Origin of the sequence: Aerococcus sp. HMSC062A02, assembly GCF_001809535.1 — a bacterium.
In the GTDB taxonomy this organism is placed as follows: Bacteria; Bacillota; Bacilli; order Lactobacillales; family Aerococcaceae; genus Aerococcus.
Genome location: NZ_KV797932.1, coordinates 1 through 43906 on the forward strand (window position 1 = coordinate 1; position 43906 = coordinate 43906).

The 43906-nt window shown below is 46.6% G+C and carries 42 protein-coding genes and 1 pseudogene; 13 read left to right on the top strand and 30 right to left on the bottom strand.

The features are described from left to right. Positions 1-29: 29 nt before the first annotated feature. The 17 genes from secA to tyrS all read right to left on the bottom strand — a co-directional run bounded on the left by secA (position 30) and on the right by tyrS (position 19474). Positions 30-2411 carry a preprotein translocase subunit SecA gene (gene secA, locus HMPREF2626_RS05725; RefSeq protein WP_070618605.1) on the bottom strand — a complete coding sequence of 794 codons (2382 nt, stop codon included), beginning with the start codon at positions 2409-2411 and terminating at the stop codon, positions 30-32. Positions 2412-2704: 293 nt separating this feature from the next. Next, positions 2705-2986, bottom strand: a complete 282-nt coding sequence (locus tag HMPREF2626_RS05730) for a type II toxin-antitoxin system HicB family antitoxin (RefSeq protein WP_070618607.1) — start codon at positions 2984-2986, stop codon at positions 2705-2707. Positions 2987-3554: 568 nt separating this feature from the next. Further along, positions 3555-4595: a YeiH family protein gene (locus tag HMPREF2626_RS05735; protein ID WP_070618610.1), complete on the bottom strand. Its 1041-nt coding sequence runs from the start codon at positions 4593-4595 to the stop codon at positions 3555-3557. Positions 4596-4955: 360 nt separating this feature from the next. Then, positions 4956-5753 carry a metal ABC transporter permease gene (locus HMPREF2626_RS05740; RefSeq protein ID WP_070618613.1) on the bottom strand — a complete coding sequence of 266 codons (798 nt, stop codon included), beginning with the start codon at positions 5751-5753 and terminating at the stop codon, positions 4956-4958. Beyond that, complete coding sequence (locus HMPREF2626_RS05745; protein ID WP_070618616.1) at positions 5711-6406, bottom strand: metal ABC transporter ATP-binding protein; 696 nt, start codon at positions 6404-6406, stop codon at positions 5711-5713. The genes HMPREF2626_RS05740 and HMPREF2626_RS05745 overlap by 43 nt, the downstream gene beginning before the upstream one ends. Before the next feature lie 11 nt (positions 6407-6417). Continuing rightward, positions 6418-7410 carry a metal ABC transporter solute-binding protein, Zn/Mn family gene (locus tag HMPREF2626_RS05750; RefSeq protein WP_070618619.1) on the bottom strand — a complete coding sequence of 331 codons (993 nt, stop codon included), beginning with the start codon at positions 7408-7410 and terminating at the stop codon, positions 6418-6420. Positions 7411-7533: 123 nt separating this feature from the next. Further along, positions 7534-8403 carry a 4-(cytidine 5'-diphospho)-2-C-methyl-D-erythritol kinase gene (ispE, locus tag HMPREF2626_RS05755; RefSeq protein WP_070618622.1) on the bottom strand — a complete coding sequence of 290 codons (870 nt, stop codon included), beginning with the start codon at positions 8401-8403 and terminating at the stop codon, positions 7534-7536. 144 nt (positions 8404-8547) lie between these two features. After that, positions 8548-8784, bottom strand: a complete 237-nt coding sequence (locus tag HMPREF2626_RS05760; RefSeq protein WP_067972785.1) for a Veg family protein — start codon at positions 8782-8784, stop codon at positions 8548-8550. A 110-nt stretch (positions 8785-8894) separates the two neighbouring features. Then, on the bottom strand, positions 8895-9608 hold the full coding sequence (locus HMPREF2626_RS05765) for an aspartate/glutamate racemase family protein (protein ID WP_070618625.1): 714 nt from the start codon (positions 9606-9608) through the stop codon (positions 8895-8897). 23 nt (positions 9609-9631) lie between these two features. Next, positions 9632-10849, bottom strand: a complete 1218-nt coding sequence (locus HMPREF2626_RS05770) for a carboxylate--amine ligase (protein WP_070618627.1) — start codon at positions 10847-10849, stop codon at positions 9632-9634. 13 nt (positions 10850-10862) lie between these two features. Then, positions 10863-12782: an asparagine synthase (glutamine-hydrolyzing) gene (asnB, locus tag HMPREF2626_RS05775; protein ID WP_070618630.1), complete on the bottom strand. Its 1920-nt coding sequence runs from the start codon at positions 12780-12782 to the stop codon at positions 10863-10865. 99 nt (positions 12783-12881) lie between these two features. Then, entirely contained in the window at positions 12882-13766 is an 885-nt protein-coding gene (gene rsmA, locus HMPREF2626_RS05780) for a 16S rRNA (adenine(1518)-N(6)/adenine(1519)-N(6))-dimethyltransferase RsmA (protein WP_070618633.1), read from the bottom strand. Further along, the gene (rnmV, locus tag HMPREF2626_RS05785) at positions 13763-14347 is read right to left on the bottom strand and encodes a ribonuclease M5 (protein WP_070618635.1); all 585 of its coding nucleotides are present in this window, start codon (positions 14345-14347) and stop codon (positions 13763-13765) included. Before rnmV ends, rsmA begins: the two co-directional genes overlap by 4 nt. Further along, complete coding sequence (locus HMPREF2626_RS05790; protein ID WP_070618638.1) at positions 14340-15149, bottom strand: TatD family hydrolase; 810 nt, start codon at positions 15147-15149, stop codon at positions 14340-14342. Before HMPREF2626_RS05790 ends, rnmV begins: the two co-directional genes overlap by 8 nt. A 119-nt stretch (positions 15150-15268) precedes the next feature. Beyond that, positions 15269-17272, bottom strand: coding sequence for a methionine--tRNA ligase (gene metG, locus HMPREF2626_RS05795; RefSeq protein ID WP_070618641.1), 2004 nt, complete (start codon positions 17270-17272; stop codon positions 15269-15271). 230 nt (positions 17273-17502) lie between these two features. Beyond that, the gene (locus tag HMPREF2626_RS05800) at positions 17503-18042 is read right to left on the bottom strand and encodes a C40 family peptidase (protein WP_070618644.1); all 540 of its coding nucleotides are present in this window, start codon (positions 18040-18042) and stop codon (positions 17503-17505) included. A 169-nt stretch (positions 18043-18211) separates the two neighbouring features. Next, positions 18212-19474, bottom strand: a complete 1263-nt coding sequence (gene tyrS / locus HMPREF2626_RS05805) for a tyrosine--tRNA ligase (RefSeq protein WP_070618647.1) — start codon at positions 19472-19474, stop codon at positions 18212-18214. Between the two features lie 423 nt (positions 19475-19897). On the opposite strand from tyrS, the gene HMPREF2626_RS05810 reads away from it, so the two are divergent. Further along, on the top strand, positions 19898-21064 hold the full coding sequence (locus tag HMPREF2626_RS05810) for a pyridoxal phosphate-dependent aminotransferase (RefSeq protein WP_070618650.1): 1167 nt from the start codon (positions 19898-19900) through the stop codon (positions 21062-21064). A gap of 228 nt (positions 21065-21292) precedes the next feature. Then, complete coding sequence (gene glnA, locus HMPREF2626_RS05815) at positions 21293-22633, top strand: type I glutamate--ammonia ligase (protein WP_070618652.1); 1341 nt, start codon at positions 21293-21295, stop codon at positions 22631-22633. A gap of 219 nt (positions 22634-22852) precedes the next feature. Here the strand turns inward: glnA (HMPREF2626_RS05815) and HMPREF2626_RS05820 are convergent, their stop codons facing one another. After that, positions 22853-23464 (bottom strand): cyclodeaminase/cyclohydrolase family protein, encoded by a 612-nt coding sequence (locus tag HMPREF2626_RS05820; RefSeq protein WP_070618655.1) that lies wholly within the window; start codon positions 23462-23464, stop codon positions 22853-22855. Between the two features lie 267 nt (positions 23465-23731). On the opposite strand from HMPREF2626_RS05820, the gene glnA (HMPREF2626_RS05825) reads away from it, so the two are divergent. After that, a complete protein-coding gene (glnA, locus tag HMPREF2626_RS05825) occupies positions 23732-25075 on the top strand; it encodes a type I glutamate--ammonia ligase (protein ID WP_210382799.1) in 1344 nt (447 codons plus the stop codon). 89 nt (positions 25076-25164) lie between these two features. Here the strand turns inward: glnA (HMPREF2626_RS05825) and HMPREF2626_RS05830 are convergent, their stop codons facing one another. From HMPREF2626_RS05830 to HMPREF2626_RS05840, 3 genes are all read right to left on the bottom strand, one after another. Further along, positions 25165-25881: a DUF975 family protein gene (locus tag HMPREF2626_RS05830; protein WP_070618662.1), complete on the bottom strand. Its 717-nt coding sequence runs from the start codon at positions 25879-25881 to the stop codon at positions 25165-25167. Positions 25882-25966: 85 nt separating this feature from the next. After that, complete coding sequence (locus HMPREF2626_RS05835; protein WP_070618665.1) at positions 25967-26662, bottom strand: zinc metallopeptidase; 696 nt, start codon at positions 26660-26662, stop codon at positions 25967-25969. A 63-nt stretch (positions 26663-26725) separates the two neighbouring features. After that, on the bottom strand, positions 26726-27655 hold the full coding sequence (locus HMPREF2626_RS05840; RefSeq protein ID WP_070618668.1) for an alpha/beta hydrolase family protein: 930 nt from the start codon (positions 27653-27655) through the stop codon (positions 26726-26728). A 195-nt stretch (positions 27656-27850) separates the two neighbouring features. On the opposite strand from HMPREF2626_RS05840, the gene HMPREF2626_RS05845 reads away from it, so the two are divergent. From HMPREF2626_RS05845 to gcvPB, 6 genes are all read left to right on the top strand, one after another. After that, the gene (locus HMPREF2626_RS05845; protein WP_070618671.1) at positions 27851-28468 is read left to right on the top strand and encodes a YkyA family protein; all 618 of its coding nucleotides are present in this window, start codon (positions 27851-27853) and stop codon (positions 28466-28468) included. Then, positions 28458-29750: a putative glycoside hydrolase gene (locus HMPREF2626_RS05850; protein ID WP_083294365.1), complete on the top strand. Its 1293-nt coding sequence runs from the start codon at positions 28458-28460 to the stop codon at positions 29748-29750. Before HMPREF2626_RS05845 ends, HMPREF2626_RS05850 begins: the two co-directional genes overlap by 11 nt. Positions 29751-29997: 247 nt before the next feature. Further along, entirely contained in the window at positions 29998-31110 is a 1113-nt protein-coding gene (gene gcvT, locus HMPREF2626_RS05855; protein WP_070618674.1) for a glycine cleavage system aminomethyltransferase GcvT, read from the top strand. Positions 31111-31203: 93 nt separating this feature from the next. Continuing rightward, entirely contained in the window at positions 31204-31569 is a 366-nt protein-coding gene (gene gcvH, locus HMPREF2626_RS05860) for a glycine cleavage system protein GcvH (protein ID WP_070618677.1), read from the top strand. A gap of 86 nt (positions 31570-31655) precedes the next feature. Then, positions 31656-33020, top strand: coding sequence for an aminomethyl-transferring glycine dehydrogenase subunit GcvPA (gcvPA, locus tag HMPREF2626_RS05865; RefSeq protein ID WP_083294366.1), 1365 nt, complete (start codon positions 31656-31658; stop codon positions 33018-33020). Beyond that, on the top strand, positions 33020-34510 hold the full coding sequence (gene gcvPB / locus HMPREF2626_RS05870) for an aminomethyl-transferring glycine dehydrogenase subunit GcvPB (protein WP_070618680.1): 1491 nt from the start codon (positions 33020-33022) through the stop codon (positions 34508-34510). Before gcvPA ends, gcvPB begins: the two co-directional genes overlap by 1 nt. Before the next feature lie 69 nt (positions 34511-34579). On the opposite strand, the gene HMPREF2626_RS05875 is transcribed toward gcvPB, so the two are convergent. The 7 genes from HMPREF2626_RS05875 to HMPREF2626_RS10140 form a co-directional block, all read right to left on the bottom strand. Next, on the bottom strand, positions 34580-35176 hold the full coding sequence (locus HMPREF2626_RS05875; RefSeq protein ID WP_070618683.1) for a DUF4230 domain-containing protein: 597 nt from the start codon (positions 35174-35176) through the stop codon (positions 34580-34582). Positions 35177-35278: 102 nt separating this feature from the next. Further along, positions 35279-36370 carry a metal ABC transporter permease gene (locus HMPREF2626_RS05880; protein ID WP_070618686.1) on the bottom strand — a complete coding sequence of 364 codons (1092 nt, stop codon included), beginning with the start codon at positions 36368-36370 and terminating at the stop codon, positions 35279-35281. Beyond that, positions 36370-37248 (bottom strand): metal ABC transporter permease, encoded by an 879-nt coding sequence (locus HMPREF2626_RS05885; RefSeq protein ID WP_070618689.1) that lies wholly within the window; start codon positions 37246-37248, stop codon positions 36370-36372. The genes HMPREF2626_RS05880 and HMPREF2626_RS05885 overlap by 1 nt, the downstream gene beginning before the upstream one ends. Then, positions 37241-37981 carry a metal ABC transporter ATP-binding protein gene (locus HMPREF2626_RS05890; protein WP_070618692.1) on the bottom strand — a complete coding sequence of 247 codons (741 nt, stop codon included), beginning with the start codon at positions 37979-37981 and terminating at the stop codon, positions 37241-37243. Before HMPREF2626_RS05890 ends, HMPREF2626_RS05885 begins: the two co-directional genes overlap by 8 nt. Positions 37982-38069: 88 nt before the next feature. Next, positions 38070-39008, bottom strand: a complete 939-nt coding sequence (locus tag HMPREF2626_RS05895; RefSeq protein ID WP_070618695.1) for a metal ABC transporter solute-binding protein, Zn/Mn family — start codon at positions 39006-39008, stop codon at positions 38070-38072. Between the two features lie 178 nt (positions 39009-39186). After that, on the bottom strand, positions 39187-39684 hold the full coding sequence (locus HMPREF2626_RS05900) for a GNAT family N-acetyltransferase (protein ID WP_083294367.1): 498 nt from the start codon (positions 39682-39684) through the stop codon (positions 39187-39189). A 3-nt stretch (positions 39685-39687) separates the two neighbouring features. Further along, positions 39688-39855 carry a hypothetical protein gene (locus tag HMPREF2626_RS10140; RefSeq protein ID WP_168162715.1) on the bottom strand — a complete coding sequence of 56 codons (168 nt, stop codon included), beginning with the start codon at positions 39853-39855 and terminating at the stop codon, positions 39688-39690. Between the two features lie 146 nt (positions 39856-40001). On the opposite strand from HMPREF2626_RS10140, the gene HMPREF2626_RS10285 reads away from it, so the two are divergent. From HMPREF2626_RS10285 to HMPREF2626_RS10355, 3 genes and pseudogenes are all read left to right on the top strand, one after another. Continuing rightward, the gene (locus HMPREF2626_RS10285) at positions 40002-40127 is read left to right on the top strand and encodes an FAD/NAD(P)-binding oxidoreductase (protein ID WP_070618698.1); all 126 of its coding nucleotides are present in this window, start codon (positions 40002-40004) and stop codon (positions 40125-40127) included. Positions 40128-40169: 42 nt separating this feature from the next. Beyond that, positions 40170-40898 (top strand): annotated as a pseudogene (locus HMPREF2626_RS10350) (FAD/NAD(P)-binding oxidoreductase); the annotation flags it as partial. Between the two features lie 51 nt (positions 40899-40949). Then, positions 40950-41360 (top strand): NAD(P)/FAD-dependent oxidoreductase, encoded by a 411-nt coding sequence (locus HMPREF2626_RS10355; RefSeq protein ID WP_256374738.1) that lies wholly within the window; start codon positions 40950-40952, stop codon positions 41358-41360. Between the two features lie 115 nt (positions 41361-41475). On the opposite strand, the gene HMPREF2626_RS05915 is transcribed toward HMPREF2626_RS10355, so the two are convergent. Then, positions 41476-41844, bottom strand: coding sequence for a hypothetical protein (locus tag HMPREF2626_RS05915; protein ID WP_070618701.1), 369 nt, complete (start codon positions 41842-41844; stop codon positions 41476-41478). Positions 41845-41877: 33 nt separating this feature from the next. Continuing rightward, positions 41878-42894 (bottom strand): UDP-glucose 4-epimerase GalE, encoded by a 1017-nt coding sequence (galE, locus tag HMPREF2626_RS05920; protein ID WP_070618703.1) that lies wholly within the window; start codon positions 42892-42894, stop codon positions 41878-41880. Between the two features lie 294 nt (positions 42895-43188). Between galE and HMPREF2626_RS05925 the strand changes: the two genes are divergently transcribed. Further along, positions 43189-43872 carry an RluA family pseudouridine synthase gene (locus tag HMPREF2626_RS05925; RefSeq protein WP_141744594.1) on the top strand — a complete coding sequence of 228 codons (684 nt, stop codon included), beginning with the start codon at positions 43189-43191 and terminating at the stop codon, positions 43870-43872. The last annotated feature ends 34 nt before the right edge of the window (positions 43873-43906 follow it).

Consider the following 43906-nt stretch of genomic DNA (forward strand, 5'->3'; position numbering starts at 1 on the left):
ATTCCTTTCTAAACGCCTTTGCTCACACCCTATACTTGTTGGCGTTGGAGATTTTGGCGGATTTGTGAGTTCATGAAGAGGAGGCTGGCATCGTATTCGATGCCTGCTACCATTTCATTGAAGCGTTCAAAGCCTTCTGTTTGGTACTCGACGAGTGGGTTGTTTTGAGCATATGCACGTAGACCTACTCCTTGGCGCAATTGGTCCATGGCATCGATATGATCGGTCCAGCGGCTGTCAACAGCGCGTAGAATAACCACTTTCTCAAATTCCAAGATCAAGTCTGGGTTCGAGATGTCGTTTAACTTACTTTGGAAGCGGTCCTGGGCCCGGTCTTTGAGTTCTTCTTTCATCTCATCAGGGTCCAAGTCTTCCAAGTCACCTTGGGACATGTCATTTTCTGTCAAGAGAACGGTTTGAACAAAGTCTGTTAAGGCCTCGTAATTCCAATCCGATTCATCGCCGGCTGTGTATTGATCAACGACACGGTCAATGGTTCGGTCAATCATTTGCCACATAATGTCATCGAGGGAATCTTCTTCCTCGATAATTTGTTGGCGCTGGTCATAGATAATCTCCCGTTGTTCACGCATCACTTCATCGTATTCCAGTACGTTCTTCCGGGTATCGTAGTTGTTCCCTTCCACACGTTTTTGGGCAGATTCCACTTGTTTGGAGATCATCCGGCTTTCAATGGCAACATCATCTTCGCCGTCGCCATCAATATTTAAACTTTCCCAAACCGCTTTAACCCGGTCTGAACCGAAGCGGCGCATGAGGTCATCCTCTAAGGAGAGGTAGAAACGTGAATAACCAGGGTCCCCTTGACGGCCTGACCGTCCACGCAACTGGTCATCGATCCGCCGCGATTCATGGCGTTCGGTTCCGATAACCGCTAAACCGCCAGCTTCCTTAACCCCAGGTCCTAACTTAATGTCAGTCCCCCGGCCGGCCATATTAGTTGCGATCGTTACGGCCCCTTTTTGGCCAGCTTGGGTGACGATTTCAGCTTCTTTAGCGTGGTTCTTCGCATTCAAGATATTATGTGGTACCCCACGTTTGCTGAGGAGATTGGAGAGTAATTCCGAGGTTTCAACCGCTACCGTCCCGACCAGGACAGGTTGACCATCTTGGTAGCGTTCCTGGATTTCATCGGCAACCGCCTCAAACTTGGATTCCAAATTAGGATAAATAATATCTGGAGCATCGATCCGTTGCACAGGGCGGTTGGTTGGAATCTGAATCACGTTCATATTGTAGATTTCACGGAATTCTTCTTCCTCCGTCTTAGCAGTACCGGTCATCCCCGCTAATTTATCGTACATCCGGAAATAGTTCTGGAAGGTGATCGTTGCCATGGTCTTCGATTCGTTTTGAATTTCGACATTTTCTTTGGCTTCAATGGCTTGGTGGAGGCCATCCGAATAACGACGGCCATCCATAATCCGACCGGTAAAGCCGTCAACGATCTTAACTTCACCTTCTTGGACCACATAGTCAATATCCAGGAGCATAATATAGTTAGCACGTAAGGCCGTATCGATATGGTGGATCAAACGTCCATTCTCCACATCATAGAGGTTATCCAAGTGGAAGACATCTTCTGCCTTCTCAATCCCCTCTTCAGTCAGGCTGATCGTCTTGGAACTGACATCGATCACATAGTCTTCTTCTTCTTGCAGGCTCTTCACAAAGTAGTCCGCCCGTTGGTAGAGCGCCGTAGATTGTTCAGCTTGGCCAGAAATAATCAAAGGTGTCCGCGCCTCATCGATCAAGATTGAGTCTACCTCATCGACAACCGCGTAGTGGAGCGGCCGTTGGACCATTTGACTCTTATAGACCACCATGTTATCGCGGAGGTAGTCAAAGCCCAATTCATTATTGGTCGAATAGGTAATGTCACAGTTATAGGCTTCACGCTTTTGGTCGGAAGACATATCATTGGTATTCAAACCAACTGTTAGCCCTAAGAATTCGTAGAGCTCGCCCATCTCAACCGAGTCCCGACGCGCCAAATAGTCATTGACTGTCACCACATGGACGCCCTTGCCTGATAAGGCATTCAGATAGACAGGCATGGTTTCCGTCAAGGTCTTGCCTTCCCCCGTCTTCATCTCGGCAATATTCCCATAGTGGAGGGCAAGTCCACCCATGATTTGAACATGGAAAGGATAGAGTCCAAGCACCCGACGCGCCCCTTCGCGGACAGTTGCGAAGGCTTCAACCAGCACATCTTCTTCAGTTTCTCCATTCTGCAAACGTTCTTTAAAGGATTCCGTCTTTGCCCGGAGCTGGTCATCTGAATACTCAGCGAACTTATCCCCTAAGGCCTCAACTTTCTTCGCTTGTTTGTTAAAGCGACGCAATTCTTTCCGGTCATTTTCAAATATTGATTTCAAAAAGCTAGCCATTCTATTCTCCTTATCTGGTCAATTGCGGCTATCGCTTGTTAACCCAATTGATTATCTTCATATATCTCATTATTTTATCATGCTTTATCCTAAAATTGAACCTTAGAGCCCGCTTATAAAAGGCAAAGGCACACTTATTTCTATTTTAACACAGTTAGCGCCTTAAATGGAAGATAGTGAAAAATGCCCTGTTAAAATAGGGAAAAATTAAAAAATGACTCTTGATTGAAAGAGTCAGTGTCGATTAAATCATAAGTAAGTATGTACTTATCCTATTCAAGAAAGACGTAAAGTCACTCGGCTGATGGAAAGTGCTTCTTTTTGGCCTGAGCGAGGTCAACTTCAATCGGAAGAACTAGGGCATCTTCAGGAACTAATAAATCATCAGGCAAGGAGGGGGTGGGGATAGGGTCTCCTTCTTCTTCAGCGATAATCAGCCAGCCTTCGAGAAGATCTTTAGCCATATATAAGGCCTCGTCCATATCTTCACCGCACGAAAAGGCACCCTCCAAGTCAGGAAATTCAATAGCAAACTGGCCAGCTGATGGAGTAAAAATAGCATAGTATAAATACATCCGTACACGTCCTTTCTCTCTAAATGTGGTAAACTAGCAAAAAACAGCTTTTCTATCGTGAGAAGATGCGAAAGTTTTATTTCTTCCCATATTTTTGTTCATCTTTTACCGTTGTGTAGATCGTCAAGCCTAAACCGACAATGATAGTTACAGTCAATAAGATTAATAAGACACATGTAGTTGCTGACATAGTGTAAACCCCCATATCTTTGAAACGGTACATTTTAGAATTAAGCTAGGCAGCTCGATAGGCAAAAATAACGCCATGTAAAGTTCATAATATCATTTACTTAGCCCAACTAATGAAAGCATGAATTCGTATCACGCAAGCTAATGATAACATAAGTGGAAATACAGGCCAATATTTAATAGTAGCTGTCTCCTTTTTAACAGCTGTAGTCGGCTAAGAACTCCTAATATAAAAAAAGCATCTTCCTAGTCCACAGAAAAAGGCAGATGCTTTTAAATTTTTGAAGAGTATTGGGACAGGCATGTAGATACCAGCCTCACTTACCACAAGCTAGTCGACAAGCAATCCCCTGCTCGATAGCAGCATTTCTCCACCATCCTACCAGAAACCTAGCACATATTGGAGGCCTAAGCTCACCAGAGTAATAGCAATCCAACAAACGGCCCCTAAACCCAGGGCACTAGCACCCGAGCGCAAGAGCTTGACCAAGTCAGTATTCAAACCAATGGCTGCCATAGCCCAAACGATCAGAAACTTGCTAGCCCATTTGAATGGAGCGAAAAGACTGTCTGGTAAGCCGATAGCCAGGCAGATGGTTGTGAGGAGAGAAGCCAGAACGAAGTAAATAATAAATTGCGGTAGGCTGGCTTTAATTTTTTGTCCCCAAGTCAAGTTAGTAGGCGTTTCTTCCCCGTGACGACTGCGCCAGAAGCTCAGGCCTAGCGTAATTGGAATAATAGCCAGGGTCCGGGTCAATTTCACGGTAATGGCCTTATCCAGGGTTTCGCTTCCTAAGTTAAAGAGGCTATCCCAGGTGGAAGCCGCCGCTGTCACAGATGAGGTATCATTGACCGCTGTCCCTGCAAAGATACCAAAGGCTTCCCCAGTTGTGGTATCGAAGCCCAACCACTGACCTAGGCTTGGGAAAATCAGGGCTGCTAGGACATTAAAGAAAAAAATCACAGAAATCGCCTGGGCGACTTCCTCTTCTTCGGCTTCGATGACAGGCGCGGTTGCAGCTATAGCTGACCCACCACAAATGGACGACCCCACCCCAACCAAAGTGGCCGTCTTCGCATCAATATTCAAATAACGGCTAAAAATAAAGGCCACCAAGAGGGCAACTGAAATGGTTGAGAGAATAATAGGTAAGGAGCTCAAGCCGGTTTCAATCACCACCGAAAGATTGAGGCCAAAGCCTAGTAAGACAACAGCGGCTTGTAATAAGACCTTACTCGAAAAACGAATTCCCGGTTGAAAAGCGGCCCCTGCTGTCCAAAATAGGGCTACAATCATTCCCATTAAAATAGCAAAAACAGGTCCCCCAATGATAGGAAAAGCCTGTCCCAAAAAATGCGCTGGAACTGCAATGGCTAAAGATAAAATCAGTCCTGGCAATAATTGACGATTAATTTGCATAAGATGCCTTCTTTCTAAATCATAAGATGGGCAAAAGTCTCGGCTTTTTCAAGAAAGATGCCAAAAGTTAGCCCTGGCATCCACTTGGCGAATTCGGCCGATCATCTCACAATGCTCGGCCTTCATTCGCCCTCGTGACCCAGGGCTGGTCGACTTTTGTCTTACTTTATTTTCATTAAATCACAATGCTTCATTAATTTCCAATCAATTTTATTTTCCAGATGATCACTTCCAGCTATCTTAAGCGACAAAAAGAAGGCTGAGACAAAGGTCCCAGCCTCCTTTTTAAATAGCGCACATTTTTCAAAAACCTGCTCCAAAAGTCAGGCCTGATCGACTTTTCACAGTCTCTTAGAGCGGTTATGATTTGATCTTGAGATAGAGGCTCTGAACCATAAAGATCAGGATAAACAAGGCCGCTATCGTAGCGCCAGGTGGGGTATCGAAGTAATAGGAGACCGTCAGCCCCCCTAGCATACCAACCAGGGCTAAGCAGATTGCTAGATAAATCACCTGGTTGAAGTGGCGGGCTATCCGCATAGCGATCGCTGCTGGCATGATAATAATCGCAGAAACCAAGAGGGAGCCCGCAATTGGCATCATAATAGAGATAGCAACCCCTGTCACAACAGAGAAAAGAACAGAAATTAAGCGGGTAGGCAGGCCTGCCGTATAGGCGGTATCCTCATCAAATGACAGGACATACAAGATCCGCTGGTTGACCAGGTAGGCCAGACCAACAAGGACAGCGAGGCCAATCAATAAGCCAATTTGCAAGGGTGAAATGGCGACAATCGAACCGAAGAGATAGGATTCGATACTGGCTGCCGAATCAACCCGAGAGAGGAGAAGAAGGGCTAGGGCCATACCACCTGACATCAGCATAGCGATCGAGATATCTGAATAATTACTGTAGACCCGTCTGAGGTATTCTAACAACATGGCAGCCAGGATAACCAAGGCAATCGTGGTCAGAGTCGGTTCCAAGCCAAGCAAATAACCCAAGGCCACGCCTGCTAGGGAAATATGGGCCAAGGTATCCGCCATTAAGGACTGCTTACGGAGGATTAAGAAGAGCCCTAAAATCGGCGTGAAGAGTGCCATAGCTAGACAGGCTATGACGGCTCTTTGCATGAAGTCATACTGAAGCATCTCCATGGGGTACCCTCCTCTCTGACTAAGTGAATCTGTTTGTCGAAGTAATCTTTTAGAGACAGGTCCTCATGGGTCACCATAAGGATTGCCTTAGCGTGGTTGCGGGTATTGTGGCGGAGCAAGTCATAGAAATTTTTGCGCGACTCAATATCCATCCCTGTTGTCGGTTCATCCAGGATAAAGAGATCGGGATCCGTCGCAAAGACTCGGGCCAGGCAGATCCGCTGCTTCTGCCCACCTGACAAGTCGCCGATCCGCTCATTGCGCTGTTCCCACATGCCAACGGAGTCAAAGGCGCGGCGGATATGGTCCTCATCCTCCTGGTCAAGGCGCTTAAACCAACGATTCTGTTGGTAGCGTCCAGACTGTACAAATTCATAGACCGTTGACGGAAAGCCCGCATTGAAGGAAGAAATACTTTGGGGCACATAGCCCACTTGTAATTTTTTGCCTTGAAAATTCGTCTTGGCAATCCGGCAATGGCCTTTTTCGGGTTCGAGTAGGCCCAGGATATTCTTCAACAAGGTCGTCTTAGCCGCCCCATTTTCCCCAGTTAAAATGACAAATTCGCCGGGATCCACGGTAAAACTAATATTATTTAAGACCGGCTCCTCATTGTAAGAGAAGCGCAAGTCCTCCACTTCAATATAATGCATAATCCACTCCTTTACTTCAGTCCGTCCTCAAGATTAGTTAAATTCTGCCTCATCAAGCTGAGATAGCCTTGGCCATTAGCTTCTACTGACACATCAGGAGACTCCATCGAGGTCAGGCTGCTGGTTTTAATGCCGGTATCGTGGGCAATGGTATCGGCTAATTTAGAAGATCCGCCCTGCTGGAAGAAGATCACTTCGATGCCACGCTGGCGGATGAAGTCTTCTAATTGAGCTAATTTCGCAGGAGACAGGCTAGCTGTTGAATCGACACTGGTCAAAGCAATCTGCTCCAAGTCATAGCGAGAAGCCAGGTAATTAAAGGCCGCGTGGTCGACCACAAAGTGCCGGTCTTTTTTATCAGCTAAGGCCTGGTTAAAGTCCTGGTCCAACTGGTCCAATTCTTCGATAAAGGCCTTGGCGTTGGCCTGGTAGTCTGCTCGGTGGTCCGGGTCACGGTCCGACAGGGCATCGGCAATGCCCTGAACTTCTCGCTGGGCGAGGACTGGGTCTAACCAAGTATGTGGATCCTTGGCATGGACATGGAGGTCGCCCTCTGCGTGGTCATGAGCGTCTTCCCCCTCTTCCTCATGGTCGTGGTCATGGCCTTGGTGATGGACTCCATCGATGGTCGTCACCTGACCATCCATCAGGTCCAGCTGACCCGCTGCCTCATGGACCGCAACCTTGTCTTGGTTGAGTGTCTCGAGCATGGCAGGAACCCAGGTCTCCATCTCCTTACTGTTATAGACAAAGAGGTCCGCTTGTTCTAAATCGGCTAAATTTTTAGCGCTAGGCTCGTAGTCATGGACTTCTTGACCATTAGCAATCATGACCTGAACATCTGCATGGTCCCCAGCCACCTCCTGGGTCAAGGCCTGGATGGGGTAAAAACTCGTCATCACTTGCAACTTATCCCCCGACCCGGCATTTTGCTGGGGCGATTGGCAGGCAGAGACCAGGAAGGCCAGGGGCAATAGCAAGAGGTAAATATATTTTTTCTTCATAGCTGACTCCTTTCATCAAGGTTATTCGGAATTGTTACGATTTAATACATTATAAGATAGCACAAAACTTGACTCGCTGCAATAAAAAAAGTTGAGTCCCCTCAACTTTTCCTATCCCATAGCTTACAGTCCCGTTCCCTGCTGCAAGACGGGGACCACATAGACTTCTTTGCAGAAGCCGCGCAAGGCATTATACACATGTTTAGCCCGGTTCGACGTTGGGGCAAAACCGATTACCGTCGAGCCCGTTCCGGTCATGGTCACGCCCTCCGCCCCAAACTTCTGCATCTTGGCCTTTAACTTGTTCAAAATCGGATAATTCCAAAAGACCAAATCTTCTAGCATATTCCCTGTGGCTTGAACCAAGTCTTGGTAAGACTGCTTATGAATGGCTTGAAGGACTGCCGGCGTATTCCCCTGGTCCGGCAAGTCATTAGGATCCAGGTCTTGTAAGATCTTATCTGTTGATACAGATAGCGGTGGCTTGGCTAGGACTAACCAAGAAGCTGGAAGAGCAGGAAGGGCCTGGAGCTGATCTCCCTGCCCTGTCACATGTTGGATGCCGCCGAGCAAACAATAAGGTGCATCCGCATCAATCTGCAAAGCCAATTGCAAGAGCTCATCTGTCGAATAATGCAAGTCCCAGAGTTTATTAACAGCTCGCAAAACAGCTGCTGCATCGGAACTTCCTCCGCCCAGGCCAGCAGAGACGGGAATCTGTTTCTCAATAATAATATCTAAGCCACGGTCTACTTGGCTAGCTTCCTTAATCAAGTCCGCCGCGCGATAGGCATGGTTTCTGGCATCATTAGGGAGGAAGCTCCGGCTAGTCCGCACCACAATTTCTTGGTCGGAACGTTCTTGGATGGTCAGACGATCCGAAAGATCAACCGAGGCCATCACCATGTCATAATGCCACTGCCCCTTATCCGCCTGGTAGATCAAGTCCTGGGATAGGTTAATCTTGGCTGCTGCTTTCTCAATAATCGACACACTGCCACCCCCTCATTATAGTTTACTTATTATCTTGAATTTTAGCATGACCTGCCCTTTAAATAAAGCAAAGCCGCTTTTCTTCAAGAGCTCTAATGCATCAATGAGAAAAAGGCTAGGACACCATGCCTAGCCTCAACTTCTCTAATTATTAAATTCAATTTCAACGCTTTCTGTTAAGACATCCGTGTAACTGTAACAGACACGTTCAAATTGATTTTGATCCTGGTCAAGTTCAACAACAAAAACAGCTGGAAAAGTGTCACTCAAAATCCCTTCGCGAACGGTAATCCGTTTACGTCCAGTTTGTTGAGTGACCTGGATACGGCGCCCAAGCTTCTCATCCAAAGCTGCTTTGATCGCTGCTAAGTTCCCTGACATTCTATCACTCCTCTAATGTTAACTATTATAACACATACGTTGACTTTATGCAATATCACAAATGAGCGATAGAGTCAAGACTTGACCTTATTTTCTTAGCTATTTTTTACTTAGCTATTAGCTTCTTTTCCCTGAGTTTGAATACCCTGGCGGACGACTTCAGCCACTAATAACTTCTCCGCATCAATGATGGGAAAGGCCTTCTTCGGATCATGACTATTGACATAGGAAACTTCCGTACAACCCAGGATTACGGCTGATGCGCCTTGGTCCATAAAGTCAGAAAGAATTTCCTCGTAGAGACTAAGGTCAGCAAGCGCTTGGTTCTTGACCTGGTCATAAATCAAGGTCATGATCTTCTCTTGCAGGGCTTCGTCTGGGGCCAAGGGCTGGCAACCTGCCCGCTCAATGGTCCGGTGGTAGAGTCCACTCTGGCTTGTCCCCTTGGTCGCACAGATACCAATTTTCTCCCCTTGGTGGTCAGCCAAAGCTTCTTCAACGAGTGTCAACATATTTATAATAGGCAGGTCTGTTGCTGCCTGCAGGTCATCGAAGAAATAATGAGCCGTATTGCAAGGGATAGCCAAGAAATCTGGCCCTAAACTTTCGATTTGTTTAATATCTTCTATTAGAGGCTCAACAGGGCTCGCCTGGTCGTGGTCTAAGATATAGGCGGTCCGGTCGGGAACCGTTGCATGGTTAAAGAGGATATAGTTCAAATAAGCCTGGTCGCTTTCTGGACGATATAGCTTATTCATTTCTTCTAAAAAGTTCGTGGTCGCAACAGTCCCCATCCCTCCTATAATGCCAAAGAAATGTTTCATAGTACCTCCCTCTACAGAGCCGGTTAAAGCTGGCCTGTTTCTTTAAATTTGCGGTAGTAATTGAGCTCCGATGCTTTCACATAGAGCTTGCGACGCCAGTGATTGTCATAAGGATAAGCTAGGGGGTTAAAGACCTGCCCCTCTTGGTAGAGGCCCTTCACCTGGTCGGCATAAGATGTTCCTTGGAGGCGACGCTTCACCAAACCCCGAGGCAGAACCGTAAATAAGGCCGGTATCGCCTCAAAACTATCAGGCACTGGTCGCCCAAAGAGATAGTCTTCAATGTAATAGTAGACAGGGTTTTGCCCACCTGCCGTCACATAATAATTGGACAGACCCAAGCGTGGATTCAATTCAAAGAAGACAAAAGCTTCCTGGTCATGATCGTAGATTAAGTCGAAGTTGGCATAACCTGTAAAATCATAGGCTGTCATTAAGGCCTCCACATGACGGTAGACCTCCTCATGACCATTCTCACTCAGAATAGCCAGGTGGTTACCCGCTGCGCTGGCCGACCGGTCTTCAACCATGACCCGTCCAAAAGCTGTCAGCTTAATCTGCTTATCATGAGGCGAGCGGTAAGCTGTCACTACTGCCTGGTCGGTATCCGCTCCTTCGATGAAGTCCTGAACAATAATCGGATCGAGGTAGCCACCCTGGCGCATGAGCTTGATGGCTGTCTGAGCTTCTTTAGGATCGTCACAGAAATAAATCTTCCGCTTCCCTTCAAAATGCAGGACCTGGTAGCTTGGCGTGATGGCTGGCTTAACGACCAGTTTGCCCTTAGCTTCACTTGGAAGCTGGTCATCTGTCACTTGCCAGGTATGGGGGTAAGGGACCCCCACTTCCTCACACTTGGCATAGAATTTGGCCTTGTCTGTTGCCTCTTCTAAGGTTGCTAGGTCCACATAAGGAACGGTCCATCCCGCTTCTTCAAAGATATCGCGGTGGGTGATCAAATGCTCTGTGAACGTATCCTCAGAAGCGAGAACAATTTTGGCTGCTTCTGGATAATCCCGTTCCACCCGGTCTCTAACTTCAATAAAATGCTCACGCAAGTTATCTGTTAAGTCAGGGTAGATATGCTTATTGACAATCTTCGAATGGGCAACAGGGCCGGCGTCCATGGTTACATTTAACTCCGTCTTAATGCCGTATTGCTCATGGAAGGCCCGGGCAATACTATAGGCTCCCTTGTTCCCCAAGAACAAAACAGGAACAAATGCTTGTAAATTAGACATAGCTCGGCTCCTTTTACGCGATATCGGCTGTTTCAGGGGCTAGGGTCTTGCAAGCGCCCTGATCCTTGATGAAGTAGATGGTATACCATAAGAGGAAGACATAGACCGCATAAATTTGGTGACCTAAGTCAGCCTTCTCTTGGCGGTGGTCCTCGAGTAATTGGAGGAGGGGTTCTTGGTCAAAGAATTCAGCCGCTAAGTCACTTTCAAACATAGCCTTAATATTAGAATAGAAAGGTTCTTCCCGTAACCAGTGACGGATAGGGGTTGGGAAGCCGAGTTTCTTGCGCTTGGCCCACTCTTCAGGCAGGACATCTTCAGCCGCATTACGAAGGGCGACCTTAGTTTGCTTGGCTGTTGTCCGGTATTCGTCTGGAATTCCCTTAGCCATTTCCATGACTTCCTTATCCAAGAAAGGCACACGGAGTTCAAGAGAATGGGCCATACTCATCTTGTCTGCCTTGAGCAAGATATCGCCTGGCATCCAAACATTCAAGTCCAGATACTGCATCTTTTGTAGGTCACTTTGGCCCGCCACTTGGGCATAGTAAGGGGCACAAATGTCAGTCGAGGTCTGATTGGACCGGTATTTTTCATTGAGGATAGCATGGGCTTGGGCATCTGGAAAGACCAGGGCCTGGCCGATAAATTTCTCTTCCACTGGGGTCACTGACCGTTCCGCCAATTGCTTGAGACGGGAAGGTTTTTGCCCCGTTGGTAAGAGGCGGTTAATGAAACGTCGCATGCCTAGAGGCAGTTTGTTGTAGTAATCTTGTTCAATATGGGAAGGTTGGTACCATTCATAGCCCCCGAAGAGCTCATCGGCTCCCTCACCAGATAGGACAACGGTCACATTTTCAGCAGCTAATTGGTTGAGGAAGTAGAGGGGAACAATAGAGTAGTTGGCATCTGGTTCATCCAAGTAGTAGATAATATCCTCTAAGTTGTCGAAAGCTTGTTGTCCTGAGATATAACGGCTCTTGTTTTCGATTCCGAGTTGTTCTGATAATTTTTGGGCATGGACGGTTTCATTAAACATGTCTTCATATTCTTTAAAGCCCACTGAGAAGGACTGTTGAGGCTCAAGCAAGGCGGTAACCAAGCTCGAGTCTACCCCACCGGATAGGAAGGAGCCAACTTTAACATCGGACATAGCATGGAGTTCCACTGATTCATCGATCGATGCCTTGATTTTTTCCACATAGTAATCAATATCTTCTTGGGCAGGCTCACTCGTTTCATCATGGAAGGCCTTGTCCCAATATTTCACGGTCTGCATTTTGCCATTTTGGTAGAGCATATAATGGGCTGGCTCTAACTTGTAGACCCCCTTAAAGAAAGTCTCATCTAATGGGTTATACTGGAAGGTCAAGAAAGGTTGGATAGCTTCCTTGTTTAAGGCCTTGATGAAGTTGGGATGGTCGAGGAAGCTCTTGATTTCAGAACCGAAGAGCAGGCTGCCATCTGTCGTATAGTCCGTATAGTAGAGGGGTTTAATCCCGAAACCGTCGCGGGCTAAGAGGGCACGCTTTTCCTGGGTATCCCAGATGCAGAAGGCGAACATCCCCCGTAATTTGGCCACAATATCTTCGCCGTATTCTTCAAAGCCACGGATAATGACTTCACTATCTGTTTCTGAAATAAATTCATAACCCTTTGCCTTAAGGTCCTTGCGCAAGGTCTTGTAGTTATAGATTTCACCATTAAAGACCATGACGTAACGGCCATCCTTGCTGTAGAAAGGCTGGTTCCCACAATCGCTCAGGTCAATAATGGACAAGCGACGGAAGCCCAAGGAGATGTCGTCATCTGTGTAGACACCTGCGCTATCTGGCCCCCGGTGGACAATTCGTTCCATCATGGCATCTAGTATTTCTTTATCATTTTCAAGTTTACGGTCGGCACCATAGATATATCCGACAAAACCACACATAATTATTACCTCATTTTTTATTTTTTTCGCATTTCTCTATCTTCTATCTCTTTATTATAACGAATGCCTGGTCCCTTAAGTCTAAAAGATTTGTAAAAATTAAGAACATCCCGCTTCATTCAAAGCATCACTCAAACGAGCAAACTCTTCAATACTCAGGGTTTCAGCCCGGCGCTTGGGATCAATTTCGGCCTGGGCCAAGGCCTCCTCTACCCGCTCCAAGACTTGGGGGTCCTTGCCAAAGAATTGGCGGAGATTATTCCACAAGGTCTTGCGCCGCTGCTTGAAGCTGGCCCGCACCAAGCGGAAGAAGAAGTCTTCATCTTGGACAGAGACCTTGGCTTGGGGGCGGCGTTTCAAGTAGAGAATAGCCGAGTCAACATTCGGACGCGGTTTAAAGACTGTGCGCGGCACCGTGAAGGCAATCTCAGCCTCACAATAATAATCGATCGCAATCGTTAAGGACCCGTAAGCCTTGGAATGCGTAGCTGCGGTCAATCGCTCCGCCACTTCTTTTTGCATCATAAGCACAAAGCCGTCAAAACGCAGGCCGGATTCTAAGAGTTTAAAGATAATTGGCGTCGTGATGTAGTAAGGCAGGTTGGCCACTACTAGCAAGCGGTCATCTGCTGAGAAGTAGTGACTGACCGTCTCTGCAATATCCACTTCCAAGATATCAGCATGAAGGACATGGATATTGTCATAGTCGCTCAGCTCATTGGCCAAAACCGGCAGCAAGCGTTGGTCCAATTCGAAGGCTAGAACTTCTTTGCCTTCCTGGGCCAGAACCTCTGTCAAAGCCCCGATACCGGGACCGATCTCGATCACATTCGTTGCTTTGTCAATCTCTCCTGTGGCTACCATATCTGCTAAGACCTGGGGCTCCATCAGAAAGTTTTGCCCCAGGCTCTTCTTGGCTTCCAAGTGGTAGCGTTTGAGTATTTCATTGGTACGCGAAGGCGTTGCGATTAATTTCTTTTTCATAGGTCCTCCTCAGCCTGGTCCGCTTCATAGTCGGCCATGACTTCTTTGACACGTTCAATAGGAATCTGGAACATCTGCAAGCGTTTGGCTAATTGTTTGCCATTGCTGTGGCCGATATAGAGTTGTTCGGCCAGATAGTCCCGGCGCTGTTGGGCATCCTTCCCTCCTAACAGACCCAGGTCAAGGAGGGCTGAGCGGTCAATCGCCTGGACGCCTGCGTCTTGGTCCACCACCGTATAAACCCGGTCTAGGGCCTGGCGGATAGCCGCTTCGGAAGCATGCTCAACCCCCAGGCTGGCCCGAAGCGATGACGCGCGAGCATCTTCTCTTGAAATAAAAGCATGTTGGACGCCCGGCACAGCCGTCTGAATGGCCTGGCGGATTTTCGTTCCCGAGATATCCGGATCTGTAAAGACAATAACCCCCTTGACCGCTTGGGCCTGGCGGATTTGGTCGAGGATGGCCTCATTTAAGGCCGAGCCTCCAGTCTCAATCGTATAGACGTCAAAAATTTCTTGGAGCCGCCGCGTATCGTCGCGGCCCTCGACCACGATCACTTCTTTTATCTTGTCCTTAGCCATCTGCTTGCCCTTTCTTCTGGAAAGTTTGGCCGTCATAAGTCAGATTAAAGAAGCGGCAAGCATTGTCAAAGGTCAACTGAGCAAAGTCTTCATAGGACATGTCTAATTCATCAGCGAGCCGGTTGCAAACATAGCGGACCAAGTGACTGCCATTCTTTTGTCCGCGTTTAGGTTCAGGCGTTAGATAGGGCGAATCCGTTTCAATTAAGATGCGGTCTTTAGGGCATAGGCGCACCGCTTCTCGCACTTCTTTTGACTTCTTGAAGGTCGAGACGCCACTGAAGGAAAGATACATGCCTAGGTCCAGGTAAGCCTGAGCCAGATCTGGGCCATCTCCAAAGTTATGGATGACCCCACCAATTTCACCGATCTTTTCTTCTTTAAGAATTTGGTAAGTGGCTTCCTGGGCATCACGCGAATGGATAACCACCGGCAGTTCATAGTCGCGGGCTATGGCTAATTGCTGGCGGAGGACACGCTCTTGGACCTCCCGAGGGCTCTTATCCCAGTGAAAGTCCAAGCCAATTTCGCCCACACCGACTGCCTTAGGATGAGTCAGCTGTTGGCGCAAGAGGTCTTCCTCCTCTGAGCCAAAGTCAATTGCATCCACAGGGTGCCAGCCAAAGACTGCCAATAAGTCATCGTTTTGAGCCAGCATCTCATTCGCCCGGTCAATACTTTCCCGGTCCGAGCCAATCAGGGTCATACCCTTGACACCTGCCGCTCTCGCCTTAGCCAAGGCCTGGTCGCGGTCCTCATCAAATTCACTCGCATTCAAATGGGTGTGCGAATCAAATAGCATCTCTTTTCCTTCTTTCTCTCAAGCTTACAAAAATACACCTTTCCCGTCCAAGTAATAAATAAAGGTTGGAGACCAAAGCCCAACCTTTATTTTTTCTCAATCACTACTCAGTCTGGAAACTAGCCAATTAAACTGCCATTTGGGATATGATCAGGCACAAAAACAAGGGACAAGTCGCCATCATGTTCGGCCGAAAGAATCATACCTTGCGAAATCTCACCACGCATCTTACGGGCCTTCAAGTTAGCCACAATGATGACTTTTTTACCGACTAAGGCTTGGGGATCAGGATAGAATTCCCGGATGCCCGATAGGATTTGCCGGTGGCCTTCATCGCCAGCGTCCAGACGGAACTTGAGCAACTTATCGGCTCCTTCAACAAAGTCGCAGGCAATGACTTCAGCTACCTTTAATTCCACCCGGTCAAACTGGTCAAATTTAATGGCCTTATCCTTGGCTGACGTCAAGGTCACTTCTTCAGGATCCCAATCCTCTTCTTCATCGCTAGTTGCCGTTGACATTTGGGACTGGATATAAGCCACTTCTTCATCTTTATCCAAGCGTGGGAAGATAGGTTCACCCTTAGCCACGACGCGGGCGGTTTCAGGGTAAGATCCAATTTCTAGAGCATCATATTGGTGGTTCTCATCGGAAATACCTAACTGGTCAAAGATCTTAGCAGGCGTCCGGGTCATCACCGGTTGGATAAGAATGGCGATCATTCGCAGGGTATCTACCAAGTGGTACATCACCGATTGGAGCTCATCTGCCTTAGCTTCTTCTTTAGCGAGGAGCCATGGCATGGTTTCATCAATGTACTTATTGGTACGGGAAATAATTTCCCAGACATTATCCAAGGCCACGCTAAATTTCAGATGGTCCATATTGTCGTGGTAGCTGGCGATCCCTTTTTCGATAGTCTCCTCAAGGGCCGCATCATAAGCTGTCACATGACCAGGATAGGCTCCTACTTGGCCGTTGAGGTACTTATTCACCATGGAAATAGTCCGATTTAAGAGGTTCCCCAAGTCATTGGCTAAATCATAGTTAATCCGATTAACAAAATTAGCTGGTGTAAAGACCCCATCTGAGCCAAAGTGAACTTCGCGCATAAGATAGTAACGCAGGGCATCTAACCCATAGCGGTCAACGAGCATATCTGGGTAAACAACATTCCCCTTGGATTTAGACATCTTCCCATCTTGCATGAGTAACCAACCGTGGCCAAATACTTTCTTAGGCAAAGGCAAGTCCAGAGCCATCAGCATAATTGGCCAATAAATCGTGTGGAAGCGAACAATTTCCTTACCTACAATATGGATATCAGCTGGCCAGTATTTTTGGAAGTTGCTGTCATCATCACTGCCGTAACCCAGAGCCGTAATATAGTTAGCCAAGGCATCGATCCAAACATAAACCACGTGTTTAGGATTTGAAGGCACTTCGATCCCCCAATCAAAGGAGGTCCGTGTCACCGCCAAGTCTTCCAAACCTGGCTTGATGAAGTTATTAATCATTTCATTCTTCCGTGACTCCGGTTGGATGAAGTCTGGGTGGTCTTCATAGTATTGGAGTAGACGGTCTGCATACTTGCTCATCTTGAAGAAGTAAGATTCTTCCTTAACCAATTCCACTTCATGGCCTGAAGGAGCCTTACCGCCGATTACCTTGCCTTCATCATCGCGGTAAACTTCAGCCAATTGGGTTTCGGTAAAGTACTCTTCGTCAGAAACCGAATACCAACCTTCATATTCACCTAGGTAGATATCACCTTGTTCAAGTAAGCGCTCGAAGATTTTTTGGATGGCTTTTTCATGGTAGTCATCAGTTGTACGGATAAACTTATCATTAGAAATATCCAGACGCTTCCATAAATCTTGCATACCTTGAGCCATCCGGTCCACATAGGCTTGGGGACTGATCCCTTCTTCTTCTGCCTTTTGTTGGATCTTTAAACCGTGTTCGTCAGACCCTGTCAGGAAGAAGACGTCAAAGCCCATCAAACGCTTATAACGGGCCAGTGTATCCGCCACGATGGTTGAATAGGAATTGCCGATATGTAATTTCCCACTTGGATAGTAGATGGGAGTTGTTAAATAAAATGTTTTCTTTTCTTCAGCCACGAATGAGTGCCTCCTAATTTAATTGATTTTCCTTAATAGTATAGCATAGATAAGCCCTGACTTTAAAGTAAGTGACTGGATAAATGATCGCTCCTGTTCGACCTGGGCAAACACAAAAGAAACATAAAAACCGGGGCTGAGTGAACCCGGATTCAAAGTAAACAATGATTTCAAAAGAAAAGGCAGAAAGAGGCTAGGGAAAATCCCTAACCTCTAAACCAGGCAAGCCACTATAGGTTGATCACAAAGGAGGGACGGAAGTGGTCCACATGGCCGTAAGTCACCGTCTGACCAGGCTGAGGGGCATGGATATAAGCCCCATCCCCCAAAGCAATCGCTACATGGTAAGCCCCACCGGCTCCCTCCCAAAAATAAAGGCCTCCAGGTCTCGCCGCTTCAACTGCTTCGTGCGGGCCAATTAATTCCTGGGCATAAGTCGTCCGGCCAATCTGGAGACCGTTCTCCAAGTAAACCTGGTGGACCAAGCCAGAACAATCAAAGCCTGCCGGTGTCTCCCCACCCCAAACATAGGGGACGCCTAAATAGGCCTCAGCTGAAGCAATAATTTCCGCTCCGAGCTCGGAAGCCGGTAAATCTCGGCTCAGATCATTCTCCAAATTGATCGGATCCGCTAGCTGACAACAAGACCGAGGACAGAGTTCAAGATCCTGGCCCACCGCCTTTGCCGGAAGCTGTCCCGCATGAACAGTCTGGCCTTGGCAGAAAAAGATAATCAACGCAACAAAAACAACACTAATTATTTTCTTCATGGATGAAATCCTCAATTCTTAAGTATTCCACCCTGAACCATATTCAGTTTAACACAAGCATATTAAATTCCTGTAAAAGTCTTGTAAAGAATACTTTGCCTATAATAAAAGTTCCCAGTCATAAGCATGGTGGCATAACTGGAAACTTTTCTCTTAGATATTTGAATGGCTAGTCGGCCAATGTAATCAAGAAATATTTCTTTTTGCCCCGGCGCACGACAATATAGCGACTTTCAATAGCATCGGCTTCAGAAATTTCATAATCCAAATCTTGAACCCGTTCACCGTTAATATAAATCGCACCGTTTTGAATATCTTCACGGGATTGGCGGCGAGATTTCTCAACTTCCGCATCCACCAACCAAACGGCTAGGTTAGCAGTTTCCTTAGGCATGGTTTTACCTGGCATCTTGCCAAAGCCTTGCTCGATTTGTTGGGCAGTCAGCTGTTTGATATCGCCTTTGAATAAGGCGTCAGTAATGGCTAAGGCATCTTGTAAGCCTTCTTCGCCGTGGACGAAGCGGGTCATTTCCTCTGCTAAGGCCTTCTGAGCTTCACGCTTTTCAGGTTCATTCGCAACTTTTTCTGCATAGTCAGCAATCTCTTCTTGAGACAAGAAAGTGAAGTATTTGAGGTATTTAATGACGTCGGCATCTTGTTGGTTGACCCAGAATTGGTAGAATTCATATGGCGAAGTTTTCTCAGGATCTAACCAAACAGCCCCACCAGCAGTCTTGCCGAATTTGGTGCCGTCAGCTTTCAGCATTAACGGAATGGTTAGTCCAAAGGCTTGGGCTTCCGGTCCTTCCACCTTGCGGATGTAGTCCAAGCCTGAGGTAATATTCCCCCATTGGTCGGCCCCACCAATTTGCAGGCGAACGTCCTCTTCTTGGTAGAGGTGGAGGAAATCCATAGATTGGAGGATTTGGTAGGCAAACTCAGTAAAGGAAATCCCAACTTCTAGGCGGGAAGCAACGATATCCTTAGCCAACATGGTATTGACATTGAAGCGCTTGCCGGCCGTCCGCAAGAAGTCAAGCAAGCTAATGTCCTTGGTCCAATCATAGTTATTGACCATGCGGAAATCAGCATCTGGATCCTTGAGGAAGAGCTTCTTCATCTGTTCGCTCAACTTACGCGCATTTTCATTTACTTTGTCAAGAGATTGGAGCTGACGTTCTTCAGACTTACCTGAAGGATCCCCAATTGTCCCGGTCGCCCCACCAATCAAAATCACTGGCCGGTGCCCAGCAAGTTGGAAACGTTTCAGCATAATAAAAGGAATTAAGTGGCCAATATGCAAGGAGTCCCCCGTTGGATCGACCCCACAATAGAGACTGATCTTATGGTTTTCAACATAATTTCTCAAGCCCTCTTCATCCGTCTGCTGGTTAATGGCTCCCCGCCATTCCAATTCATCAATAATATTCATGATAAACCTCCTTAAGTTAATTCATATGCAGGCAATATTCATCGATTAGCCCCGTCTAAGATCCCAGACTAATAAAAAAGTCCCTAAGCCTCACTCCTTGTGAAGCCTAGGGACGACCTTGCCGTGTTACCACCCAGTTTGCTAGAACACTAGCCACTCGACATGCGTTAAAGGACATGACCCTAATATCTTAGACCGAGGAACCGTAATTCACACTTGACGACGGGCTAATTTTCACCAACCACTAGCTCTCTACTATCGCGTCTGCCAAGGCTACTGCAATTCGATATTTTATCTATGTGGGCCTAGTATAAGCGACCCAGTCAGAAAAGTCAAACCAAATAAAAATATTTTACCTCCTGCTTTAAAAGCCTTTGTCAAAAGCCGGACCCTGTAGTAAGCTTGAAGAAAAAGGAGGATTCCATGGACCTATCATATCTTGCACAAAATTACCCCGCATCAACGATTCGGAAGCTGGCTCGCTATGCTCAACAATTCCCAGATGTTGACTATTTCACCATGGGCGAGCCAGATTTTCCTTCCCCCCACTTGGTTAAAGAAACTGCTAAGGAACAAATTGACGCCAACCGTACCTACTATGGCCCCAATATCGGCGAGCCCGGCCTCCAGGAAGCTATCGCCAATTACTATAACCACCACTACCACAGCCACTACCAGGCCGAGCAAGTTGTGGTCTCCTTTGGTGCAACAGAGGCCTGCCTACTGACCATCATGGCGACTCTCAATCCTGGAGATGAAGTTATTATCTTCACTCCCCACTATCCCAATTACCTGGGCCAAGTGGAAGCCATGCGGGCTAAGGCGGTCCTCGTCCCCTTAGAAGCCCGCTATCACTTCCAGCCTCAAATCGAAGCTTTGGAAGCGGCGATCACCGAGCGGACGAAACTTATTATTGTAAACACCCCGAATAATCCCTTGGGCACAGTCATCGATGCAGACAAGGTTCAAGCCATCAGTCAAGTCGCCCTCGACCACGATCTTTTCATCCTAGCCGATGAAGTTTACCACACCCTTACCTATCCTCAAGCCGCCCATAGCAGTTTCGCCAATCCTGACTTGCCCAACGCAGACCAAACCATCGTCGTTGATAGTTTCTCCAAGTCTTTCTCCATGACAGGCTACCGCTGCGGTTTTGCCCTCTGCCCCGATCCCGCCATGGCCCAGGTGATGGCTGAATTCAAGGAAAGCATCGGCTTTGCGGTTCCTCAATTTATCCAAGATGCTTGTCAGGTCGCCCTCGAGGAAGGCCAAGCTGCCACTGAAGACATGCGCCAAGCCTATGATCAGAGACGGCAGTATTTGATCCCCCAACTCAACCAAATCAAGGGCATCCATTGCGCCGACACCCAGGGCGCCTTCTATGCTTTTGCTGATGTCTCTGAATTTCCTTTCACATCCTGGGAATTCGTCACCCAGCTCATTGCTGAAGAGGGCTTGGCCGTCATTCCTGGTTCCAGTTTCGGATCAGCCGGGGAGGGTTTTATCCGCATCTCCTTCGCTGCCAGCCAGACTAAATTAGAAAAACTTCTGGTCGGCCTTCGATCCTTTTCCAAACGGCACATGAGTTAGATTTATTGACATAGGTTTTAGGTATTATCGTCATTTTGGATTAAAATGACGATTTTCCTTTACATATTTTTGCTCTTTTTGAATGAAAGCTTAATTAAAAAGCGATGTAAGCGCTATTATATAAGTTATATAACATAACATCTTGCGTGAAGATTTTTTTGTTTTTATCTTTGCCTTAAGTCATAATAAAAACATCAAATGACTCGGAATTAGAAAGAGGAACCACATATGGCTAATCAAATAACCGCTAAATTCATTCGCCAAGAGGTTGTCGATAAAGATGTCCACTTCTTACGCCTAGCCTTCTCTGATGTCAACGGCATCCTAAAAAACGTTGAAGTCCCAATCAGTCAGCTCGATAAGGTGCTCGACAATAAAATGATGTTCGATGGCTCTTCTATTGAAGGTTTTGTCCGCATTGAAGAATCCGATATGTACCTAGTCCCTGATCTCGATACCTGGATGATTTTCCCTTGGACTGCAGACGAAGGCAAGCGCATCGCCATCTTGATTTGTGATATTTTCTTACCTAATGGCGACCCCTTCCCTGGAGACCCCCGCGGTAACTTGAAGCGCATGGTAGCCAAGATGAATGCTAAAGGCTTTACCGCCTTCAACCTTGGCCCCGAAGCGGAATTCTTCCTTTTCAAGCGCGACGAGAACGGCCAACCAACAACTCAAGTTAACGACCACGCTGGCTACTTCGACTTAGCCCCCGTCGACCTGGGAGAAAACTGCCGGCGCGACATCGTCTTAACCCTTGAAAAGTTAGGCTTTGAAGTGGAAGCCTCCCACCATGAATGTGCGATCGGCCAACATGAGATCGACTTCAAATACGATGACGTGGTAACGGCCTGTGACCGCATCCAAATGTTCAAGCTGATCGTTAAGAGTATCGCCCGCAAACACAATCTCCATGCCACCTTCATGCCTAAACCCGTTGCCAATATCGCAGGCTCTGGCATGCACTGCAACATGTCCCTCTTCACCACAGAAGGCAATGCCTTCTATGAAGCCGACAGCGCGACTGGTCTTTCAACGACTGCCTACCAATTCATGGCCGGCATTCTCAAGCATGCCAAGGCTCTAACCGCTATCGGTAATCCCCTGGTTAACTCTTACAAGCGTCTCGTGCCCGGCTATGAAGCGCCTGTCTATATCGCTTGGTCAGCCCAAAACCGCTCACCCCTCATTCGGATTCCCTCTGCCCGTGGGAACTCGACCCGGATTGAGCTGCGGTCAGTAGACCCCTCTGCTAATCCTTATCTTATTATGGCGGCCTTGATTGGCGCTGGCCTGGAAGGCATTGAAAAAGAACTCCAACCAGCTAAGGCGACTGACCGCAACATCTACAGCATGACAGAAAATGAACTGCGCCAAGCGGGCATTGAACAATTACCAAATTCGCTCGACCATGCCCTGGATGAGTTCGAACAGGATAGTAAAATCCAAGAAGCGCTTGGTCAGCATATTACGGAAAACTTCATCTCTAGCAAGCGTTTGGAATGCAATGAGTATGCCTTACAGATCTCCCAGTGGGAGCTCGACCATTATTTTAGAAGCTATTAACAAGTAGCATTAAGAGGCTGGGACAAAAGTTCCAGCCTCTTTTTAAATAGCGAACACTTTTTCAAAAAACTGCTCCAAAAGTCAGGCCTGACATCCACTTCACGAACTATGAGAAATCGTTAGTAAACGTTTTCTCATAGTTCGCTCCAGTGGTTCAGGCCTGATCGACTTTTGTCACACTCTCTTTATGGCTAGCCTGGTCAGCAGGTCATCGCAGGATTACTTGCGACGATCATCGACAGCAGCTAGAACAGCGGCTTTAACTTCTTCTGACCCCTGGAGAGCCTGGTCTGCCCGGTCTTGGTAGGCCTGGGCTTTTTCTTCATCCTTAATCAAGTTGACATTCTCAAGGACATTGTATTTGGCACACTGCAAGGCTGTATAGAGGTGCTGAACTCCAACTTCGACGTCAGCTAGGACTGATTTCCGACCGATTTCCGCAATTTCCTCAAGCAAGCGCATGGCTTTGAGGCTAGTTTCCATCACTTGCAAGGGAACTTCAGTTGCTCCCAGCAGCGCTTCTTGGATGGCAGCTGTCCGCCTTGCTTTCTCCTCTTCTGTCTCCCGGGGCAAGGCATATTGGGCAAACATTTTACCAGAAACTTCAGCATCTTTTTGGCTCAAGTCCTTCAACTGGTCAATGTAGGCATGACCTTGACTCAAAATATGATCTATCCGGTCAAGATCCGCATCTTTTACCTTTTCTTTTGTAATTTCGAGGACCATACATCCCAAAGCTGTTCCTAAAGCCCCCGTCAAGGGAATGACAGAGCCACCTCCAGGCGCAGACTTAGATGAAGCCACATCAGCAATATAAGTATTTAAATCCATAAAAACGAACCCCTTTCTTATAATCAACTTACACACATTTTACCATAAAAGCGCTTTCTTACAACTCAAAAGATCTGTAAGCTTATATCACGCTAAAGCCCTTTATAACTTCATCCAGCGTCTCAATCAAAGAAATTTGGCACTCATAGCTTTTATGATGTTACATTTTATGACAAAATATGTGAATTATTTATTGCATTCTTTTGTCTTATGTTTCATAATGAATTCATTGTTAGTGGTAAAAAGGAACAAACAAGAGATAGGAGTATTTTTATGGCAAAGATTACAGCTGATCAAATCCGTGAAGAAGCCGAAGCAAAAGATGTACACTTCCTCCGCCTCGCCTTCTCCGATGTCAACGGCGTCTTAAAAAACGTTGAAGTCCCAATCAGCCAGTTAGAGAAGGTCTTGAGTAACAAGATGATGTTCGATGGGTCTTCCATTGAGGGGTTTGTCCGTATCGAGGAGTCCGACATGTATCTGATTCCTGACCTAGATACCTGGATGATCTTTCCTTGGACCACCGAATCGGGCAAGCACATCGGCATCTTAATCTGTGACATCTTCCTCCCCGATGGCAGCCCCTTCCCCGGTGATCCACGTGGCAACTTAAAACGCATGGTAGCTAAGATGAATACTAAGGGCTTTACCGACTTCAACCTGGGCCCAGAAGCCGAGTTTTTCCTCTTTAAGCGTGATGAAAACGGCCTACCGATTACCCAGGTCAACGACCACGGTGGCTACTTCGACCTAGCTCCCGTCGATCTTGGCGAGAATTGCCGGCGCGATATTGTTCTAACCCTTGAAGAAATGGGCTTTGAAGTAGAAGCCTCCCACCATGAAGGAGCGATTGGTCAACATGAAATAGACTTCATGTACGACAGCGTGGTAACAGCCTGTGACCGGATCCAAATGTTTAAGCTAATCGTTAAGAGTATCGCTCGCAAACACAATATGCACGCTACTTTTATGCCTAAACCTGTTGCTAACATCGCGGGGTCAGGTATGCACTGCAACATGTCTCTTTTCAACGACCAGGGCAATGCCTTCTATGATGCTAACAATGAGCTCGGTCTTTCAGAGACGGCTTACCAATTCATGGCCGGTATCCTCGACCATGCCAAAGCCATTACGGCGGTAGGCAACCCTATCGTTAACTCCTATAAACGCTTGGTTCCTGGCTATGAAGCGCCTGTCTACATTGCTTGGTCCCAACAGAATCGCTCACCCCTAGTCCGCATCCCATCTGCTCGCGGAAATTCTACCCGGATTGAATTACGGTCAGTTGACCCCTCAGCCAACCCTTACTTAATCATGGCCAGCTTAATTGGTGCAGGCCTGGATGGAATTGACCGCGAACTCCAACCTGACGCTCCAACCGACCGTAACATCTACAGCATGACCGAGAGCGAACTAGCTGAAGCAGGTATCGAGCAACTACCGATGACCCTCGACTATGCCCTTGACGAACTGGAAATCGATGACGTGGTTAAGGCTTCACTTGGCCAGCACATTACCGAGAACTTTATTTCTAGCAAACGCTTGGAATGTAACGAATATGCCATGCAAGTTTCGCAGTGGGAATTAGACCACTACTTCCAAGCCTATTAGAGCTCAGAAATTTTAAAACTAATAAAAAGCCATCAACAAAAGGGACTGTTCCCCAGTGTTGATGGCTTTTCATTGTACTCTTTTAGTTTTTAAAAATCGTCCCAGTCCTCTTCGTGCACCTTGTTAGCTCTTGATCGAAAGCTAGGACCTGAATCTGGATCAGCCGCCTTAGCAAATTGCGCACGATCTGCTTGCCCGGTCCGTCCCTTAGCTTCAACTAAAGTCAAATAGAATTGGCTCTGTGCCAAGCTACGATAAGGCAGCACATAAACCGTCAGCAAACCCGCACAGAGAAGATTAGCCACATCCCAGCCTAAAAAGCGCAAATTCAGGCATAGATAGGCCCACTTATGCCCTTGCATCAGCCGCTCACTCTCCCGAATCGCATCATTATAAGCGAGATCATCCTGGTCCGTCAGAACAAAGGTCACCATACTATAAGAGAGGGCCTTGTAAATTCCAGGCAAGACCAGTAAGCAAGACCAGAAAAAGATATACATATACTGTAAGATCTTGGTCATCCCGTACCGCCAAAAATTCTGAATCAAGGGATTCAATAGGGTCTGCCCTAGCTTAATCTCCTCATTTCGCCAATCATTTAAAAAAATCTGCCGGTAGACGACGGAAGATGCTTGAACCAGCAAGTATAAGAAAAATGAAAAAATTAAACCAAAGGGCCAAAAAATAGCAGGGGCTGAACTTAAAAAAGTTGTCAAGAGCATATAGGCGATGGTAATCATGACATAACGCGGCCAGTCCGCCTGCATGATCGCTTTAGCCTGGTCTTTAATATCAGCTGTTTCCACTCTAGAACCTCCTTTTTAACTTACTGTAGCAAATTCACCCCCTGATGGCTTCCGTCTTAAGGCTTATTTCTAAGAGTAAACATACCTAATTGTCGCGGTTGCCTCCAAATAAGAGAACCACCCGTAAGAGGGAGAGGGCACTGGCCAGGGTCGCAGCCACATAGGTATAAGCTGCGGCACGAAGGGTCTTCTTCACATAAGGTAACTCAGCTGACGACAGAATCTGTCCCTCCTCTAAGATAGTCAAGGCCCGGTTAGAGGCATTGAACTCAACGGGTAGGGTCACCAGGTGGAAGACCAGGGTCAAAGCAAAGAGCGCTATCCCTAATTTAATCAAAAAGCCATTCATCCCAAATAGGACACCTAACATCAGGATGGGAAAGGAAGCGCTCGAACCAAAATTAACCACTGGGACTAAGCGCTCCCTAAAACGCATGAAGCCATAATCCTTGGCGTCCTGGACAGCATGGCCGCATTCATGGGCGGCAACCCCGATAGCCGTCACCGAGCTTTGGTTATAGACCGGTTCTGACAGGCGAAGCACCTTGCCTCTCGGATCATAGTGGTCCGTCAGCTCTCCAGCCACCCCTTCGACTTGGACATCCTGGATCCCTGACTCTTGGAGAATATACTCAGCAACTTCACGTCCTGTAAAGCCCCGTTCATTCTGATACTTACTGTACTTACGAAAAGTTCGATTCACATTAGCGCTGGCTAAAGCAGCAATCCCCATCCCAATCAGGACAAGAATAATCGTTCGGTCAAAAAATGGAAAAATCATCCGCAATCACTCCTTCATCAATCTCTCTACTAGTATAACGAATTTTGAGCCATATAACGACTCTTACAAACTCTCTTCTAGCAATTCCATGACTTCCTCCTGTTCAGGCATGGGATAAAGATAGAAATCGGCCGCCATCAAGTCAAAACGGTAGAACTGACTTGGCACAGCTTTAGCCCGTAAACGCTGGTAGGTCTTCAGACTGCTAGCTTGCTCACTATCCGCTGTGCCGACAATAAAACGCGTTGGCGCGACTTGGCTGAAATCGGTCTGGTCAAGGAGACGACTCGCTGCTTGTGTATCGAAGAGGGACTTGATTGCCTGGTCCTCTAGACTTTCTTCTGGGCTCTCACTGGGGGCCGCTAGCCAAGGCGATAAGAGAACCTGGCGCTCCAATGGCTCTTTAAAGCGTGGAACCAGAGCTAGCGCGAAAAGGGCTCCTGAATCGCTGGCAAGAAAGTTGAAAGAGGGCAAGTCTTCGCTCACTAAGATGTCCTGGACGAGAGCCGTCAAGCGGTCTACCTCTTCGTTTAAATGGCTTAGAGCTAGGGGCTGGATGATCGGAATATAGCAGGGCACCTGCAAGCGATCAACCAGCTGCTTTAAGAAATACCACTCCCGATCAGAAACAGCCTGGACCCGCTTTCCACCGTGCCAATAGATAAGGGCAGGGCCCTTTTGCCTAGCTGGACTAATCATTTCATAATAAGCCCCAGCCGAAGTCTGCTTCAGATCCATATTATAACGCGCCGCTTGATCTGAACTTAGCAGGCCATCCCCTAAGTCCTTAGCCTCTCGGATGAGCTCTTCTTTAATTAGGTCGCCATCCTGCCAATAATCTTTAAACTGGGCAAGCTTATGGCCATCATGCAGCATTTTACTACGTACACTCCGCCCTTGACTCAGGGCATGGTAGGCATAACCGAGGCCCGCCAAAGCTGCCGCATAGGCCAAACGCCACAAACGTTTTTGATTGGCTGACTGTTTTCCCATAATTTTAACTCCTTTGCATATTTTGACTCAATTATAAGGATCTTTTCTAGCCGCTTCTACCGTCCTAAGACGGATTTTTGACTATCGGACAGGAGAAAGCTAGCAGAATACACTTTTCACTTTTAAATGACTGGAATTTCTTATATACTTAATAACTGATATGCATTTTTATAAAATTTTAATGAGGTGAAGATTTTGAAGAAACGATTGAAATGGGTGCTAGCAGCTTCTAGCCTTCTCTTATTAGGAGCCTGCTCTAACAGCCCAGAAGCAAGCGTTGAAAAACTATACGATTCAGCAGGTGAAATGACTAGCTCGCTTAACCATCTCCAAGTAGGTGAAGACAAGTTGCAGGAAGCCTTCGACCATGATATTGCAGCTGATGAAAGTCTAAAAACGCTAAGCCAGCGTGGAAGTGAGACTCAGCAAAACCTAGCCTACCGGGAGAAAAACTATGAGCAATTAAAAGCAGCCTTTGATGACTTTAGTCAAAGCATGCAGGCCCTAGAAGAAGGCAAGAATTCATCTGATGAGGCGGCCTATGCCCATACCGATGTGGCCGAACCTGCCCAGACTGTCATTGATAACCTATCCGCCTATCTCGATAGCTACCGCCAGATGCTCGATAAGGAGACGGACTATTACCAGTCGCTAAAATCTGAAGACGCCAACTTTGAGACCTTCCAGGGCGGAATGAAGGAAATTAATCAATTCCACAGCCAGGCCCAAGACAAGCTAAAGGCTAGCGAAGATGCCTTAGAAGCCCTCAACCAATTAAGCGAACAAAGAAAGGAGGCCGACAATGGCAAATAGAGGCCCACAAAATAAGAAAAAACAAGTTAGAAAAAGCAAAACCACCACCTGGAAGATCATCACAGCTGGTCTTTTAGGACTGGTTGTCGTCGCCCTCTTAGGGATCTTTTTCTTCCGTAATGTCTTCTCCTCTGCTGGCAACACCGACTATCAGAAGGCAGAGGTCAGCACAACTGATCTAGAAATTTATGACCAAAAGCTGATTGGTCGTCCTGCTACCCTCCCCTCCCGTTTCTATGTGGATAGTGGCGTCGACATTGCCTATCCTAAAGAAGGAGTTAAAGGGATCTACCTGTCAGCAACTGGCATGGGGACGCCCCAGCTCCTCCAAGACAATATTAACTTAATCGACAATAGCGGTTTAAATTCCGTCGTTATTGATGTCAAATCAGACTGGGGCTCAATCACAACCCCTCTGGAATCCGATAATCCTTTGATTGGTAAATTCCTTGACCAAACCTTCGATGTCAAAGAAATGATGAAAATTTTTGAAGAGAAGCAAATCTATCCAATTGCTCGGATCACCACCTTCAAGGACACCTTTGCAGCTGAAGAACACCCTGAATGGAGTTTCAAACGATCTAACGGTGAGATTTGGAAGGACGCCAGCGGGCAAACCTTCCTGAACCCATACAATAAAGAGACCTGGGACTACATTGTGGATGTCGCTCAGGCCGCAGCCAAAGCTGGTTTCAAGGACATCCAATTCGACTATGTTCGCTTCCCTGAAGGCTTTGAAACATTCGGCACCTCATTAGAATACGATATGGGGGACTATGTGGAATATGGCAAGGACAGTATCGAAGCCCGCCAAAAGGCCATCACAGATTTCCTAGCCTATGCCCACGATGCCCTCCAACCTTATGGCGTCAATGTATCAGCTGATATCTTCGGCTATGTAACAACCACTGGGAGTGCTCCAGGTATCGGTCAAAACTACCACGATATTGCCGAACAGGTCGATGCGATCTCGGCTATGATTTATCCAAGCCACTGGAACAACGGTGACTTCGGTCTAGCTGCTCCTGACTTGGAACCTTATAAGGTCGTAGACATCTATACCCAAGCAGAATTGGATCAATTGGATGCCGTCCAGGATAAACCAATTGTCCGTCCATGGCTCCAAGCCTTTACCGCTTCCTATCTAGGTTCAGGCAATTATAAAGAATACGACGCCCAAGCCTACCAAGACCAAATCGACGCCCTTGCCGAACACGGGGTCAATGAATACCTCTTCTGGAATGCAGCTAACGAATATAATCCTAATGTCGATTATAAATAGGCAGCTACAGATCGAAACAATGAAAATGCTCCAGTCAAACTTCTTTTCCAAGAATGACTGGAGCATTTTCATTTCTTTTTTCAAATAAATTTGAAAGGGAAAAGCTTATAGCCTCAGCCTTTTCTCACATTTGCTATCAATTACTTTCTCATCTCTCAGGACAAAAAGCTTTGAAAGCGTTTTATTTTATGATAGTATTAGCTTGTAACTATTAATTGGTTAATAAATTTAAGGAGGGAAACGTATAGTGAGCGTTAATTTAGAAGGACTTAAACATAGTCCACTCTTCGATTATTATGTGGAAAAAGGATTAAACCTCACCGATTTTGGGGGCTGGGCTTTGCCTATCCAATTTACCTCCCAAATCGATGAACACCACGCCGTACGGAATAAGGTTGGCTTATTTGAAACCTCACACATGGGAGAAATCATCGTCAAGGGGGAAGAAGCAGAAAACTTCCTCAATTCCCTGATCACCAATGATATCAGCAAGTGTGCGGTAAACCAAGCCCAATATACAGCTGTGGTTAAGGAAGATGGAGGCACCCTAGATGACCTCATTAACTACCGTAAGGCTGAAGATGAATTCATGGTCACCCCTAACGGTGCCAATAAGGAAAAAATCTTAGCTTGGTTAAATGAACACAATGACGGTCAAGTTGAAATCACTGATATTTCAGATCAAGTTGGTTTAATTCCAATCCAAGGTCCAAAAGCCCAAGATGTTTTAGCAAAATTAACCGATGCCGATCTTGACAGCATCAAAGCTTTCCACTTCTTAGATGATCAAACAGTCGCTGGTATTGACCATGTCATGATCTCACGGACAGGTTATACAGGGGAAGATGGTTTTGAACTTTACCTCAAATGGGAAGACACAGCTGACCTCTGGAAGGCCTTACTTGAAGCCGGTGAAGAATATGGTATTCAAGAATGCGGCCTCGGTGCCCGGGATACCCTTCGCTTAGAAGGCGGCATGTGCTTGTATGGCCAAGACCTAACCGAAGATATCAACCCTCTTGAAGGCGGTATTGGCTTCGCCGTTAAAGTAGATAAAGAAGTTCCCTTCATCGGCCAAGACTACCTAAAAGCGCAAAAAGAAGGCGAACAAAAACGTCAATCACGCGGCTTTGAATTAACAGGTAAAGGGATCGCCCGTGAAGGCTATACCGTCTACAACAAGGACGGCGACGAAATTGGCTTTGTTACTTCAGGTACCAAGTCACCTACTTTCGGCAAGGCTATCGGCTATATGATTGTCGACAAGGGAGCAACTGAATTTGGAGACGAAGTCCTTATCCAAGTGCGTAAAAAACAAGTTCCTGCTCTTGTCTGCAAGAAAGACTGGTTACGTCGCTAATTAAAGCGTTTTATTGAGTTCGTTAAAAATTTATTATACAATGTAAGTGTCACTTAATCAGTGATAAATATTTTATAGAAAGAGGCAAGGAAAATGGCTAAATTTTATACTGAAGAACACGAATGGATCGAAGTTGACGGCAAAAAAGTTCGTATCGGCTTGACTGACTATGCGGTTGAACAATTAGGAGAAATTGTTTACGTTGAACTTCCTGATGTAGACGACGAAGTTGAAGCAGAAGAAGATTTCTCATCTGTTGAATCTGTTAAATCAACTTCTGAAGTTTATTCTCCAGTAGATGGTACGATTGCCGAAGTGAATGAACGCTTAGACGATGAGCCTGAATTCATGAATGAATCACCAGCAGATGCATGGATTGCTGTTATTGAAGCTGAAGATGAAGTAGATACTTCTGACTTCATGGATGAAGCAGCTTACAAAGAGTTCATTGCTGAATAAGCCCTTCTAAAAAGTAACGGGTTCAGCCCCACTGAACCCGTTTTCTTTAAAAAAGCTATAATCTATAAACAAAGGATGTGAATCTAGTGTCAGATTACAAACACCGCTACTTACCGGTTACCGAAGAGGACCGGAAAGAAATGCTTGAAACCATCGGTGCAAAAAGCGTTGACGAGCTTTTTGAAGATATTCCAGCCTCCGTTAGAGATTCGGTCAAAGAAGCCTTTAAGCAATTGCCAGAAGCGCTCACCGAAAGCGAATTGAAAAAACACGCTGTTGAAATCGCAGCTAAGAATGTAAACGCCGATGACTATGCCTACTTCCTTGGCGCAGGAGTTTATGATCACTTTATTCCTGCTGTTGTCAATTCTATCACACAACGCCAAGAATTTCTAACTGCCTATACACCTTATCAACCGGAGGCCAGCCAAGGGGAGCTCCAAGCCCTCTTTGAATATCAAACCATGTTGGCTGAGCTGACAGGCATGTATGTTACTAACGACTCCACTTATGATGGTTTTGTTTCTCTAGGCGAAGCTTGTAACCTTGCAACGAAACAATCCAAACGTAACAAAGTCTTGCTTTCAATGGGAGTCCACCCACAAGGTCGTGAGGTCCTTCACACCTATGGCTACGGTATGGATTATGAGGTTGAAGACATCCCACTTAAGGGTGATGTCACAGACTTCGATAAGTTAAAAGAAGCCTTCTCAGCTGATGAGGTAGGTGCTATTGTTGTCCAATATCCAAACTTCCTCGGCTCAATCGAAGACCTCAAAGCAATTAAAGACCTGATGGAAGGCTCTAAGGCCCTCTTGGTTGTTTCAGCTAACCCATTAGCCCTAGCTGTCCTCGAAAGCCCTGGTGCCCTAGGAGCGGATATTGTAGTCGGCGATACCCAACCATTCGGCATTCCAATGTCCTTTGGTGGACCACATGCCGGTTACATTGCAACCACTAAGAAGTATATGCGTAAGTTACCTAGCCGTATCATTGGGCAAACCCTTGATGCCAATGGTCAACGTGGTTATGCCATGACCATGCAGACACGCGAGCAACATATCCGCCGTGAAAAAGCTACTTCTAATATGTCTTCTAACCAAGGTCTTATGGCCCTCACTTCAGCTGTCTTCATGTCTGCTGTGGGTAAGGAAGGCATTATCGAAATGGCCAAACGTAATATCAACAAGGCACACTATCTGGCCAAGTCACTCAAAGCAGAAGGTTTTAACGTCTTAAATGAAAGCGCATTCTTTAATGAGTTCATTGTTGATTTAAAACAACCCGTTGCAGAAGTCAACAAAGCCCTCCTAGACAAAGGTTTTGTTGGGGGCTATGACGTTTCTGATGTTTACGGCCAAGATAATACCGTCCTTCTATGCGCTACTGAAAAGAGAACAAAAGAAGAGATCGATGCTTTTGTTGAAGCTCTCGTGGAGGTGACGAAATAATGACTGCATCTACTGAATATAACCAAACAATCTTTGAAATTTCTCGTCCAGGACGTCGGGCCATCAGCCTCCCTAAAAATGACGTTGAGGACTATGATTTAAGCCAAGATATTCCTGACCATCTCGTCCGTAAAGAAGCAGCACGCTTACCTGAAGTTTCAGAACTCCAATTATTACGGCACTACACCCTACTTTCTAACCGTAACTTTGGTTTGGAAACTGGTTTCTATCCTCTAGGCTCTTGTACCATGAAATACAATCCCAAAATTAATGAAGTTCTTGCCGCCTTACCAGGTTTCGCACAAGTCCACCCACTCCAGCCAAGCGAAACAGCCCAAGGTTCTCTTGAAGTCCTTTATCAACTCCAAGAAATGATCAAGCTCATCACTGGTATGGATGAAGTGACCATGCAACCTTGTGCTGGTGCCCACGGCGAATGGGCTGGGATGTTAACCATCAAGGCCTATCATGACCATAATGGCGAACTGGAACAGCGCCGTAATATCTTAATCCCTGACTCTGCCCACGGGACCAACCCTGCTACAGCTGCGATTGGTGGCTTCAATGTGATTGAAGTTAAATCAAATCCTGAAGGGACTATTGACGTCGATGCTGTGCGAGCTGCAGTAGGACCAGATACCGCTGGGATGATGATTACCAACCCAAGTACAGCTGGTTTATTTGAACACGATATTCTTGAAATCGCAGAAATTATCCATGAAGCTGGCGGCTTACTCTACTATGATGGTGCCAACTCTAACGCCATTTTAGGCCATACCCGTCCAGGAGATATGGACTTCGATATCGTCCACTTAAACCTCCACAAGACCTTCTCAGGTCCACACGGTGGCGGTGGCCCAGGTTCTGGCCCAATCGGGGTTAAGAAAGAATTGGCCCCCTTCTTGCCCGTTCCTCGGATCGAAAAAGAAGGCGACCAGTATGTGCTTAACAGTAACTATCCAGATTCCTATGGCCGCTTGAAAGCTTACTTCGGTAACTTTGGCGTTAACTTGAAGGCATGGGCATATATCTTAACTTATGGTGGCGAAGGCTTAACCCAAGTTTCAGAGGATGCGGTGCTTAACGCTAACTACCTCAAGGCCCGTCTGGAAGACTACTATTATGTTCCCTTCAAACAGCACTGTAAGCACGAATTTGTTATTGACTGTACGCCTCAGAAGAAATTGGGCGCCAATGCGAAAGATGTTGCCAAACGTCTCTTAGACCACAACATCCACGCTCCAACGACTTACTTCCCATTAATCGTTCATGAATGCTTAATGATCGAACCAACCGAAACCGAACACAAGGAATCACTCGATCACTTCTGCGACGTCATGATTAAGATTGCTAAGGAAGTTGAAGAAAACGCTGAAGTTGTAAATACCGCCCCACACAATACCCCTGTTGCCCGCTTAGACGAAGCGCTCGCAGCTCGGAAGATTGTTGTGACTTACGATTTCGACCAATTAGAAACAGAAGACAAATAAAGTGATGAGCAAATCATCATAAAAAGGAGCTTGGCTTAGGCCAGGCTCCTTTTATTTTGATTTTTCATTTTAAAAGCGGACTTCTACTTGGTAATTTTCATGAATTTCAGGATCCATGTTGAGCAAGTCTTCAACGGCCTGTTGGGCTTGCTTTTCTGCTTCCTCAAGTAAACCTTTATCCACAGCCTTTTTTTCGGCTGTTTTCTTTTGTTCATTGGAAAACTTGCTGTAGTCTTCGACCTTAACTTGGTTGAAAATGCTAGCTTCCTCGTCAAAGACCTTGACCGAATCCGAATCAATTTCATGGGAAAGGACTTTGGCTTTGGGCAGTTTGACTTGGATTTTATCCCCATTGATCGAAATATCCGCTTCCGCTAAGTCAACCCCAGCGTGGATAATTCCATCATAAGAAACAATAAATTTCTTATTGGTGAAAGGAAGTTTCAGCCCGTAAAATTCACGATCATTCTCATAAGCACCGGTATTGGTATAGAAATATTTACTAGTCGTTAGCTCTTTAGCTTCTTCTAAGCGGTTGCCGACAAGTTCAGACGTAATGTCTTCATCCCCGGCTACACTATAGTGCTGGCCTAGACCAAAAGCTAGCCCTAGCAAGATAAGCACCGCAAGGATAGAAGCTCCTATCGATTTTTTGCTTAAGCGCATATGCCACCTCTTTTGCTTGATAATCTCGCATTCATTCTATCACTCTTTTTAGAGCTGTCCAAAGCAAAAAATCCTCATTCCAGTAAAAATCAGCCCCAGGACCTAGCTGATCCCATATTTTCTTTCTAAGTCAGCCAGATAGTCCCGTCCTTGGTCTTTTAGGCGATACTTACCGCCCGCTTCTGCAGTGATATAACCGGCTTGGACCAGGTAATCCACTTGTTCAGTCGGCAAGGCGGGATTAATGGACTGGGAGCTCTTGACCCCCTGTAAGAGGATGGCCCGCTTGATTTCCTTTCGTTGGCTATAAGCTAGGACCAAGGAAGTGATCAAGCCCTTTCGATTCAGTAAGAAGGTCAGGAGGAAGGTTAAGCCGGCAATAGTCGCCGTCATCCCAGACATGGAGACATTGAAGTAGAGCGATAGAACATAGCCTAAGACAGCGTTCATAATCCCATAACCTGCTGATAGGGCCAGCATCACCTTGAGATCCTTAGCAATCAGATAGGCCGAAGCACCAGGTGCAATCAGGAAGGAAACCACCAGAATAGCCCCTACCGCGTCAAAGGCCACAACCGTTGTCAAGGAGCACAAGGCCATGAGGCTATAAGACAAGATACCCGCTGAAAAACCTGCAATATGGGCAAATTGCTTGTCGAAAGTCGTGATTTTTAACTCCTTGAAGAAGATGACAATAAAGGCCAGGTTGAGGACGATAAGAATGCCCATTTCGAACAAGGCTTTGGGCATTTCGAAATTAAAAACAGAAATAGTATTAAGAGGGGCTAGGATCACCTCACCCATCAAGACCATGTCAGTATCCAGGTGGACATTGCCCGCATAACGAGTGATCAAAATAACAGCGAGTGCGAAGAAGAAAGGATAGATGATCCCTACCGCATCGTCCCCCTTGATGTAGGGTGACTGGGCCAAGAGCTCCGTTAGCCAGACCATGAGGAGGCCGAAGCTAGCTGCTCCTACAATTAAGAGCGGTGACCGGAGATCTCCGGTAATAAAGAAGGCCAAGACAATCCCTAAGAGAACCGAGTGGGAAATGGCATCTGAGACCATGGATAACTGTCTTAGAACAAGGAAAGCGCCAATCAAGGCACAGGCCACTGCTGTGACAATTAGAACCCAGAGACTGGCCTGGTTAGCCAACAATAGGGAGATAAAGTTTTCAAGACTGGACATTAATATTTACTCCTTTCAATGGCTTGACGCAACATTCCCTTCCGGCCAAAGACCATCGAGAACATGGAAAATAAGGTCATGACCACAATGATGGTTGGACCGGTTGACAATCCGTTGTAGAGGGTTGAAAAATAGGTCCCCACCACAGCCGACAAGCCCCCAAAGAAGCCCGCTAAGAGGAGGACAACATGGAAGCGGTCAGACCACATGGTGGCGGTAATGGTCGGAATAATTAAGAGAGAGGCAATTAAGATCGTCCCCACTAACTTGAGCCCTACCCCAATGATCGACATAGTCATCACCATAATCACCCCATACATAAGCGAGGTCCGGTAGCCGATAGTCTTAGCATAGACCTCATCAAAAATAAAGACTTTGATTTCCTTATAAAAGAGGGCAAAAAGTAGGAGAGACAAAATGGCAATCACCAAGATCAACTTGATATCGTCTTCCATGATATAGGCAGCCTGGCCGAAGATATAATTCTTCAAGCCCGCCTGGGAAGCCGAGGCATACTCGGGATGACCTTGGATATAACTCTTTAAGACCATGCCCAGGCCAAAGAAGGAAGACAAGGTGACGGCCAGGGCGGCATCCAGACGCAATTTGGACTGGCGGTTGACCAATTGGATTAAAACAAAGGCTAAAATCCCCGTCCCCATCGCCCCTAAGAGAAGGATTAGAGGGTCGCGCACCATAAAGATCATAAAGGCGAGGACAATACCCGGATAGGCAGCGTGGCCAATGGCGTCCCCAATGAGGGATTGGCCCTTGAGTACTGAGATGGAGCCGACAACACCAGCGGCACTAGCTAACAGGAAGGTTCCCGTCGCAATCAGCAAGAAAGAATAAGAGCTTATAATTTCCCAATTAAGCATGGTAAACACCTGCCACTTCCCTGGCCAACATGTCTGCCTTGACTAAGTTCTCCGCCGTAAAGCTGCTGTCAACTGGGCCTTGGGCAATCACTTTCTTGTTTAAAATAACCAGGTGGTCAAAGTAGTCGCGGATAGTGTTCAAATCATGATGGACAACAATACTGGTCTTGCCTTGGCTCTGAGCATCCCGGAGGAAATCAATGATAATTTTTTCCGTCCGTTTGTCGACACCAGCAAGCGGTTCATCCATAAAGTAAATATCCGCATCCTGGGCAATGGCCCGGGCAATGAAGACCCGCTGGCGCTGGCCGCCCGATAACTGGGAGATCTGCCGTTTTTTATAGTCTGATAATCCTATCATAGCCAGAGCTTGGTCAGCTTTTTTGCGGTCCGCTTGGCTCGGCCGTTTTAACCAGCACAGGTGGACATAGCGCCCCATCAGGACTACATCCTCAACAGTTGTTGGAAAGTCCCAGTTAACGGAAGAGGTCTGCGGGATATAGGCGATTTTTTTGTGGACGTCCTTAAAGTCCTGGCCCATAATCTTCACCTGGCCTGACAAGGTTTTCTCTAGGTCCAGAATGCCTTTAATCAAAGTCGACTTCCCGGCCCCGTTCGGCCCAATGATGGCTGTAATTGAATTTTCTATAATATCTAGGTTGACATCCCATAGCACCGGTTTCTCATGGTAGGCCATGGTTAGGTGGTTAACACTTATAATTGCTTGACTCATTCAAATTCCTCCTCATATATCCTTGGATAAAAAGGCTGGAGTTTTAGGAGAAGCTTCAAAATCCTCCTATTTCCAGCCCTTAGTGGTTTTATTTTAGGTTGTTAGTAATTAAGTCGACATTATGGCGGTACATATCGATGAAGTTATCGCCGGTCTGACCGACTGGTGCCAATGAGTCTGAGAAGAGCTCTTGACCTTCGCCGCTGACTACTTTCACGTCAAAGCCCTTCGCCTTGCAGGCTTCCTGTAGCTTCTTCATCCGGGCAGGGTCTGTCGTTGATTCCGAGAAGATGGCTTTAATCTTATGGTCTACAATGAAGTTCACTGTATCTTCGATATCCTTATTGGCCACTTCAGTATCAGTTGACACACCTTGTGGCGCTTTCACTGGAATGTTGTAGCGGCGGGAGAAGTAGTTAAAGGCATCATGCGGTGTAATTAAATAGCGCTGGGCTTCTGGAATACCCGCAATTTTTTCCTTGTTTTCCTGGTCTAAGTCATCCAATTGTTTGAGATAAGCTGCGGTATTTTTTTCGATGGCTTCCTTATGTTCAGGTAGGGCCTCAATCAGATAGGCAGAACATTTCTCTGTTGCTTGCTTGTAGAGGTCAATATCGAACCAGAAGTGTGGGTCAACAATGGTTTCGCCATCCTGGTCCATATTCCCCAAGGCCTTCTCATCGAAGTCAGCAGTTACCGCTTTACCACGTTGCTCTAAGACATCCACCATTTTTCCTTCAAAGTGCAAGCCATGATAGATCAAAAGTTCCGCCCCTTTGAGCTTCTCTAAGTCTTGCGGTTTAGCTTCATACAAGTGTGGGTCTTCCCCAGCAGGAATAATCATATTGCTCGAAACATAATCTCCAGCTAATTGTTGAACCATATCATTTAAGAAAGATGTGGTGACGACAACATTCAACTTACCGCCCTCAGCCTGGCTCTTTTGCTGGTCTGAGCCCTTAGAGCAAGCGCTTAAGACAAAGACACCGACCACGAGGAGCCCCAGTGTTTTTAACCATTTAGACAAAATAAAGTCCCCCTTTTTATATTTTTTAGGTTAATCTAAAATAAAGTTTACAGGAACATTATAATATAATTGAGATTAATTCTCAAGCTCTTTTTGCGGATAAATACATGAAAATAGATTCAACCGATCAGACAAAAAAACAGGCCCGCTATTGAGCCTGTTTCACTGAACTCTGAGCTTAGAGTTCCTTATATAAATATGCTGTATCTAACCACTCTTGGAACTTGTAGCCTACCTTGGGTAAGAGGCCTACTTGTTTGAAGCCCTGGCGTTCGTGGAAGGCGATGCTTCGATTATTAGAGGCTGTGATCACAGCTACAAGACTGACGACATCTTGGGCTTTAAGGGCTGCTTCAAGCGCCTGGAATAAACGGTAACCGACGCCCTTGACGGGAACTTGCCGGTCCGCATAGATACTCAGTTCGGCACTGTGCTTGAAGGCCTCGCGCTCACCTAGAGGGTGGGCATAGGCATAGCCCCAAATCTCCCCCTCATACTCAGCTACCAAATAAGGATAGCCTGCTGCCTGGATATCTGCTAGGCGCTGGGCCATCTCTTCTGCATCTGGAGCTTGGTATTCAAAGCTGATCGTCGTTTCTTCAACATAGGGCCGGTAGATAGCAGCTAAACGGTCACCATCTTCTTGGCAAGCCGGACGAATCAAGATTTCTGCCATAGTCTAGGCATCCTTATCAACATTCAAGGCCTTAAGCAAGGCTTGGAAGTCTTCTTCACTCGTCACTGCTTGGTACTTAGTATCTGCACAAACACCGCACTCTAAACCGTCCTGTTTATCAGGTTCTTCGATTGGCATTTCTTCATACTTCTTGTCTTGATCAGTTGACATCTAACCATCTCCTTTTCTACTTATATTTTACCAAGAAAATCACAAGCTGACAAAGTTCTTTAGCAGTTCCTTTATTTGACATTCTCAATCTCTCTGCTTATAATTGTAATCGTTATAAATTAAAAATTGAATTGGAGGATTTATTAATGAAATATGTAGTAGTGGGAACTTCCCATTTTGGCTATGAAGCTGTTCAAACACTCTTAAAACAAAAACCAGAAGCAGAAATCCACCTCTATGAACGTGGCGATTCTGCCTCATTTATGGGTTGAGGGAGCCAATCTTATGTAGAGGGGACCTCTCATTCATTAGATGAATTACACTTTGCCAACGAAGAATCTTATCGTGCCCAGGGGATTCATATTCACTGCAACAGTGATGTTGTCGCCATCCAAAGCGATAAGAAGACAATTACGGTTCAGGATACAGAAGGCGAGCACAGTGTTTCATATGACAAACTCTTGCTCAGTCCCGGCGGCTATGCCGTGAAACCTCCAATCGAAGGGATTGACCTCGAGAATATCAATACCTTCCGTGGCCCAGAAGATACAGCCGCTGTCAAAGAACAAATGGAAGGCTGCCAATCAGCTGTTATCATCGGTGGGGGCTATATTGGTATTGAAGTGGCTGAAGCTTATGCCCAAGCAGGAATTCCAGTCACCGTGATCGATATGCAAGACCGTCTCTTAGCAACATCTCTCGACAAAGAATTTACTGATGTACTCGAAGCCGCTTCCAAGCATCACGGCCTCGACTTCCGTCCCGCCGAAACGGTTAAAGCCTTTGAAGGCGAAGACGGTAAGGTCAAAGCCGTTGTCACTGACCAAGCGACCTATCCTGCCGATACAGTCATCCTAGCAGCAGGCGTGAAGGCAGATGACCAGTGGCTGCGAGGCACTTTAGAAATGGACGAACGGGGCTTCATTGTCACCAATGAATACCTTGAGACCTCTGCTCCTGATGTCTATGCGGGCGGAGATTCAACTTGCGTCCCCTTTGCGCCAACCCACGAACAAGTCAATATTTCCTTAGCAACCATTGCTAGACGCCAAGGGATCGTTGCCGCTCTGAATGCCATGGGCCAAAAGGTTAAAATGCCTGAACTCACAGGGACTTCAGCCCTCTCCCTCTTTGGTTATAATTTCGTGTCTACCGGTCTCAAGGCCGCTAGCGCTGCCCAATACCAAGGACAAGTGGCTTCTCGCTATGTTGAAGAACCCCTGTATCCTGACTTCATGCGCAAAGAAGGCAAAGTTGCTATGAAGATTTACTACGATGCCGATGACCACCGCATTCTCGGCGGACAATTAATGTCTAAAGAAGACATCACCGATGGCATCACAGGTCTATCAATAGCTATTGCTTCGGGATGGACTCTCGAAGACTTAGCTCTCGCTGACATCCACTTTATGCCACGCTTTGACCGCCCATGGCACTATCTCAATGTCCTCGCTATGGCTGCCTTAGACTACAAGATCGGTGGCGCTGATAAGCTCCTATTCTAAGAGCATATGACAAAAGTCAGCCAAATAAAATCGGACCTTCTGCTGAAGGCCGAGCCAAAAAGGCTGCCCCTACCAAGATTGGTTAAGGGGCAGCCTTTTTATCTATATGTCAAGCTTAAGGTCGACCGAATTTTCTTTCATAGTCTGCTTCTAATTGATCTAAATTAGGCTTATCAATTTGATCGATCGTCGGCGGCAGCTCAGGAGGGATGGCGGCTTCTTCTTGCTGATCCACCTGGTCTGGGTCTAGCTCTTTGAGGTCGAACTCAGGCGTCAAGGCTGAGGGATCGATGATAGGCGTCGCTGAATAAGTTACGCGGGGCTTAATGGCATCCGCCGTCTTGGTCAGGCCCAAGGGATTGTCGGGATCCGCGCTCAAGTCAGGCGTTGTCCCTTGGAAGAAAAGATAAAGACCAAGTAAGGCAAGCAGGGACCCGCCTAGATAAAGAAGAGACTTCTTTTTAGGGGAATGTTCTTCTGCCATCAACCAACCTACTTTCTAGCGCAAACTTCCGCTTTAATCTTGGCCAAAACCTTGGGGATTCTTTTCTTGCCAGCGCCAAGAGTCCCGGCACATATCTGCTAAGTCCTTCTCTGCCACCCAATCAAAGAGCTCTTTGGCATAGCTCGCATCAGCGTAACAAGTCGCCACATCCCCAGGGCGGCGGTCATCAATCGTATAAGGAATGTCGACTTGGTTGACCTCTTTGAAGGTATGGATTAAATCCAGCACAGAATAGCCCTGTCCCCGACCTAGGTTGACGGTCTCCAAGCCAGTATGGCCCAGGGCATAGGCAACGGCTGCGACGTGTCCTTTAGCCAGGTCCACCACATGGATATAGTCGCGAACGCCTGTCCCATCTGGGGTATTGTAGTCATCACCGAAAACATGGAGCTGGTCTAACTTGCCAATGGCCACTTGGGTGATATAAGGCATGATATTATTAGGCACCCCCTGAGGATCTTCCCCAATCATGCCTGATTCATGGGCACCAATAGGATTGAAGTAACGCAAACGGAGGATCGACCACTCGGCATCAGACGTATAGAGGTCACTCAAGATTTGCTCATTCATAACCTTGGTATAGCCGTAGGGATTGGTAGCAGAAACAGGCAGGTCCTCTGTTAGAGGCGAAGGATTAGTCATCCCATAAACAGTGGCGCTAGAAGAGAAGACAATTCGCTTCACATCGTGTTGGCGCATCACTTGAAGTACTGACAGCAGACCACCCAGGTTATTCTCATAATATTCTAGTGGTTTAGCTACAGAGTCCCCAACTGCCTTAAAGGCTGCAAAATGGATCACTGCCTCAATCTCATGCTGGTCAAAGACCTGACCCAAAGCTTCCTTGTCTAAGACATTAATGCAATAAAAACTTGGGCGCTGACCAGCTAAAGCCTCAATCCGGTCCAAGACAGTTGGCTTGGAATTGGAATAGTCATCAACGATTACTACCTCATAACCCGCTTGGATTAATTCAATACTGGTGTGAGACCCAATGTAGCCTGTCCCACCTGTCACTAAGATTGCCATCTTATTCGTCACTCCTTAACGCTTATTCTTACTAGTAAGTATAACACATGACGAGAGTGTGACAAAAGTCAGTTAGGCCTAAACCAGCTAACGCATACTATATCTGTAACTCGCTGCGCGTCAAACAGCTATAGTTCGTGAACTAAATATCAAGACTGACTTTTGGGACAGATTTTTGCAAAAATATTTTGTTATTTAAAAAAAGGACCTGACTTTTCCCAAAAGACCTGACCTTAGCTTTTTACAGGAAGCTAATGATACAATGGAGGTAAATTCCAAGAAAGGAGAACGCGTGTGCAAGCCAAAATTTACTACGAAGACAACCACCTACTCATTGTGGAAAAGCCCGCCAATATGCCCGTCCAAGCGGATAACAGCCAAGATCTCGACTTACTGACCTTCTACAAACAATTTATCAAAGAAAGAGATGAGAAACCAGGCAATGTCTACCTGGGCTTAGTCCATCGCTTGGACCGACCGGTAGCAGGACTGATTATCTTCGCTAAAACTTCCAAAGCGGCCAGCCGACTATCGGACGCTCTCAGACGTCGGGCTATCGACCGCTCTTACCTCGCTGTCGTTCACGGCCATCCCAGGAAAGATTCCGGGCAATTGACCGATTACTTGTGGAAGGATAAGAGAAAAAACCAATCCTATGTCGTCTCCCCCCAACACAAACAAGCTAAGAAAGCCCAACTCAACTACCAGGTCCTCGACCAAAGCCAAGACTTCAGCCTAGTGCGCATCCAACTACAGACAGGACGATCCCACCAGATCCGCGTTCAGATGCAGCATCTGGGCCATCCCCTCTACGGTGACCAAAAATACGGGGCGGCTGTCAACCAAGTCGGCCAACAGATCGCACTCTGGGCCTACCAAGTCCAATTCATCCACCCCGTCAAAAAAGAACCCCTCAGCATCCAATCCCTGCCGCCTGCAAGCGGGATTTGGACAGAATTTGATCTCAGCAAGATTTAAAGAGGCTGGGACAAAAGTTCCAACCTCTTTTTAA

Excerpts from the sequence above, each read along its gene's own strand:
- secA (WP_070618605.1), bottom strand. The coding sequence starts at position 2,411 with ATGGCTAGCTTTTTGAAATCAATATTTGAAAATGACCGGAAAGAATTG.
- HMPREF2626_RS05730 (WP_070618607.1), bottom strand. The coding sequence starts at position 2,986 with ATGTATTTATACTATGCTATTTTTACTCCATCAGCTGGCCAGTTTGCT.
- HMPREF2626_RS05735 (WP_070618610.1), bottom strand. The coding sequence starts at position 4,595 with ATGCAAATTAATCGTCAATTATTGCCAGGACTGATTTTATCTTTAGCC.
- HMPREF2626_RS05740 (WP_070618613.1), bottom strand. The coding sequence starts at position 5,753 with ATGGAGATGCTTCAGTATGACTTCATGCAAAGAGCCGTCATAGCCTGT.
- HMPREF2626_RS05745 (WP_070618616.1), bottom strand. The coding sequence starts at position 6,406 with ATGCATTATATTGAAGTGGAGGACTTGCGCTTCTCTTACAATGAGGAG.
- HMPREF2626_RS05750 (WP_070618619.1), bottom strand. The coding sequence starts at position 7,410 with ATGAAGAAAAAATATATTTACCTCTTGCTATTGCCCCTGGCCTTCCTG.
- HMPREF2626_RS05760 (WP_067972785.1), bottom strand. The coding sequence starts at position 8,784 with ATGTCAGGGAACTTAGCAGCGATCAAAGCAGCTTTGGATGAGAAGCTT.
- HMPREF2626_RS05765 (WP_070618625.1), bottom strand. The coding sequence starts at position 9,608 with ATGAAACATTTCTTTGGCATTATAGGAGGGATGGGGACTGTTGCGACC.
- HMPREF2626_RS05770 (WP_070618627.1), bottom strand. The coding sequence starts at position 10,849 with ATGTCTAATTTACAAGCATTTGTTCCTGTTTTGTTCTTGGGGAACAAG.
- asnB (WP_070618630.1), bottom strand. The coding sequence starts at position 12,782 with ATGTGTGGTTTTGTCGGATATATCTATGGTGCCGACCGTAAACTTGAA.
- rsmA (WP_070618633.1), bottom strand. The coding sequence starts at position 13,766 with ATGAAAAAGAAATTAATCGCAACGCCTTCGCGTACCAATGAAATACTC.
- rnmV (WP_070618635.1), bottom strand. The coding sequence starts at position 14,347 with ATGGCTAAGGACAAGATAAAAGAAGTGATCGTGGTCGAGGGCCGCGAC.
- HMPREF2626_RS05790 (WP_070618638.1), bottom strand. The coding sequence starts at position 15,149 with ATGCTATTTGATTCGCACACCCATTTGAATGCGAGTGAATTTGATGAG.
- HMPREF2626_RS05800 (WP_070618644.1), bottom strand. The coding sequence starts at position 18,042 with ATGAAGAAAATAATTAGTGTTGTTTTTGTTGCGTTGATTATCTTTTTC.
- tyrS (WP_070618647.1), bottom strand. The coding sequence starts at position 19,474 with ATGAATATTATTGATGAATTGGAATGGCGGGGAGCCATTAACCAGCAG.
- HMPREF2626_RS05810 (WP_070618650.1), top strand. The coding sequence starts at position 19,898 with ATGGACCTATCATATCTTGCACAAAATTACCCCGCATCAACGATTCGG.
- glnA (WP_070618652.1), top strand. The coding sequence starts at position 21,293 with ATGGCTAATCAAATAACCGCTAAATTCATTCGCCAAGAGGTTGTCGAT.
- HMPREF2626_RS05820 (WP_070618655.1), bottom strand. The coding sequence starts at position 23,464 with ATGGATTTAAATACTTATATTGCTGATGTGGCTTCATCTAAGTCTGCG.
- HMPREF2626_RS05835 (WP_070618665.1), bottom strand. The coding sequence starts at position 26,662 with ATGATTTTTCCATTTTTTGACCGAACGATTATTCTTGTCCTGATTGGG.
- HMPREF2626_RS05840 (WP_070618668.1), bottom strand. The coding sequence starts at position 27,655 with ATGGGAAAACAGTCAGCCAATCAAAAACGTTTGTGGCGTTTGGCCTAT.
- HMPREF2626_RS05850 (WP_083294365.1), top strand. The coding sequence starts at position 28,458 with ATGGCAAATAGAGGCCCACAAAATAAGAAAAAACAAGTTAGAAAAAGC.
- gcvH (WP_070618677.1), top strand. The coding sequence starts at position 31,204 with ATGGCTAAATTTTATACTGAAGAACACGAATGGATCGAAGTTGACGGC.
- gcvPB (WP_070618680.1), top strand. The coding sequence starts at position 33,020 with ATGACTGCATCTACTGAATATAACCAAACAATCTTTGAAATTTCTCGT.
- HMPREF2626_RS05875 (WP_070618683.1), bottom strand. The coding sequence starts at position 35,176 with ATGCGCTTAAGCAAAAAATCGATAGGAGCTTCTATCCTTGCGGTGCTT.
- HMPREF2626_RS05880 (WP_070618686.1), bottom strand. The coding sequence starts at position 36,370 with ATGTCCAGTCTTGAAAACTTTATCTCCCTATTGTTGGCTAACCAGGCC.
- HMPREF2626_RS05885 (WP_070618689.1), bottom strand. The coding sequence starts at position 37,248 with ATGCTTAATTGGGAAATTATAAGCTCTTATTCTTTCTTGCTGATTGCG.
- HMPREF2626_RS05890 (WP_070618692.1), bottom strand. The coding sequence starts at position 37,981 with ATGAGTCAAGCAATTATAAGTGTTAACCACCTAACCATGGCCTACCAT.
- HMPREF2626_RS05900 (WP_083294367.1), bottom strand. The coding sequence starts at position 39,684 with ATGGCAGAAATCTTGATTCGTCCGGCTTGCCAAGAAGATGGTGACCGT.
- HMPREF2626_RS10140 (WP_168162715.1), bottom strand. The coding sequence starts at position 39,855 with ATGTCAACTGATCAAGACAAGAAGTATGAAGAAATGCCAATCGAAGAA.
- HMPREF2626_RS10285 (WP_070618698.1), top strand. The coding sequence starts at position 40,002 with ATGAAATATGTAGTAGTGGGAACTTCCCATTTTGGCTATGAAGCTGTT.
- HMPREF2626_RS10355 (WP_256374738.1), top strand. The coding sequence starts at position 40,950 with ATGCCTGAACTCACAGGGACTTCAGCCCTCTCCCTCTTTGGTTATAAT.
- HMPREF2626_RS05915 (WP_070618701.1), bottom strand. The coding sequence starts at position 41,844 with ATGGCAGAAGAACATTCCCCTAAAAAGAAGTCTCTTCTTTATCTAGGC.
- galE (WP_070618703.1), bottom strand. The coding sequence starts at position 42,894 with ATGGCAATCTTAGTGACAGGTGGGACAGGCTACATTGGGTCTCACACC.